The sequence below is a fragment of the Curtobacterium sp. MCBD17_021 genome (genome assembly GCF_003234525.1).
GTDB lineage: Bacteria > Actinomycetota > Actinomycetes > Actinomycetales > Microbacteriaceae > Curtobacterium.
The window spans coordinates 229,818-283,962 of the sequence record NZ_QKTS01000003.1; the positions used below are offsets into that span (position 1 = coordinate 229,818).

62 protein-coding genes, 1 tRNA gene, 1 pseudogene and 1 riboswitch (1 of these 65 running past the window's edge) are annotated in these 54,145 nt (G+C 71.7%); of the genes and pseudogenes, 23 read left to right on the forward strand and 41 right to left on the reverse strand.

What is annotated here, in order from left to right:
- Positions 1-118 precede the first annotated feature (118 nt).
- Positions 119-201 (reverse strand) — tRNA-Tyr (locus DEI83_RS04680).
- 159 nt (positions 202-360) lie between these two features.
- Between DEI83_RS04680 and DEI83_RS04685 the strand changes: the two genes are divergently transcribed.
- Together DEI83_RS04685 and cls are read left to right on the forward strand one after the other, a co-directional pair.
- A complete protein-coding gene (locus DEI83_RS04685; RefSeq protein ID WP_111080626.1) occupies positions 361-849 on the forward strand; it encodes a YajQ family cyclic di-GMP-binding protein in 489 nt (162 codons plus the stop codon).
- Positions 850-883: 34 nt separating this feature from the next.
- A complete protein-coding gene (cls, locus tag DEI83_RS04690) occupies positions 884-2,344 on the forward strand; it encodes a cardiolipin synthase (RefSeq protein WP_111080627.1) in 1,461 nt (486 codons plus the stop codon).
- 64 nt (positions 2,345-2,408) lie between these two features.
- On the opposite strand, the gene DEI83_RS04695 is transcribed toward cls, so the two are convergent.
- From DEI83_RS04695 to DEI83_RS04710, 4 genes are read right to left on the reverse strand one after another with little or no spacing between them, the layout of a single operon-like run.
- Positions 2,409-3,542, reverse strand: a complete 1,134-nt coding sequence (locus DEI83_RS04695) for a heparan-alpha-glucosaminide N-acetyltransferase domain-containing protein (RefSeq protein WP_111080628.1) — start codon at positions 3,540-3,542, stop codon at positions 2,409-2,411.
- A 2-nt stretch (positions 3,543-3,544) separates the two neighbouring features.
- Entirely contained in the window at positions 3,545-4,921 is a 1,377-nt protein-coding gene (locus tag DEI83_RS04700) for an FAD-dependent oxidoreductase (protein ID WP_111080629.1), read from the reverse strand.
- Positions 4,922-4,945: 24 nt separating this feature from the next.
- Complete coding sequence (locus tag DEI83_RS04705; protein ID WP_111080630.1) at positions 4,946-6,022, reverse strand: polyprenyl synthetase family protein; 1,077 nt, start codon at positions 6,020-6,022, stop codon at positions 4,946-4,948.
- A gap of 48 nt (positions 6,023-6,070) precedes the next feature.
- Positions 6,071-6,865, reverse strand: coding sequence for a demethylmenaquinone methyltransferase (locus DEI83_RS04710; RefSeq protein WP_111080631.1), 795 nt, complete (start codon positions 6,863-6,865; stop codon positions 6,071-6,073).
- A 118-nt stretch (positions 6,866-6,983) separates the two neighbouring features.
- Here DEI83_RS04710 and DEI83_RS04715 point away from each other — a divergent pair, with 118 nt between their 5' ends.
- Positions 6,984-8,243, forward strand: a complete 1,260-nt coding sequence (locus tag DEI83_RS04715) for an isochorismate synthase MenF (protein WP_111080632.1) — start codon at positions 6,984-6,986, stop codon at positions 8,241-8,243.
- 21 nt (positions 8,244-8,264) lie between these two features.
- On the opposite strand, the gene menD is transcribed toward DEI83_RS04715, so the two are convergent.
- The gene (menD, locus tag DEI83_RS04720) at positions 8,265-9,998 is read right to left on the reverse strand and encodes a 2-succinyl-5-enolpyruvyl-6-hydroxy-3-cyclohexene-1-carboxylic-acid synthase (protein ID WP_111080633.1); all 1,734 of its coding nucleotides are present in this window, start codon (positions 9,996-9,998) and stop codon (positions 8,265-8,267) included.
- Between the two features lie 34 nt (positions 9,999-10,032).
- Complete coding sequence (locus DEI83_RS04725; RefSeq protein WP_111080634.1) at positions 10,033-10,404, reverse strand: PLDc N-terminal domain-containing protein; 372 nt, start codon at positions 10,402-10,404, stop codon at positions 10,033-10,035.
- 82 nt (positions 10,405-10,486) lie between these two features.
- On the opposite strand from DEI83_RS04725, the gene DEI83_RS04730 reads away from it, so the two are divergent.
- The gene (locus tag DEI83_RS04730) at positions 10,487-10,849 is read left to right on the forward strand and encodes a DUF4229 domain-containing protein (RefSeq protein WP_111080635.1); all 363 of its coding nucleotides are present in this window, start codon (positions 10,487-10,489) and stop codon (positions 10,847-10,849) included.
- 65 nt (positions 10,850-10,914) lie between these two features.
- Here DEI83_RS04730 and DEI83_RS04735 read toward each other — a convergent pair whose 3' ends face one another.
- The 4 genes from DEI83_RS04735 to DEI83_RS04750 form a co-directional block, all read right to left on the reverse strand.
- Positions 10,915-11,910 (reverse strand): 1,4-dihydroxy-2-naphthoate polyprenyltransferase, encoded by a 996-nt coding sequence (locus DEI83_RS04735; protein ID WP_258371061.1) that lies wholly within the window; start codon positions 11,908-11,910, stop codon positions 10,915-10,917.
- 135 nt (positions 11,911-12,045) lie between these two features.
- Positions 12,046-13,194, reverse strand: a complete 1,149-nt coding sequence (locus DEI83_RS04740; RefSeq protein ID WP_181431070.1) for an AMP-binding protein — start codon at positions 13,192-13,194, stop codon at positions 12,046-12,048.
- Positions 13,194-14,123, reverse strand: a complete 930-nt coding sequence (locus DEI83_RS04745; protein WP_111080637.1) for a 1,4-dihydroxy-2-naphthoyl-CoA synthase — start codon at positions 14,121-14,123, stop codon at positions 13,194-13,196. Before DEI83_RS04745 ends, DEI83_RS04740 begins: the two co-directional genes overlap by 1 nt.
- Positions 14,124-14,160: 37 nt before the next feature.
- The gene (locus DEI83_RS04750; RefSeq protein WP_111080638.1) at positions 14,161-14,535 is read right to left on the reverse strand and encodes a hypothetical protein; all 375 of its coding nucleotides are present in this window, start codon (positions 14,533-14,535) and stop codon (positions 14,161-14,163) included.
- Between the two features lie 333 nt (positions 14,536-14,868).
- On the opposite strand from DEI83_RS04750, the gene DEI83_RS04755 reads away from it, so the two are divergent.
- Positions 14,869-15,837: an o-succinylbenzoate synthase gene (locus DEI83_RS04755; RefSeq protein ID WP_111080702.1), complete on the forward strand. Its 969-nt coding sequence runs from the start codon at positions 14,869-14,871 to the stop codon at positions 15,835-15,837.
- A gap of 81 nt (positions 15,838-15,918) precedes the next feature.
- Here the strand turns inward: DEI83_RS04755 and ccsB are convergent, their stop codons facing one another.
- The 6 genes from ccsB to DEI83_RS04785 form a co-directional block, all read right to left on the reverse strand.
- Complete coding sequence (gene ccsB, locus DEI83_RS04760) at positions 15,919-16,920, reverse strand: c-type cytochrome biogenesis protein CcsB (RefSeq protein ID WP_375334646.1); 1,002 nt, start codon at positions 16,918-16,920, stop codon at positions 15,919-15,921.
- Entirely contained in the window at positions 16,917-18,680 is a 1,764-nt protein-coding gene (locus DEI83_RS04765) for a cytochrome c biogenesis protein ResB (protein WP_111080639.1), read from the reverse strand. The genes ccsB and DEI83_RS04765 overlap by 4 nt, the downstream gene beginning before the upstream one ends.
- On the reverse strand, positions 18,664-19,410 hold the full coding sequence (locus DEI83_RS04770) for a cytochrome c biogenesis CcdA family protein (protein WP_111080640.1): 747 nt from the start codon (positions 19,408-19,410) through the stop codon (positions 18,664-18,666). Before DEI83_RS04770 ends, DEI83_RS04765 begins: the two co-directional genes overlap by 17 nt.
- A gap of 3 nt (positions 19,411-19,413) precedes the next feature.
- Positions 19,414-20,040, reverse strand: a complete 627-nt coding sequence (locus DEI83_RS04775; RefSeq protein WP_111080641.1) for a TlpA disulfide reductase family protein — start codon at positions 20,038-20,040, stop codon at positions 19,414-19,416.
- The gene (locus tag DEI83_RS04780) at positions 20,037-20,693 is read right to left on the reverse strand and encodes a histidine phosphatase family protein (protein ID WP_111080642.1); all 657 of its coding nucleotides are present in this window, start codon (positions 20,691-20,693) and stop codon (positions 20,037-20,039) included. The genes DEI83_RS04775 and DEI83_RS04780 overlap by 4 nt, the downstream gene beginning before the upstream one ends.
- Before the next feature lie 68 nt (positions 20,694-20,761).
- On the reverse strand, positions 20,762-22,252 hold the full coding sequence (locus tag DEI83_RS04785) for a SulP family inorganic anion transporter (RefSeq protein WP_111080643.1): 1,491 nt from the start codon (positions 22,250-22,252) through the stop codon (positions 20,762-20,764).
- Positions 22,253-22,327: 75 nt separating this feature from the next.
- On the opposite strand from DEI83_RS04785, the gene DEI83_RS04790 reads away from it, so the two are divergent.
- Positions 22,328-22,729, forward strand: coding sequence for a MerR family transcriptional regulator (locus DEI83_RS04790; protein WP_111080644.1), 402 nt, complete (start codon positions 22,328-22,330; stop codon positions 22,727-22,729).
- A 261-nt stretch (positions 22,730-22,990) separates the two neighbouring features.
- A complete protein-coding gene (gene aspS / locus DEI83_RS04795; RefSeq protein ID WP_111080645.1) occupies positions 22,991-24,331 on the forward strand; it encodes an aspartate--tRNA(Asn) ligase in 1,341 nt (446 codons plus the stop codon).
- Positions 24,332-24,421: 90 nt separating this feature from the next.
- On the opposite strand, the gene DEI83_RS04800 is transcribed toward aspS, so the two are convergent.
- The 5 genes from DEI83_RS04800 to DEI83_RS04820 all read right to left on the reverse strand — a co-directional run bounded on the left by DEI83_RS04800 (position 24,422) and on the right by DEI83_RS04820 (position 26,111).
- Positions 24,422-24,715 carry a Dabb family protein gene (locus DEI83_RS04800; protein ID WP_111080646.1) on the reverse strand — a complete coding sequence of 98 codons (294 nt, stop codon included), beginning with the start codon at positions 24,713-24,715 and terminating at the stop codon, positions 24,422-24,424.
- On the reverse strand, positions 24,712-24,966 hold the full coding sequence (locus DEI83_RS04805) for a glutaredoxin family protein (protein WP_111080647.1): 255 nt from the start codon (positions 24,964-24,966) through the stop codon (positions 24,712-24,714). Before DEI83_RS04805 ends, DEI83_RS04800 begins: the two co-directional genes overlap by 4 nt.
- 91 nt (positions 24,967-25,057) lie before the next feature.
- Positions 25,058-25,156 carry a 30S ribosomal protein bS22 gene (locus tag DEI83_RS04810; protein WP_003792170.1) on the reverse strand — a complete coding sequence of 33 codons (99 nt, stop codon included), beginning with the start codon at positions 25,154-25,156 and terminating at the stop codon, positions 25,058-25,060.
- Positions 25,157-25,313: 157 nt separating this feature from the next.
- On the reverse strand, positions 25,314-25,508 hold the full coding sequence (locus DEI83_RS04815; RefSeq protein ID WP_111080648.1) for a helix-turn-helix domain-containing protein: 195 nt from the start codon (positions 25,506-25,508) through the stop codon (positions 25,314-25,316).
- An 87-nt stretch (positions 25,509-25,595) separates the two neighbouring features.
- Positions 25,596-26,111 (reverse strand): helix-turn-helix transcriptional regulator, encoded by a 516-nt coding sequence (locus tag DEI83_RS04820; RefSeq protein WP_111080649.1) that lies wholly within the window; start codon positions 26,109-26,111, stop codon positions 25,596-25,598.
- Between the two features lie 72 nt (positions 26,112-26,183).
- Between DEI83_RS04820 and DEI83_RS04825 the strand changes: the two genes are divergently transcribed.
- Together DEI83_RS04825 and DEI83_RS04830 are read left to right on the forward strand one after the other, a co-directional pair.
- Positions 26,184-27,620, forward strand: coding sequence for a TrkH family potassium uptake protein (locus tag DEI83_RS04825; RefSeq protein ID WP_111080650.1), 1,437 nt, complete (start codon positions 26,184-26,186; stop codon positions 27,618-27,620).
- Positions 27,613-28,308, forward strand: coding sequence for a TrkA family potassium uptake protein (locus DEI83_RS04830; protein WP_111080651.1), 696 nt, complete (start codon positions 27,613-27,615; stop codon positions 28,306-28,308). Before DEI83_RS04825 ends, DEI83_RS04830 begins: the two co-directional genes overlap by 8 nt.
- A 42-nt stretch (positions 28,309-28,350) precedes the next feature.
- Here the strand turns inward: DEI83_RS04830 and proC are convergent, their stop codons facing one another.
- Positions 28,351-29,181: a pyrroline-5-carboxylate reductase gene (gene proC, locus DEI83_RS04835; protein ID WP_111080652.1), complete on the reverse strand. Its 831-nt coding sequence runs from the start codon at positions 29,179-29,181 to the stop codon at positions 28,351-28,353.
- A gap of 74 nt (positions 29,182-29,255) precedes the next feature.
- Here proC and DEI83_RS04840 point away from each other — a divergent pair, with 74 nt between their 5' ends.
- A complete protein-coding gene (locus DEI83_RS04840; protein WP_111080653.1) occupies positions 29,256-30,212 on the forward strand; it encodes a cation diffusion facilitator family transporter in 957 nt (318 codons plus the stop codon).
- 16 nt (positions 30,213-30,228) lie between these two features.
- Here the strand turns inward: DEI83_RS04840 and DEI83_RS04845 are convergent, their stop codons facing one another.
- Positions 30,229-30,660: a nucleoside deaminase gene (locus DEI83_RS04845; RefSeq protein WP_111080704.1), complete on the reverse strand. Its 432-nt coding sequence runs from the start codon at positions 30,658-30,660 to the stop codon at positions 30,229-30,231.
- Between the two features lie 106 nt (positions 30,661-30,766).
- On the opposite strand from DEI83_RS04845, the gene upp reads away from it, so the two are divergent.
- The 6 genes from upp to DEI83_RS04880 all read left to right on the forward strand — a co-directional run bounded on the left by upp (position 30,767) and on the right by DEI83_RS04880 (position 37,172).
- Positions 30,767-31,402 (forward strand): uracil phosphoribosyltransferase, encoded by a 636-nt coding sequence (gene upp, locus DEI83_RS04850; protein WP_111080654.1) that lies wholly within the window; start codon positions 30,767-30,769, stop codon positions 31,400-31,402.
- Positions 31,403-31,887: 485 nt separating this feature from the next.
- Complete coding sequence (locus DEI83_RS04860) at positions 31,888-32,676, forward strand: winged helix-turn-helix domain-containing protein (RefSeq protein ID WP_111080656.1); 789 nt, start codon at positions 31,888-31,890, stop codon at positions 32,674-32,676.
- A 247-nt stretch (positions 32,677-32,923) separates the two neighbouring features.
- On the forward strand, positions 32,924-33,427 hold the full coding sequence (locus DEI83_RS04865; RefSeq protein WP_258371062.1) for a MarR family winged helix-turn-helix transcriptional regulator: 504 nt from the start codon (positions 32,924-32,926) through the stop codon (positions 33,425-33,427).
- Positions 33,424-34,773 carry a deoxyribodipyrimidine photo-lyase gene (locus DEI83_RS04870; RefSeq protein ID WP_111080657.1) on the forward strand — a complete coding sequence of 450 codons (1,350 nt, stop codon included), beginning with the start codon at positions 33,424-33,426 and terminating at the stop codon, positions 34,771-34,773. Before DEI83_RS04865 ends, DEI83_RS04870 begins: the two co-directional genes overlap by 4 nt.
- Complete coding sequence (locus tag DEI83_RS04875) at positions 34,770-36,278, forward strand: serine hydrolase (RefSeq protein ID WP_111080658.1); 1,509 nt, start codon at positions 34,770-34,772, stop codon at positions 36,276-36,278. The genes DEI83_RS04870 and DEI83_RS04875 overlap by 4 nt, the downstream gene beginning before the upstream one ends.
- Before the next feature lie 198 nt (positions 36,279-36,476).
- Entirely contained in the window at positions 36,477-37,172 is a 696-nt protein-coding gene (locus DEI83_RS04880; RefSeq protein ID WP_146243240.1) for a TetR/AcrR family transcriptional regulator, read from the forward strand.
- Between the two features lie 136 nt (positions 37,173-37,308).
- Here DEI83_RS04880 and DEI83_RS04885 read toward each other — a convergent pair whose 3' ends face one another.
- From DEI83_RS04885 to DEI83_RS04900, 4 genes are all read right to left on the reverse strand, one after another.
- Positions 37,309-37,923, reverse strand: a complete 615-nt coding sequence (locus DEI83_RS04885) for a superoxide dismutase (protein WP_111080660.1) — start codon at positions 37,921-37,923, stop codon at positions 37,309-37,311.
- A 45-nt stretch (positions 37,924-37,968) separates the two neighbouring features.
- Positions 37,969-38,508 carry a flavin reductase family protein gene (locus DEI83_RS04890; protein ID WP_258371063.1) on the reverse strand — a complete coding sequence of 180 codons (540 nt, stop codon included), beginning with the start codon at positions 38,506-38,508 and terminating at the stop codon, positions 37,969-37,971.
- A gap of 135 nt (positions 38,509-38,643) precedes the next feature.
- A complete protein-coding gene (locus DEI83_RS04895; protein ID WP_111080661.1) occupies positions 38,644-40,167 on the reverse strand; it encodes an MFS transporter in 1,524 nt (507 codons plus the stop codon).
- A 222-nt stretch (positions 40,168-40,389) separates the two neighbouring features.
- Positions 40,390-41,481: a Gfo/Idh/MocA family protein gene (locus DEI83_RS04900; RefSeq protein ID WP_111080662.1), complete on the reverse strand. Its 1,092-nt coding sequence runs from the start codon at positions 41,479-41,481 to the stop codon at positions 40,390-40,392.
- Positions 41,482-41,603: 122 nt separating this feature from the next.
- Between DEI83_RS04900 and DEI83_RS04905 the strand changes: the two genes are divergently transcribed.
- Positions 41,604-42,152 (forward strand): TetR/AcrR family transcriptional regulator, encoded by a 549-nt coding sequence (locus tag DEI83_RS04905; RefSeq protein WP_111080663.1) that lies wholly within the window; start codon positions 41,604-41,606, stop codon positions 42,150-42,152.
- A 66-nt stretch (positions 42,153-42,218) separates the two neighbouring features.
- Complete coding sequence (locus DEI83_RS15820) at positions 42,219-42,389, forward strand: hypothetical protein (protein WP_181431071.1); 171 nt, start codon at positions 42,219-42,221, stop codon at positions 42,387-42,389.
- Positions 42,390-42,463: 74 nt separating this feature from the next.
- Here DEI83_RS15820 and ribH read toward each other — a convergent pair whose 3' ends face one another.
- The 3 genes and pseudogenes from ribH to DEI83_RS04920 form a co-directional block, all read right to left on the reverse strand.
- Positions 42,464-42,943: a 6,7-dimethyl-8-ribityllumazine synthase gene (gene ribH, locus DEI83_RS04910; RefSeq protein WP_111080664.1), complete on the reverse strand. Its 480-nt coding sequence runs from the start codon at positions 42,941-42,943 to the stop codon at positions 42,464-42,466.
- 35 nt (positions 42,944-42,978) lie between these two features.
- Positions 42,979-43,638, reverse strand: a pseudogene (ribB, locus tag DEI83_RS04915) (3,4-dihydroxy-2-butanone-4-phosphate synthase); the annotation flags it as partial.
- Positions 43,638-44,294 carry a riboflavin synthase gene (locus DEI83_RS04920; RefSeq protein ID WP_111080666.1) on the reverse strand — a complete coding sequence of 219 codons (657 nt, stop codon included), beginning with the start codon at positions 44,292-44,294 and terminating at the stop codon, positions 43,638-43,640. The pseudogene ribB and the gene DEI83_RS04920, both read right to left, overlap by 1 nt.
- Positions 44,295-44,381: 87 nt before the next feature.
- A riboswitch (FMN riboswitch) is annotated at positions 44,382-44,515 on the reverse strand.
- Between the two features lie 179 nt (positions 44,516-44,694).
- On the opposite strand from DEI83_RS04920, the gene DEI83_RS04925 reads away from it, so the two are divergent.
- On the forward strand, positions 44,695-45,126 hold the full coding sequence (locus tag DEI83_RS04925) for a GNAT family N-acetyltransferase (RefSeq protein ID WP_111080667.1): 432 nt from the start codon (positions 44,695-44,697) through the stop codon (positions 45,124-45,126).
- A gap of 43 nt (positions 45,127-45,169) precedes the next feature.
- Here the strand turns inward: DEI83_RS04925 and DEI83_RS04930 are convergent, their stop codons facing one another.
- From DEI83_RS04930 to DEI83_RS04940, 3 genes are read right to left on the reverse strand one after another with little or no spacing between them, the layout of a single operon-like run.
- Positions 45,170-45,700, reverse strand: a complete 531-nt coding sequence (locus tag DEI83_RS04930) for an Lrp/AsnC family transcriptional regulator (protein WP_111080668.1) — start codon at positions 45,698-45,700, stop codon at positions 45,170-45,172.
- A gap of 55 nt (positions 45,701-45,755) precedes the next feature.
- Positions 45,756-46,268: a hypothetical protein gene (locus DEI83_RS04935; protein WP_111080669.1), complete on the reverse strand. Its 513-nt coding sequence runs from the start codon at positions 46,266-46,268 to the stop codon at positions 45,756-45,758.
- An 8-nt stretch (positions 46,269-46,276) separates the two neighbouring features.
- On the reverse strand, positions 46,277-46,654 hold the full coding sequence (locus tag DEI83_RS04940) for a DUF5997 family protein (protein WP_111080670.1): 378 nt from the start codon (positions 46,652-46,654) through the stop codon (positions 46,277-46,279).
- 33 nt (positions 46,655-46,687) lie between these two features.
- On the opposite strand from DEI83_RS04940, the gene DEI83_RS04945 reads away from it, so the two are divergent.
- Complete coding sequence (locus DEI83_RS04945) at positions 46,688-47,464, forward strand: LysR family transcriptional regulator substrate-binding protein (protein WP_220036751.1); 777 nt, start codon at positions 46,688-46,690, stop codon at positions 47,462-47,464.
- Positions 47,461-47,967 carry a GNAT family N-acetyltransferase gene (locus DEI83_RS04950; RefSeq protein WP_111080672.1) on the forward strand — a complete coding sequence of 169 codons (507 nt, stop codon included), beginning with the start codon at positions 47,461-47,463 and terminating at the stop codon, positions 47,965-47,967. The genes DEI83_RS04945 and DEI83_RS04950 overlap by 4 nt, the downstream gene beginning before the upstream one ends.
- Positions 47,968-48,004: 37 nt before the next feature.
- On the opposite strand, the gene DEI83_RS04955 is transcribed toward DEI83_RS04950, so the two are convergent.
- The 4 genes from DEI83_RS04955 to DEI83_RS04970 all read right to left on the reverse strand — a co-directional run bounded on the left by DEI83_RS04955 (position 48,005) and on the right by DEI83_RS04970 (position 51,292).
- Entirely contained in the window at positions 48,005-48,601 is a 597-nt protein-coding gene (locus DEI83_RS04955) for a DNA-3-methyladenine glycosylase I (protein ID WP_111080673.1), read from the reverse strand.
- A 102-nt stretch (positions 48,602-48,703) separates the two neighbouring features.
- Positions 48,704-49,108, reverse strand: a complete 405-nt coding sequence (locus DEI83_RS04960; RefSeq protein ID WP_111080674.1) for a VOC family protein — start codon at positions 49,106-49,108, stop codon at positions 48,704-48,706.
- A 163-nt stretch (positions 49,109-49,271) separates the two neighbouring features.
- Positions 49,272-49,595 carry a hypothetical protein gene (locus DEI83_RS04965; RefSeq protein ID WP_181431072.1) on the reverse strand — a complete coding sequence of 108 codons (324 nt, stop codon included), beginning with the start codon at positions 49,593-49,595 and terminating at the stop codon, positions 49,272-49,274.
- A 26-nt stretch (positions 49,596-49,621) separates the two neighbouring features.
- Positions 49,622-51,292, reverse strand: a complete 1,671-nt coding sequence (locus tag DEI83_RS04970; RefSeq protein WP_111080675.1) for a sodium:solute symporter family protein — start codon at positions 51,290-51,292, stop codon at positions 49,622-49,624.
- Between the two features lie 138 nt (positions 51,293-51,430).
- On the opposite strand from DEI83_RS04970, the gene aroQ reads away from it, so the two are divergent.
- The gene (gene aroQ / locus DEI83_RS04975; RefSeq protein ID WP_111080676.1) at positions 51,431-51,865 is read left to right on the forward strand and encodes a type II 3-dehydroquinate dehydratase; all 435 of its coding nucleotides are present in this window, start codon (positions 51,431-51,433) and stop codon (positions 51,863-51,865) included.
- Positions 51,866-51,899: 34 nt separating this feature from the next.
- Here aroQ and DEI83_RS04980 read toward each other — a convergent pair whose 3' ends face one another.
- A complete protein-coding gene (locus tag DEI83_RS04980; protein WP_111080707.1) occupies positions 51,900-52,496 on the reverse strand; it encodes an NAD(P)H-dependent oxidoreductase in 597 nt (198 codons plus the stop codon).
- 87 nt (positions 52,497-52,583) lie between these two features.
- Between DEI83_RS04980 and DEI83_RS04985 the strand changes: the two genes are divergently transcribed.
- Positions 52,584-53,048 carry an MSMEG_6728 family protein gene (locus DEI83_RS04985; RefSeq protein WP_111080677.1) on the forward strand — a complete coding sequence of 155 codons (465 nt, stop codon included), beginning with the start codon at positions 52,584-52,586 and terminating at the stop codon, positions 53,046-53,048.
- Between the two features lie 188 nt (positions 53,049-53,236).
- Here DEI83_RS04985 and DEI83_RS04990 read toward each other — a convergent pair whose 3' ends face one another.
- Together DEI83_RS04990 and DEI83_RS04995 are read right to left on the reverse strand one after the other, a co-directional pair.
- Positions 53,237-53,500, reverse strand: a complete 264-nt coding sequence (locus DEI83_RS04990) for a hypothetical protein (protein ID WP_111080678.1) — start codon at positions 53,498-53,500, stop codon at positions 53,237-53,239.
- Positions 53,501-53,582: 82 nt separating this feature from the next.
- Positions 53,583-54,145, reverse strand: partial view of a cysteine desulfurase family protein gene (locus DEI83_RS04995; RefSeq protein WP_111080679.1) — the 3' portion only. Its footprint extends 577 nt past the window's final position; 563 of the gene's 1,140 nt are visible here — the last part of the coding sequence; its start codon lies beyond the right edge, outside the window — the gene reads right to left on this strand; it ends in the stop codon at positions 53,583-53,585.

Below are 54,145 nucleotides of genomic sequence, written 5' to 3' on the forward strand. Positions count from 1 at the left end.
ACACACCGCCCCACGGCTGCGCTGCCACTGGCCGAGCGCGGCTCCGGCAGGAACACAGAACGGCCCCGTCCGGAGACGGGGCCGTCCTGTCGGGTCGCGCGGTTGCGGACTCCTGCGGTGGCGAGTGAGGGATTCGAACCCCCGGAGGCATACGCCGGCTGATTTACAGTCAGATCCCTTTGGCCGCTTGGGTAACTCGCCGTGTGCGCACCCGGCCCGTGTCGTCACCGACCGAAGGCGCGGTGAAGAGCATAGCCGATGTCCGGGGGTGCTCGTGACCACGTCGGCTCCGAGCCGACCTGTCGGCGGGGCCACGGGCCTCCAGGACGAGGCCTCGCCACGGCGGATAGGCTGTCCCCCATGGCAGACAGCTCCTTCGACGTGGTCAGCAAGGTCGACAAGATGGAGGCGGAGAACGCCCTCAACCAGGCGGCGAAGGAGATCGAGCAACGCTACGACTTCAAGGGCGTCGGTGCCTCGGTCGCGTTCAGCGGCGAGGACGTCCTCATCAAGGCCTCGACCGAGGAGCGCGCGCTCGCCGTCCTCGACGTGCTCCAGACGAAGGCGATCAAGCGCGGCATCAGCCTGAAGAGTCTGGACGCGGGCGAGCCGTACCCCTCGGGCAAGGAGTTCCGCATCGAGGTGAAGTTCAAGAACGGCATCGAGCAGGACATCGCGAAGAAGATCGGCGCGTTCATCCGCGCCGAGGCGCCGAAGAGCGTGAAGAGCCAGGTGCAGGGCGACGAGCTGCGGGTCTCCTCGAAGAGCCGGGACGACCTGCAACAGACCATCCAGCTGCTCAAGGGCCAGGAGTTCGACGTCCCCTTGCAGTTCATCAACTTCCGCTGACCGCGCTCCCCCGCGCAGAGACAGGCCCGACACTGTGGAGCACTGGCTCGTCGTTGCGCTGATCATCGTCCTGGTCCTGTTGGACCTGGCGATCCGCGCCTTCTCACTCGTCTTCGTGCCGATCAACCGGAAGCCGCAGACGGCGACGGGCTGGTTGCTGGCGATCTTCCTCATCCCCTACATCGGGTTCGTCGTGTTCCTCCTGCTCGGGTCCACGAAGCTCCCCCGGTCCCGCCGCGAGAAGCAGACCGAGATCAACCGCTACATCCTCGAGCAGACCGAAGGCATCGAGCGGGTGCGCCGCGACCACCCGTGGCCGACGTGGCTCGAGAGCATCACGAAGTTGAACCGGCAGCTCGGGTCCATGCCGCTGGTCGGCGGCAACCAGGCGGAGTTGTACCCGCACTACGACGACGCGTTCGCGGAGATGACGCGCGCCGTCGACGCCGCGCGCCGGTTCGTGCACGTCGAGTTCTACATCGCGTCGCTCGACGACACCACGCGGCCGTTCTTCGAGTCGCTGGCGCGTGCGCAGGCGCGCGGGGTCACGGTCCGGTTCCTCATGGACCACTGGGCGAGCAAGAGCTACCCGTACTACAAGGACACCCTCGCCTTCCTCGACGCTGCCGGCGTCGAGTGGCACCTCATGCTGCCGCTGCAGCCGCTGCAGGGGAAGTTCCAGCGTCCCGACCTCCGCAACCACCGCAAGATCCTGGTGGTCGACGGGTCGGTGGCGTTCACGGGGTCGCAGAACCTCATCGACCGCTCGTACGACACGAAGGTCAACATCGAGCGCGGCCTGAGGTGGCGTGACCTCTTCGCGCGCTTCGAGGGGCCGGTCGTCGCGGGCATCAACGCCCTGTTCGTCACGGACTGGTACAGCGAGACCGACGAACTCCTGCTGCGCGAGAGCGACCCCGTGCACCGGGCCGACCGCCAGGACGCCCTGGACTGCCAGGTGGTGCCGTCCGGTCCGGGCTTCGACGGCGAGAACAACCTGCGTCTGTTCAACGCACTGCTGTACTCGGCGCAGGACCGGGTGTCGATCACGTCGCCGTACTTCGTCCCCGACGACTCGATGCTCTACGCGATCACGACGACGGCGCAGCGCGGGGTCCACGTCGAGCTGTTCGTCGGCGAGATCGGCGACCACGCGATGACGTGGCACGCGCAGCGCTCCTACTACGAGGGGCTGCTCCGGGCCGGCGTGAAGATCTGGCTGTACCGGGCGCCCACGGTGCTGCACGCGAAGCACTTCACGATCGACGACGACGTGGCCGTCATCGGCTCGAGCAACATGGACATGCGCTCGTTCACGCTGAACCTCGAGATCTCGGTGATGGTGCGCGGCCGGACGTTCGTCGACGCGCTCCGCGAGGTGCAGGACGACTACCGCGCCGCCAGCCGCGAGCTGACACTCGACGAGTGGCTGGCGCGCCCGCGCAGGTCGCGGGTCTTCGACAACATCGCCCGTCTGACGGCAGCGCTGCAGTAGCCGCACGGGAGGCCCGTCCCCCGCTCGCCGCGCCGGCTCGCCACGTCGCACGGCACAGGCGGGGTCAGGCGCGGCCCGGCTCCCGCTGCGACTGGAGGGGCACCGCCGACGCGACCGCGCCGGTCACCCGCTCGAGCGGTCCGCGGCCGAGGAACCGTCGCCACGCCATCGCGAACAGCACGGCGCCGACGGTGAACGCCCACCACGTCGACGCACCGTGCGGTACCTCCGGCCACGCCGCGATGACGACGAGGTGCAGCGCGTAGACGGTGAGCGGCATCGAGCCGACGGCCGCGAGCGGGAACGCGACCCGCGCGAGCGCCGGACCGCGACCGTCGAACACGAGGCTGCAGAGCGCGATGACGGCGACGGCGACCGCGGCCGTACCGACCACGTCGACGATCGACGACGAGTGGTCGCGCGGCGAGAGGAGGACCTGCGCGAGTGCCGGTGCCACGCCAGCACCGGCGGGGACGAAGGGGACGCCGGGGAAGGCACCCGTCGTGTCCGCGGGCACCGGTGCCACCGTGTTGCCGACCACGTAGGCCACGACGGCGACCACGGCGGCCGATGCGAGGAGCCTGACCTGCCGCCGCGTGCCGGACCACGACCGTGCCACGGCGAGCCCCACCAGGACGTACGTGGCGAAGGTGACCACCGGGTAGACGAGTCCCAGCTGCACCCCGACCATGCCGGCACCGGCGTAGGCGGGCAGGAGCGCGATCACGACGGGGGCCGACGCGACCGCACAGACGGCAGCGAGCACGAGCAGCGCCCACGGTCGCCAGCGGAGGACGGGCAGCGCCAGGAGGAAGAGCGCTCCGTACGTCGGCAGGACCACGTAGACCGGCGTGCCGAGCGTCATGAGCAGGAGACCGACGACGACCACGACGACCGCCCGGAGCGCCAGGCGCGCGCGGAGCCGACCGATCGTCGGTGGGCCGGGAGGCGCCTCCCGGCCCGTGACGAGACCGATCGAGACCCCGGCCAGGACGGCGAAGAGCGCTGCCGAACGGCCGTGCACCACGGCACCCCAGCTGGTCGGGTCGGACCAGTCGACGGTGTCGGGCACGTCGCCGATGTGGGCCGCCATCATCCCGAGCAGCGCGAGCGCTCGGGCGACGTCCACGCCGACGAGCCGGCCGGACGACGGCGCGCTCGGCACCCCGGTACGGGGTGCCGGGCGCGTTCCGGTCATGATCAGCCCTGCGAGCCGGCGCGGCTGCGACGGAGCGAGACGTCGATCATCTCGTCGCGCGGCACGACTTTGACACGAGCGCGGCCCTCGGCCTCGCCGAGCGCGATCTCGTGCTCGTCGAGCGCGTGCCAGCCGTCGAGGTCGGTGAAGTCGACGCCGCGTTCGCGGAGGAGCGCCGGGACGGCCGCCTCCGACGGGTCCTCCGGCGTCCACCAGCTGCCCTGGTCGGTCACGATGTGCTGCACGGTCTCCATCGCGTCGGACTTGGTGTGACCGATGAGGCCGACCGGCCCGCGCTTGATCCAGCCGGTGGCGTACACGCCCGGGATCGGGGTGGCGTCGGCGTCGAGCACCTGGCCCTCGTGGTTCGGGATGACGCCGTAGCGCTCGTCGAACGGGACGCCCGGCAGCGGTGAGCCGACGTACCCGACGGCACGGTACAGCGCCTGGATCGGCAGCTCGCGGACCTCCCCCGTGCCCTCGACACCGCCTTGGCCGTCCGGACGCGTGCGCTCGTAGCGGATGGCGCGGACCCGGCCGCCCTCGTCACCGAGGAGTTCGAGGGGCTTGGCGTAGAAGTGCAGGTGCAGGCGGCGGCTGGCCGTGCCCACCTCGCGCTTCCGCCACTGCTGCAGGACGCGGTCGATGACCGTGACCTGCTTGTTCGTCTGGATGGCGAGCTTCGAGGCCTCGTCGTGGTCGAAGTCCTCGTCGTACACGACCATGTCGACGTCGCGCAGTTCGCCGAGTTCGCGCAGTTCCAACGGCGTGAACTTCACCTGCGCCGGACCACGGCGGCCGAACACGTGCACGTCCGTGACGGGCGAGGACCGCAGGCCCTCGTACACGTTCGCCGGGATCTCGGTGGGCAGCAGGTCCTCGGCGTGCTTGGCGAGGATGCGCGAGACGTCGAGCGCCACGTTCCCGTTGCCGATCACCGCGACGCTCTCGGCCGTGAGCGGCCAGGTGCGCGGGACGTCGGGGTGACCGTCGAACCAGCTGACGAAGTCGGCGGCACCGTACGAGCCGTCGAGGTCGATGCCGGGGATGTCGAGGTCGGCGTCCTTGATCGCGCCCGTCGAGAAGACCACCGCGTTGTAGTGCCGCTTCAGGTCGTCGAGGGTGATGTCCTGCCCGAACCGGACGTTGCCGAAGATCCGGATGTCACCTCGGTCGAGGACGTCCCGGAGCGCGTTGACGATGCCCTTGATGCGCGGGTGGTCGGGCGCGACGCCGTACCGGACCAGGCCGTACGGGGCCGGGAGCTGCTCGAAGAGGTCGATCGAGACGTCGAAGCCGCGCGCCTCGCGCAGGAGGATGTCCGCGGCGTAGATGCCGGCCGGACCGGCGCCGACGATGGCGAGTCGGAGGGTGGGCACTGATCGGTCTCCAGTTCGTTCAGGTCAGCGGCTGCGGTCGACGACCGTCTCCGCGAACCGGGTGAGGGCTCGTTTCACGGTGCCGTCCGGCAGGGGCGCCAGCGCGGCCACGGCTTCGTCGGCCCAGCTCGCGGCGAGGGCCCTGGTGGCGAGGGTGGCGTCATGGTCGTGGAGCTCGGCGACGGCGCTCTGGTAGGCGTCCGAGTGCACGGCGTCGTCCGGGGCGTCGCGCACGTCCCGCTCGATGCGGGCGAGCAGCGCCGCGGCACCCTCGTCCGTCGTGGCGCGTCGGCGGAGCTGCAACAGCGGCAGCGTGTCGACGCCGGCGCGGAGGTCGTTGCCGGCGATCTTGCCGGTCTTGTCCTTCGCCGGGGCGAGGTCGATGACGTCGTCGACGAGCTGGAACGCCACGCCGACCTTCTCGCCGAACGTCCCGACGGCGTCGAGCAGCGCCCGGTCCGCTCCCGAGAACATCACGCCGGCGCGGGCGGCGGTGGCGATGAGGGAACCGGTCTTGTCGCTGAGGACCTGGATGTAGTGCTGGACGGGGTCGTCGTCGGGCTGCGGACCCGTCGTCTCGTGGAGCTGCCCCATGCACAGGCGTTGGAAGGTCTCGGCCTGCATCCGGATGCCCTCGGGTCCGAGGTCCGCCGTGATGAGCGAGGCGCGGGCGAACAGCAGGTCGCCGGTGAGGATGGCGATGTTGTTGCCGTAGGTGACGTGGGCCGCCGGGACGCCTCGGCGGACCGGGGCCTCGTCCATGACGTCGTCGTGGTACAGCGACGCCAGGTGGGTCATCTCCACGCTGACGGCGGCCTTCACCACGTGGTCGGTGACGCCGTCGCCGAGCTGCGCGATGAGGAGCGTCAGCGTCGGGCGGATCCGCTTGCCGCCGGCCGAGAGCAGGTAGCGACTCGTCGTGTCCGCCAGGGTGTCGGCGGAGCGCATGGCGTCCTCGAGCCCCTGTTCGACGTGCTCCAGGCCGTCGTCGACCGCGGCGATGAACCGGCGGTCGGCGGGCGTGGCGAACAACCGCTCGCCGATGCCCAGGGAGGCTCGGAGACTCGGCGCGCGTCGTGCGACCGGGACACTCGGGTTCAACTGCTGCTCCGTACTCGCAGGTGGCGGTGGGGACCTGGGCCCGGGGGCCTAGGCCTGGCCCTCGGGCTCGACGCGGGGCTGCTCACCCGTCGGCTGGTGGTCGCGGCGGGCCTTGGCACGGCGGGCGGCGGACTCGCGGACGCTGCCCGCGACCGGCTTGCGTCCACGGTGCAGCGCGACGATGCCGGCGGTCAGGTTGCGGTGGGCGACCATCGTGAAGCCGACCCCGCGGAGCCACTGGCTGAGGACCTGCTGGTCGGGCCACGCCTCGATCGACTCGGCCAGGTAGCGGTACGCGGCCGGGTTGCTGCTCGAGAGCTTCGCGATGCCCGGCAGGACGCGCCTGAGGTAGGTGTTGTAGCCGAAGCGGAGTGCGGCGAACGGCGGCGTCGAGAACTCGCAGATGACGAGTCGCCCGCCGGGCTTGAGGACCCGGAGCATCTCGGTGAGTGCCTGCATCGGGTCGTTGACGTTGCGCAGGCCGAACGAGATGGTCACCGCGTCGAAGGACTCGTCCTCGAACGGCAGGTGCTCTGCATCGCCCTCGACGAAGGTGATCTCGGGGTGGCGCTCACGACCGACCGCGATCATGCCCGACGACAGGTCGAGGGCGGTGACCTCGGCACCCTTCTTGGCGAGGGCCGCCGAGCTCGTGCCCGTCCCGGCGGCGAGGTCGAGCACGCGCTCACCCGGCTGCGGGTCGACGGCCTTGACCGTCGCGACGCGCCACAGCGGAGCGTTGCCGGCCGACAGGATGTCGTTGGTCAGGTCGTACTTCGCCGCGACGTCGTCGAACATGGCCGCCACTTCGTCCGGCCGCTTCTGCATGTCCGCTCTGCTCACCTGGTCATCCTAGAGCCCGCGACCCGGCGCTTCCCGGCAGCCGTGCAGGAGCGTGACAGCCCGGGCGCGTCCCGCTCGCGGCGGACACCCGGTACGCCGCGACGCGTACCATCGGTCCGTGACCCGACCCGCCACAGCGGTGCGACCGCTCACGGTCTCGACCCGGATCCTCGACGACCCGGGCGCCGTGCTCCGCCACACGCTCGCCGAACACCCGCTGGCCTTCGTCCGGGGCGGCGACGGCATCGTCGGCATCGGCGAAGCACTGCGGTTCGAGTTCTCCGGGCCCGGACGGATGCGCGACGCCTCCGCCGTCTGGCGCGAGGTCGTCGCCGCCGCGGTCGTCGACGACCCGGTCCGGCTGCGGGGCAGCGGACTGGTGGCGTTCGGGTCCTTCGCGTTCGCGGACGACTCCGCCGCGACGAGCGTGCTCATCGTGCCGCGGGTCGTCGTCGGACGTCGTCGTGGCCGCGCATGGATCACCGCGATCGACACGACCTCGTCTCCGGCGCTCCTGCCGTTCTCGAGCACGTCGGTGCCGGTCCCCCGCGTCGGGCCGCACGTCTCCGTGGCTCTCCGCCCGGGCGCGGTGGACGAGGACGCCTACGCCGTCTCGGTCGCCGCCGCCGTGACCGCCATCAGCGCCGGTCGGGCGCAGAAGGTGGTCCTGGCACGCGACCTGGTCGGCACCCTCCCGACCGGCGCCGACCGACGGGCGGTGCTGCTCGACCTCGCCGCCGCCTACCCGTCCTGCGTCACCTTCGCGGTCGACGGTCTCGTCGGTGCCACCCCGGAGACGCTCGCCCGCACCGAGGGCAGGACACTGACCGCCCGGGTGCTCGCCGGCAGCGCTGCCCGCGGTGCCGACGCCGAGAGCGACCGGGTCGCCGCGGAGACGCTCGCCGCCAGCACGAAGGACCTGCAGGAGCACGCCTTCGCGATCTCGAGCCTCGTCGCCTCGCTCCGGCCGATCGCCGCCGACCTCCGCGTCGACCCGGAACCGTTCCGCCTGCAGCTGCCGAACCTGTGGCACCTCGCCAGCGACGTCGAGGCCGTCCTGCCCGCGGGCGTGACCGCGCTCGACGTCGCCGACGCGCTCCACCCGACCGCCGCCGTCGCCGGCACACCGACCGAGGTCGCCGTCCGCCTGGTCGCGGAGCTCGAGGGCGTGGACCGCGGTCGGTACGCCGGTCCGGTCGGCTGGCTCGGCGCCTCCGGGGACGGCGAGTGGATGCTCGCGCTCCGGAGCGCGCAGATCGAGGACGACGGGACCGTCCGCGCGTGGGCGGGAGCGGGGATCGTCGCCGGGTCCGACCCCGAGCGCGAGGTCGCGGAGACGCGGCTGAAGTTCCGACCGATGACGGACGCGCTGGCCTGACCGGTCGGCGGGGCCGCGCGGTCAGTCGGCCAGCGGGACCTCGATGACCACCCGCTCGGCAGGGTCGGTGAGCACGCGCTCGAGGTCGCCCCACGTCTCGGCGCGCCGGTACTCCCACCCGAGCCCGGTCACCACGCGCTCGACGTCGACGTGCTGCGGCGTCGTCATCATGCGCCGCATGTCCTCGGGCGCGGTGGTCGCCGCGACCTCGAGCCCGCGGAAGATCGCACCCCCGCGGTCGTTCCCGACGACGACCTGCAGCCGCGGGCGGTGCTCTTCCGTGCCGGTCACCAGGCCGCCGAGGTCGTGCAGGAAGGTGAGGTCCCCCACGACGACCCGGGTCGTGCCCGCCGTGCCGGACTCGGCCTCGAGCGCGGTGGCGATGCCGAGGGCCGTCGAGACCGTGCCGTCGATGCCCGCCAGCCCACGGTTCGCGTGCACCCGGATCTTCTTGCCGGGCACGGTCATGTCCGCTTCGCGGATGATCTGCGAGGCGCCGAAGACCAGCCGGTCGTGTGGCCACGTCACGCCCCACACCGCCTCGGCGAGCATCGCCCGGTCCACCGGACGACGACGCAGCGCGACCTCGTCCCGGAGGAACCGGTTCCGTTCGGCGCGGTCCGCCGAGCGTTTGGCGTCGAGGTCGGGTCCGGCGTCGCCGCCACCCAGGAGTGCGCGGCTCGCCGCCACCCAGCGGCCCACCCAGGCGCGGTGCCCCGGGCCGGTCCGTCCCGTGACCCGGACGCCCGACACGACGCGCGTGGCCGCCGACGGCCGGGAGGCCCGTGCCGGGTCGTACGCGTCGGCTCCGGCTCCGCGGACCACGACGGTCTCGACGTCGGCACGTTGCAGGAGCGCCGGGACCTCGCGGCTGAGTGTCGGGTGCCCGAGGACGACGGCGCGCCGCACCCGGCCGCCGAACGACTCGTCGCGCAGGAGGTCGCGGTAGGCGGCCACGAGGTTGCGGCCGAAGCGTGCGCCGCTGGACACCTCGGCGAGCAGCGGCGCTCCGAGCTCCCAGGCGATCCGCTCGGCGTCCTCGCCGGCGTCGTGCCCCGCGATCACGACGGTGGCGGGTTCGTCGTCGGGGGCGAGGTCGGCCTCGGGCAGCGACGCCGTCGTCCGGCGCCGCGCGTACCCGTGGTCGACCTGGTCGTCGGGGACACCGTCGGCCCGCTCGAGCCCGGCGGAGAGCGGCTCGCGGAAGGCGAGGTCGAGCTGGACCGGACCGGGCTGCCCGGCGTGCCCGGCGGCCGCGGCCACGGCCTCGCGGACGAGCCCGCGGACGGTGGCACGCACCTCGTCGTCGACGCCGTGCGTGCTCGGCGCCTGCACGTCGCGGACGAAGCCGACCGCCGACCCGAACATGCCCGGTTGCACGGTGGTCTGGTTGCTGCCGATGCCGCGGAGTTCTGCAGGACGATCGGCGGAGACGACGATCATCGGCACGCCGGAGTGGTGCGCTTCGAGCACGGCGGGGTGCAGGTTCGCGACCGCGGTGCCCGACGTGGTCACGACCGCGGCCGGACGACCGGTCTCGACGGCCAGACCGAGGGCGAAGAACCCGGCGGTGCGTTCGTCGAGTCGCACGTGCACGCTGATGCCGCCGGCACGTTCGAGGGCCACCGCCGCGAGGGCCAGTGCCTGCGAGCGGGAACCGGGGCTGACGACGACGTCGGTCACGCCGGCGCGGGCGAGCTCCTGCAGGAACGCGAGTGCGAAGTCCGTCGCCGGGCTGCCGGACGCCTGCGCCACGCCGTTTGCGGACGGAGCGTCGGCCGACGCGCCGTCAGCGATCGGGGCGGCCGTCGTCGTCGCCGTCGTGGAACTGTTCTTCGAGGGATCGGAGGGTCGCGTCGTCCTGGTCCTTGTCGTCGCTCTGCAGCCCGGGCGGCGTCGTGCCCCCGAGGAAGTCCGGGTCGTCTTCAGGACCACGGTACCCGGCGCCTCCGCCACCGTTGCCGCGCTGTCCGCTCGCCGGCGTCCGGCCGAGCAGGAACCACAGCACGCCGCCGACGACCGGGAGCACGATGACGAGCAGCACCCAGATGCCCTTCCGCAGCGAACGCACGCGGGACCGGGGCATCGTCGCGCAGTCGATGAGCGCGTACACCGTGAACGCCACGGCGGCGACGACGATGACGAGCCACAGTCTGACCATCACCGGAGTCTAGGTCGGCAGCCTGGGACCGCCCTGGCGTCTCGCCGGGATGCGCCGAGCGGCGCGTCCGTAGACTTGCGGGGTGAAAGCGTGGCTCGTCTACACCCTCGCCCGGCTCGGCATCTTCGCGGCGGCACTCGTCCTGCTGCTCCTGGTCGGGCTGCCCTGGTACTGGGCGGCGATCGGCGCGGCCCTCATCGGCCTGCTCGTGTCCTACATCGCGCTGCCCGGACTGCGGAGCGCGGTGACGTCGTCGATCGCCGACCGACGTGCCCGGCCGGAGCGCGATGCGGACAGCGACTTCGAGGACGACTTCGTCGACGCGGCCGACTCGGACCCGGACCACGCGGGCCCGCACCGCACCGACCGTCCCCACGTCGCTCCGACCGTCGCCGAGCAGGACGACACGGACGCTCCGGTACAGAAGCGGCCGGACGCCGTCTGACGGTCCCGGCCCCGAACGCACGGGGCCGAGCACCCGGCCGAGCGGCCCTCCGGAGCGCTCCGGTGCTACGGCTGGACGGCGAGCGTGATCGCGAGGACCACGCCGAACGCCAGCGCCGAGAACGACGACAGCTGCAGCGCCGTGATGAGTTCGCGGGGCTTGCGCGACGAGACGCCGATGGCGAGTGCCGGCAGCGCGAGGAGCAGCGAGAAGTACGTGAACCCCGTGCGGAAGTACAGCAGCACGAACCAGACGAGCACCACGTAGGGCAGCATCAGGAAGAGCCCGAACAGCACCCGTGCCACCGGCCGGCCGACCACGACGGCCAGGGTGCGCTTGCCCGCAGCGGTGTCCTCGTCGATGTCGCGGATGTTGTTCACCATGAGGACCGCGCAGGCGAACAGACCCGCGGCGACCGCTGCAGCCCAGCCGCTCACGGTGACCTGACGGATGAGCACGAACTGTGTGCCGAGCACCGCGACGAGACCGAAGAAGACGAAGACGAAGACCTCGCCGAGCGCGTTGTACCCGTAGGGCTTCTTGCCACCGGTGTAGAACCACGCGGCGACGATGGCCGCCGCCCCCACGGCGAGCAACCACCAGAGCTGGGTGAGCACCACGATGACGAGGCCGGCGACGGCGGCGAGCCCGAAGAACGTCAGGGCGACCGTGAGGACCGTCCGTGGCCTCGCGAGCCCTGCGCCGGTGAGTCGAGCCGGACCGACGCGGAACTCGTCGGTGCCCCGGACGCCGTCGGAGTAGTCGTTGCTGTAGTTGACCCCGATCTGCAGGAACAGCGCGACGGCCAGGGCGAGCAACGCGATGGCGAGGTGCCCGTCGGCGGTCAGGAACGACCAGGAGTCCCCCGCTGCCCGGCTGTCGACGTACGCCACGCCGGTGCCGAGCACCACGGGGACGACGCCGAGCGTCAGGGTCCTCAGGCGCGCGCCGCCGATCCAGTCACGCGCGGTCGCGCGTCGAGCGCTGCGTTGCGGGGCGGCCGCCTTCGCCGGGTTGCCGGACCTGCCCTTGGGACGTGTCGTGTTCTTCGCTCCTGCCACGACCGCCCATCGTATCCGCGCGCGGTGCGCCCGACGGACCGACCGGCGGTCGCTGACCGTGCCCGGGTGGCGTGGTCGGCCGGGCCTCGGTCAGGCGCCGGTCCGGTCCGGGGTCGGCTCCGGTCGTCGACTCCGTCAGGTGCCGGAGTCGGTGTCGGCTCCGGCGAGCGTCCGGACCGCCCGCCGGTCGGGTTTGCCGGAGGGCAGCATCGGCATCCGGTCCACGACGAGCACCGCCGCCGGACGGGCCGCACGGCCGAGGGCGTCACCGACGCGGGCCCGGACGACCTCGAGCGGCACGGACCGCTCGGTCACCACGACCGGCACCTCGCCCCACTCCCCCGACGCCCGCCGCGTCACCACCGCCCCGTCCTGCCCCGGGAGTTCGCGGACCACCCGCTCCACGGCGCCGAGCGGGACCTTCTCGCCGCCGGAGATCACCACGTCGTCCAGGCGCCCGGACACCCGGACACGACCATCCACGACCGTCGCTGCGTCACCGGTCCGGTACCACCGGTGACCGGCACGTTCGGTGAAGACCGTGGCCGTGCGTTCGTCGTCCCCGAGGTACCCTTCGGCGAGCATCGGCCCGGTCAGCTGCAACTCGCCGTCGACGACGTCGGCGCGGACGGTGCCGAACGGGACGCCGTCGTAGACGCAGCCCCCGCTCGTCTCGCTCGCGCCGTACGTGGTGACGACGCGGACGCCGGCGGCGCGTGCGCGTTCCGTCAACGCCACCGGGGTCGCCTGCCCGCCGACGAGCACCGCGTCGAAGCGTGCGAGCGCGGCGGCGGCCCGGGGGTCGTCCAGGACACGGGCGAGCTGCACCGGGACGAGCGAGGTGTACCGTCGCGGGGCTGCCGGTCCGACGACCAGCCGGTCGACCGCGTCCGCGAACGCCGCCGCGTCGAAGTGTCCGGGCGGGACGACGACGGGCGTGGTGCCCGCGGTGATCGACCGGGTCAGCACGTTGAGTCCGGCGATGTAGTGCGTCGGCAGCGCGAGGACCCACGCTCCCGGGCCGCCGAGGGCGGTGTCGGCTGCGGCGGCGCCGGCGAGCAACGCGTCGGACGACAGCGCCACGCGTTTGCCCGTGCCGGTGGACCCGCTCGTCTCGACGACCAGCGCCACCCGCTGCGGCACGTCGGCCGGGGCCGGTGTCGGCAGCGTCGGACCCGCCACCGCGACGGGGAGCAGTGCGGGGCCGCCGGCGAGGGCAGTCTCCAGGCCGCGGAGCACGACCAGCGGGTCGGCGGCGCTCGTCGCGACCAGCGGGCGGGGCATCAGTAGTGCCAGGGGAAGGCGGTCCAGTCGGGCGAGCGCTTCTCGAGGAAGGAGTCGCGGCCCTCCACGGCCTCGTCGGTGCCGTAGGCGAGGCGGGTGGCCTCGCCGGCGAAGACCTGCTGGCCGACCATGCCGTCGTCGACCGCGTTGAAGGCGTACTTGAGCATCCGGATCGCCGTCGGGGACTTCCCCAGGATCGTCTCGCCCCACCGGATCGCCTCGCGCTCCAGGTCCTCGTGCGGCACGACCCTGTTGACCGCGCCCATCTCGTACGCGCGCTGGGCGGAGTACTCCTCGGCGAGGAAGAAGACCTCACGCGCCAGCTTCTGACCGATCTGCTTGGCGTAGTAGGCGCTGCCGTAGCCGCCGTCGAACGAGCCGACGTCGGCGTCGGTCTGCTTGAACCTGCCGTGCTCCGCGCTCGCGATGGTGAGGTCGCAGATCGCGTGCAGCGAGTGTCCGCCACCGGCCGCCCAGCCCGGCACGACGGCGATGACGACCTTCGGCATCATGCGGATGAGGCGCTGGACCTCGAGGATGTGCAGCCGACCCATCGAGGCCTGCGCGGCCGCGGGATCGACGCCCTCGGGCGGTGCGCCCTCGTCGCCGACGTACTGGTAGCCGCTGCGCCCGCGGATGCGCTGGTCACCGCCGGAGCAGAACGCCCACCCGCCGTCCTTCGGGCTCGGGCCGTTGCCGGTGAGCAGGACGACGCCGACCCGAGGGTCCTGACGGGCGTCGTCGAGGGCCCGGTACAGCTCGTCGACCGTCCGCGGGCGGAAGGCGTTGCGGACCTCGGGACGGTCGAAGGCGACCCGCACGATGCCTCCGGAGACGTGCTTGTGGTACGTGATGTCGGTGAACCGCTCGGCGATGGGAGCGGCGGTCCAGACGTCGGGGTCGAAGAGGTCGGAGACGGCAGAGGGCATGCCCCGAACCTACCGCGGGCCCCGGTGACCGGGTCCGCTACTGCTCCATGCCGGCGAGCATCTCCGGCGCCACGATGACGACGAGCACGATGAGGATCACCGGGTTCGCGAAGAAGGCCATCACGACGCCGACGACCCCGTACCAGCGGCCGAACGACCCCACGGCCGAGATGAACCCGAGCACCGCGGCGACCAGGGTGAGGAACACGACGACGAAGCAGATGCCGAACGCGAAGGTCGTGTCGCCGCCCATGAAGACCGCGAACGCGCTCGCGTCGACCGCCGCCGCGACGACGGCGAGGCCGAGCGCGATCTTCCCGATGACCGGGTTCCTGCGGCGCTGCGTGGCGGTCGGACGACGGACGTCGACGGTGCCCTGGCGCATGAGCCGCGCGAACTCGTCGGTCGCCACCGAGCCTCCTCGTCGATCCACGTCGGCGTCCGTGCACGGAGCCGACCCGTCGACCGGTGGTCGACCGCAGCGATGCTAGTGCGCTGCCCTGGCGGTCCCCTCGGAACAGCCGAGAGCAGCCCGGGACCCTCCTGCGAGGATGGCCGGGTGCCCGATGTGACCCCGTCGCCCCGCCCGCGAACACCACGAGACCGTGCTGACCGTCCGGCAGGTCGTGCCGACGGGACGACGGGCCCTGCCGACGGGCGGGCGGATCGTGTCGGCTCGCTCGCGGGGGGTGCCGACCGGTCGCCCGGCAGTGACCGGTCGTCCGCCGCGGCGACCGTCCCCGACCTGCGCGACCTGCTCGCCACTGCCCGGGTCGTGGCGCTGCCGATGCGGGTCCGGTTCCGCGGCATCACCGTGCGTGAGGCGCTCCTGCTCCGTGGTCCCGAGGGTTGGACCGAGTTCTCCCCCTTCGTCGAGTACGACGACGCCGAAGCCGCCGCGTGGCTCCGCGCCGCCGTCGACTTCGGGTGGACACGGCAGGCACCCGCCGCGGACGCCGTCCCCGTGAACGCCACCGTCCCCGCGGTCCCCGCAGCGGACGTCCCCGACCTGCTCCGGCGCTACCCGGGCTGCACCACGGCGAAGGTCAAGGTCGCCGAACCCGGCACGAGCATCGAGGACGACGTCGCCCGGGTCGCCGCCGTCCGTCGGGCGATGGGCGAGGACGCCGCCGTTCGCGTCGACGCGAACGGTCTGTGGTCGCTCGACCAGGCGACCGAGGCCCTGGGACGCCTCGCCCGGTACCGGTTGCAGTACGCGGAGCAACCGGTGGCCTCCGTGCCGGACCTCGCCACCCTGCGGAGCCGCGTGGCCGGCCTCGGGATCCCCATCGCGGCCGACGAGAGCGTCCGGAAGGCCTCGGACCCCCTCGCCGTCGCCCGTGCCGGAGCGGCCGACGTGCTCGTCGTCAAGGCGCAGCCGCTCGGCGGCGTCACCGCGGCACGAGCCGTCATCGCGGAGGCCGGGTTGCCCTGCGTCGTCTCGAGTGCGCTCGACACCTCGGTCGGGCTCGGCATGGGCGCGTTCCTCGCCGCGGCAGCGATGGCACCGGGCTACGCGGCCGGGTTGGGCACCGGTGCGATGTTCACGGGCGACGTCACCGCCGAGCCGCTCCTGCCCGTGGCCGGACGGATCGCGGTCCGGCGGGTCGAGCCGGACCCGGCGCTGCTCGAGCGCTGGGCGGCGTCCCCGGAACGCACGGCGTGGTGGCGAGCGCGGTTGGCGCGGGTGCACGCGCTGCTCGCGGCGGGGTAGGCCCACCACGCGACGGACGGGAGGCCCGACACCGGCTGGTGTCGGGCCTCCCGTCCGTCAGGCGGTCGCGTCAGCAACTGCTCACAGCCCGGAGTAGCTGTGCAGTCCCTTGAAGAAGACGTTGACCACCGAGAAGTTGAACATGACGGCCGCGAAGCCGATGAGCGCGAGCCACGACGACCGCGCACCGCGCCACCCGCGAGTGGCACGAGCGTGGATGTACCCGGCGTAGAGGACCCAGATGATGAAGGTCCAGACCTCCTTCGTGTCCCACCCCCAGTACCGACCCCACGCACGCTCGGCCCAGATCGCACCGGCGATGAGCGTGAAGGTCCAGAGGACGAAACCGACCAGGATGACCCGGTAGCTGAGGACCTCGAGCCGGTCGGCGTCCGGCAGGGTCGCCATGAACCGCAGCCTGCGCGACGCCGGTCGGCCGAGGCGGTATGTCTGGACGAGCTGCGTGACCGCGAGCCCGGCGCCGAGCGCGAAGAAGCCGGTGCCGGCGATCGCGACGAAGACGTGGATGACCAGCCAGTACGACTGCAGCGCCGGCTGCAACGGGACGACGGGGACGTAGTAGTTCACCGTCGCGATGCCGAGCAGGATGATCGTCAGCCCGGTGATGAAGACCCCGAGGAACTTGAGGTCCTGCCAGAACTGCACGAGCAGGAACACCAGGATGATGAGCCCCGTGCCCGTCAGGGAGAACTCGAACATGTTGCCCCACGGCACGCGGTCGGCCGCGATCCCACGGAGCACGATCGCGCCGACGTGGACGACGAGCGCGAGCACGGTCATCGCCATGCCGACCCGTTCGAACCGGGATCCGCGCTGGCCGCCGCCGCCGGAGCGCTTCTGCTCGACACGCTCGAGGACCACGGTGCCGCCCTGGACGGTCGCGACGGTGGCCGCCGTGCCGTGGTCCGGCGAGGCCGCGGAGCCCGCCGTCGAGCCGGCGGCGCCGACGTCGCCGGCACGCTTGGCCATGTCGAGCGCGAACGAGATGAACGCGATGACGTAGACCGCCATCGCGGAGTACGTCAGGACCACCGAGTAGGTGGCGAGGGTGGTCGTGTTCACTGGGAGATCCTAACTCCGAGGTCCGACATGTGCCGCTGGGCGATGTCCGCGACCGCCCGCTCCAGGTTCGGGTCCTCGCCGCGGGCCAGACCCGCGTACTCGAGGTCGAACTCGCCGTGCTCGGAACCGGTCCGGCGCACCGCCTTGACCCACACGCGACGGCGCGGGACGAACAGCGAGGTGAGCAGCCCGAGCACCGACAGGATGGCGAACGCGGCGACCCAGAGCTGCGACGGGTCGCGGTGCACGTCGAGGGAGACGTACCGCTTCACGCCGTCGAAGGTGATCGACCCGGCACCGTCCGGCAGCTGTTTGGTCTCCCCCGGCTTCATCGAGATGCTCGGGGTGTCGGACTGGCGTCCGGCGATCTGCGTCAGGCCCTTCGTGGAGAGCTGGTACACGCTCTGCGGCACCCCGTCGTCGAGACCGAGGTCGCCCGTGTAGACCTGCAGCGACAGCATCGGGTTCTCGGTGTCCGGGTACGCCGACGCGAAGGCCCCGCTGCTCTGCTTCACCGCAGTCGGGTAGAAGAACCCGATCATGCCGAGCTGCTCGGGCGAGGCGTCCGGGACCTTGACGACGCCGGTGGAGGTGTAGTTCGCGTCCTCCGGCAGGAACGGCACGACGTCCTGGAACGCCACGTTCCCCTCGCCGTCGCGCACGGTCACCTGCATGGCGTAGCCGTTGCCGAGCAGGTACACGTTCGTCCCACCGATCGCGAGCGGCTCGTTGACACCGAGACGGCTCGTCGTCGTCCCGCCGTCCTTGGTCCGCGCCGTCACGGTCGCCGAGTAGTCAGTCGCCTGCCCGAGCGCGTCGAGGTTCGTCTCCTCGTACTCCGTCTCGAAGTCGTCGAGCGTCAGGTTGTAGCCCTGCAGGTCCGACTGCGAGAACCACCGGCCGGGGTTGAACGAGTCGTAGGACCCGAGGACGTTCGTGAAGGTCTGCCCCTCGACGAGCAGCCGCTGCCCGGTGTAGCTGAACCCGCCGCCCAGGCCGACGGCCAGGAGCACGCCGACGAGCGCCGCGTGGAACACCAGGTTGCCGGTCTCGCGCAGGTACCCGCGCTCCGCGCTCACGGAGTCGCCGAACCGCTCGACGCGGTAGCCGGACTTCCTGAGCTGCGCCATGGCGCTCGTGACCGCTCGGTCGACGGACGGGAGGCCCGTCGTGGCGTCCGCCCCACCGTTCGCGGTCGCGGTCGGGGTCGGGGTCGGGGTCGGGGTGACCGTCTCCGTCGTCACGGCGACCGTCCGGAACCCGGCCAGTCGCCCGAGCCGTGCCGGGGTCTTCGGGGGCCGGGTCCGGAGGGCCTGCCAGTGGTGACGGGTCCGCGGGACGATGCAGCCGATCAACGACACGAAGAGCAGCAGGTAGATGGCCGAGAACCACACCGAGGTGTAGGTGTCGAACACCTGCAGCTTGTCGAGCACCGGGAAGAGCGTCGGGTGGTCGTTCTCGTACTGCACGACGCCGTTCGGGTCCGCCTGCCGCTGCGGCACGAGGGAACCCGGGATCGCCGCGAGGGCGAGCAGCATGAGCAGGAAGAGCGCCGTCCGCATGCTCGTCAGCTGGCGCCAGGCGAAGCGGAGGTACCCGACGACGCCGAGCTTCGGCTGCGCGATGCCCTCGTCCCGCGGGCTCGGCGTGACGGGGGTCCCGTCGACGTGGTCGGACGGTCGCTGCGGGTCCGACGACCGATCGGCCCCGGTGGCGGCGTCGTCCGTCAGGTCGTCCTGGTTGTCAGACCGCGGGGACAAAGCTCTGGATCACCGCCCCGACGTTCGACATGACGGCCGACCAGATGCCGGTGACCATGAGCAGACCGATGACGATCAGGATCGCTCCTCCGATGATGTTGACGGTGCGCATGTGCCGCTTGACGATGCCGATCGCACCCGAGGCCCACCCGGCGCCCAGCGCGACGAGCAGGAACGGGACGCCGAGGCCGATGCAGTACGCGATGCCGAGCACGACGCCCTGCCAGGCGCTGCCCGACTGGAAGCTGATGAGGTTGATGGCCGCGAGGGTCGGCCCGATGCAGGGCGTCCACCCGAGGGCGAACACGATGCCGAGCAGCGGGGCGCCGAGCAGACCGGTGCGCGGCGTGAAGTCGGCCTTGACGGTCCGCTGCAGGAACGTGAACCGACCGATGAAGACGAGCCCCATCGCGATGACGACGATCCCCATGAGCTGCACGATGAGGTCACGCCAGCGCACGAGCCAGAACCCGACGGCCCCCGCTGCGGCCGACCCGAGGACGAAGACGACCGTGAAGCCGAGCACGAACAGGAGCACGCCGAGGAGCACACGTCCGCGGGAGCGTCGCGAGCCGTCGGCGATGCCGCCCACGTACCCGAGGTAGCCCGGCACGAGGGGCAGCACGCACGGCGACAGGAACGAGACGAGTCCGGCGAGCGCCGCCACCGGCAGCCCGACGAGGAGCTGTCCGCTGAAGATCGCGTCGGCGAAGGGGTTGCCGCTGGTCACCGCTCAGGACGCCTTGCCGGTCAGTTCGTCGCCGACGAGTGTGTCCAGGATGCCCGGCCCGTCGACCGCGCCGAGCACCCGCGCTGCGACCCGGCCCTGCTTGTCGAGGACGATCGTCGTCGGCACGGCGTTCGGCGCGATCTCACCCGAGAGCGCGAGCTGCATCGTGCCGGTGTTCGCGTCGAGGACGGTCGGGTAGTCGACGCCGAACTTCCGCTCGAAGGCCTTCGCGGTGCCGGCCTCGTCACGGACGTTGACCCCGATGAACTGCACGTCGTCGTCGGCGAAGCGATCGTGGACGGTGTTGAGGTGTTCGGCCTCGGCGCGGCACGGCGGGCACCCCGCGTACCAGAAGTTGATCACGACGACGTCGCCGCGCAGGGCCTCGGCGGAGAGCTCGTCGCCCTCCGTCGACTCAGCGGTGAAGTCGATGGGGTCGGTCCGCTCGTCGACGGCGACCTCGGTCACCGCCCCGGTGCCGGAGATGTAGTTCTGCGTGCTGCCGTTGCCGTACTGCCGCGACAGGGAGTCGTTGCTCGAGGAGCACCCGACGAGCACGAGCGCCGTCACGATCGCGATCGCTGCGGCGCCCGTGGTCCGGGCCCGGGTCGTGCGGGTGGTGCGCGTCACACTGCTCCTTCGTCGATGGCGGACGCACGGAGCTCGGCCGCCGGGTCCGCGTACCCGACCTCGGTGAACCGCCCGGCCGAGCGGTCGGGCGTCCGCACGAGGGTGGTGATGCTCGAGAGGTCGCACCGGCGTTTCCGGGGGTCGTGCCAGAGCGGCTTCCCCGCGAGCCGGCGGTGCACCATCCAGATCGGCAGCTGGTGACTGACGAGGACGACGTCGCCCTCGTCGACGCTCTCCCACGCCGTGGTGACGGCGGCGAGCATGCGGTTGGCGATCGACTCGTACGCCTCGCCCCAGCTCGGACGCCACGGGTTCGCGATCCACGGCCACTCGCTCGGACGCCGGACCGAGCGCTTGGTGAAGCCGGGCGGTTGCCCCTCGTAGCGGTTCGTGGGTTCGATGAGGCGCTCGTCGATCCGGACGTCGAGTCCGTAGGCCGCGGCCCAGGGCGCGGCCGACTCCTGCGTGCGCTGCAACGGGGACGCCACGATCGCCCGGACGTCGATGCCGGCGTCCTTCCAGGCGGTCGCGGAGGCCTGTGCCATCCGGGCGCCGAGCTCGCTCAGACCGAAGCCCGGGAGCCGCCCGTAGAGGACACGGTCGGGGTTGTGGACCTCGCCGTGCCGCACGAGGTGGATCTTGGTCGCGGGCATGGGTTCCAGTGTAGGTCGGTCCCGCTCGCCCACCCGCCCCACAGCGGATCCACGGACTTCGGGAGCGCTCAGCCGAGGTGGCCGGACAGCCGACCGTGCAGGGCGGTCGAACCGGTGTTCAGGTTCACGACCTCGACCGTGGAGCCGTGCTTCGCGAAGCGCTGCTCGACCCCGTCGAGTGCCGCGACCGTGCTCGCGTCGAACACGTGCGCCTCGGACATGTCGACGACGACGTGCTCGGGGTCCTCGGCGTAGGAGAACCGGTTGACGAGGTCGTTCGAGGACGCGAAGAACAGCGCCCCGCGCACCCGGTAGCGGACGGTCCGCTCGTCGACGGGTTCCCGCACGACCTCGACGACGTGGGCGACCCGGCGGGCGAAGACCAGCGCGGCGACGACGACCCCGACGAGCACCCCGGTGGCCAGGTTGTCCGTCGCGACGACGACCAGCACGGTGATGACCATGACGGCCGTCTCCCCGAGGGGCATCCGGCGGAGGGCGCGCGGCCGGACACTGTGCCAGTCGAAGGTCGCCACACAGACCATGAGCATCACCGCGGTGAGGGCCGCCATCGGGATCTGGGCCACCACGTCGTGCAGGACGATCGTCAGGACGAGGACCGCCGCGCCGGCCACGAAGGTCGACACCCGGGTGCGGGCACCGGCCGTCTTCACGTTGATGACCGTCTGTCCGATCATCGCGCACCCGCCGGTGCCGCCGAAGAAGCCCGAGGCGATGTTCGCCACGCCCTGACCCCACGACTCGCGCCAGGCGCTGGACCGGGTCTCGGTGACGGTGTCGACGAGCTGTGCGGTCAGCAGCGTCTCGATGAGCCCGACGATCGCGACGCCGAACGCGTACGGCGCGATGAGCTGGAGGGTGTCGAGGGTCAGGGGGACGGTGATCCCGTTGAAGCCCGGCAACGCGGTGGGGAGGGACCCCTCGTCACCGACCGTGGGGACGGCGACCCCGAACACCATGGTGATCGCCGTCACCACGACCACGGCGATGAGCGGCGCGGGGACGGCCTTCGTGAGGAAGGGGACCCCGACGATGAGCGCGACGCCGAGTGCGGTGAGGGGCCAGACGACGAGCGGCACGTCGTTCCCGAGCAGGTTCGGGAGCTGCGCGGTGAAGATGAGGATCGCCAGGGCGTTGACGAACGCCACGTTGACGCTGCGTGGGATGAAGCGCATCAGGCGTGCGACGCCGAGGAACCCGAGCACGAGCTGGAACAGGCCGCCGAGCACGATCGCGGGGACGAGGTAGGCGACTCCGTGGTCCCGCACGAGCGGTGCGATCACGAGCGCCACCGATCCGGCAGCGGCGGAGATCATCGCCGGTCGGCCGCCGACCACCGAGATGACCATCGCGAAGACGACGCTCGAGAAGAGCCCGACCGCGGGGTCCACCCCGGCGACCACCGAGAACGAGATCGCTTCGGGGATGAGGGCGAGCGCCGTGACGACGCCGGCCAGGAGCTCCCTCGTGAGGAGGCGCGGGGACCGCAGTGCGGCGAGGACGCTCGGTGTGACGGGAGCGGTGGTGGCGGTCGACATCGCGGCAACCCTACCGTCACGTGAGGGTGTCGACCGTCCAGTCGCTGTCCCTCGCGCTCTGCCACGATGTCGGACATGACCGGTCCCGACGTCCCCGCCACCATGCACATCGGGGAGCTCGCCGAACGGACCGGGATGTCGCTGCGGTCGATCCGGCACTACGACGAGGTCGGGCTGCTCGTGCCGAGCGGCCGCACCGCCGGCGGGTTCCGGGTCTACACGGCCGGCGACCTCGAGCGCCTGCTCGTCATCCGCCGGATGAAACCACTCGGGTTCACACTCGACGAGATGGCGGGGCTCCTCCGCGTCGTCGACGGTCTGACGGCCGGGGACCCGGACGAGGCCGCCGACCTGGCGGCCCGCCTCGACGCGTTCCTCGAGGACGCCAGGGCGCGCCACGCGAAGCTGCTGGAGCGCGCGGCGATGGCCGAGGAGTTCATCGGCACGCTGGGGACCCTCCGCGCCTCGTTGCCGTGACCGGGCCGGCGTTCGCCGCCTGATCGGGTGACCAGGCCGCAGTCCCATCCCGGACCCTCCGTCACGGGTACCGCCGCGTTCGTCCTGCGACCTGGCCACGACGTCGACGCTACGGCGGCCCCGAGCCCGGGCACGGGCCTCCCGGCAGAGCTGTGGAGAACCGGATGACCGCGCATCGTTGTGGAGGGGAAGTGGCCTCCCCGGGGCCCGGTCCGCCTCGGGCGCCTCCGATGGCACGCCCGGCCGGTAGACTCGACGACCGTGATCGAACGCACCCGCATCGCCGACCTCGCAAGCCTCCCCGACGGCCCCGTCTCCGTGGCCGGATGGGTCGAGACCGTCCGTGATCAGAAGAAGGTGCAGTTCGTCGTCCTCCGCGACGAGAGCGGCTCCGTCCAGCTCGTCAACCCGGCCACGCGCGAAGCGGTCGAGGGTGACGACGCCTCTGCCACGGCACTCGCCACCACGGAGTCGATCTCCGGCCTCGCGCACGGCACCTTCGTCCACGTGCAGGGCACGCTGAAGCACGACGAGCGCGTCAAGCTCGGCGGGCTCGAGGTCAAGGTCGGCACGCTGACCGTGGTCAGTGCCGCCATCCCGGAGACGCCCATCGCCGACGACTCCTCGCTCGACAAGCGTCTGGACTGGCGCTTCCTCGACCTGCGCAACCGCAAGCAGAACCTGATCTTCCGCATCCAGACCACGCTCGAGCACGCGTTCCGCACCTACTGGGTCGAGCGTGACTACATCGAGATCCACACCCCGAAGCTGATGGCGTCGGCGTCCGAGTCGCGCGCCGAGCTCTTCCAGCTCGAGTACTTCGAGACGACCGCCTACCTGGCGCAGTCACCGCAGAACTTCAAGCAGATGGCGCAGCCCGCGGGCTTCGGTGCCGTGTTCGAGATCGCCGACGCCTTCCGCGCCGACCCGTCGTTCACCTCCCGCCACGCGACCGAGTTCACGAGCGTCGACGCCGAGTTCTCGTGGATCGAGTCCCACGAGGACGTCATGGCGATGCACGAAGAGGTCCTCGTCGCCGGCATCACCGCCGTCAAGGAGAAGTACGGCAAGGACATCGAGGAGGTCTTCGGCTTCGAGCTGCAGATCCCGACGACGCCGTTCCCCCGCGTCACGCTGGCCGACGCCCGGAAGATCGTCGCCGACAGCGGCTACGAGGTCGTCCGCGCCGACGGCGACCTCGACCCCGAGGGCGAGCGCCGGGTCTCCGCCTGGGCCAAGGAGCACCACGGGTCCGAGTTCGTCTTCGTCACCGACTACGACGCCTCGATCCGGCCGTACTACCACATGCGTCACGCCGACGACCCGACCCTCACGAACAGCTACGACCTGCTGTTCAACGGCGCGGAGATCTCGACCGGTGCCCAGCGTGAGCACCGGGTCGACGTCCTCACCGCCCAGGCGGAGGAGAAGGGCCTCGACGCCGCCGAGCTCGGCTGGTACCTCGACTTCTTCCGCTACGGGGTCCCGCCGCACGGTGGGTTCGGGATGGGCCTGGCGCGCGTGCTGATGCTCATGCTCGGCGAGCCGTCGATCCGCGAGGTCACGTACCTCTTCCGCGGGCCGACGCGCCTCACCCCGTAGTCGCCGGGCGGCAGCGCGAACACGAGGACCGGCTCCACCACGGACACCCGTGGTGGAGCCGGTCCTCGTCGTATCGGGCTCTCGCCGCGGTCAGTCCTGCCAGTCGATGGCCGCGCGGGCGGTGACGAGCCCACGGATCTCGGCCGCGGCCGCCTGGTGCTCCGGGTGCACCTGGTACTCGTCGAGCCCGGCGAGGTCGTCGAAGTCGGCCACGACCGCGACGTCCTGGTTCTTCCCCGGGTAGGCGACGTTCTCGACGACCCGCAGGGAGCGGATCGACGGGACCACCCCGACCAGTCCGGTCAGCAGCTCGCGGATCCGGACGACCGCGGCGTCGTGGTCGAGGTCCTCGCGGAGCGTCCACGAGACGACGTGGCGGATCACGCTCGGGCCTCGGCCTGCTCGAGCGCCCGGGCGAGTCGTTCGGCATCGACGTGCCAGTTGCTGTGCACACGACCGTCGACGAGCACGACGGGGATGTCCTCCGCGTACTCCAGGCGCAGGTCGTCGTCGTCGAGGATGGACCGCTCCTCGAGGGTGACTCCCGGTCGTGCGGCGACGACACGTTCGACGACGGGACGAGCGTCGTCGCAGAGGTGGCATCCGGGCTTGGTGAGGAGCGTCACGGCTGTCATGACCTCAGGCTACCCGCGCCACTCCGGGGGTCCGTGGGCCGGAAACGCAGAAGCCCCGGCGAACCGGGGCTTCTGCTGCGGGTCTCTCGACCTACTTCTTGTTGCGACGCTGGTGGCGCGTCTTGCGAAGGAGCTTGCGGTGCTTCTTCTTCGCCATGCGCTTGCGACGCTTCTTGATGACAGAACCCATGTGGACCTCGCTCGGACTGATGCTGATGTACGGACACCGGGCCGATGAAGCCGCGGAAAATCAACCTGCCCGAGTCTACCGGCTGGCTGCTGCGATGTCGAACGGCGCCGGGACGGACGATGGACGCCCGGGACGGGAACGGCTGAGCCGGGTCGGTTCAGCCGACGTCGGCGATGCCACCGCGGAGGACCTCCGCGACCGCCGACTCCGGCACGCGGAAGGACCGGCCGAATCGGATGGCGGGGAGTTCCCCGGCGTGGACCATGCGGTAGACCGTCATCTTGGAGACGCGCATCATCTCGGCGACCTCCGCGACGGTGAGGAAGCGCACGTCGTCGAAACTGCCGGTCATGGTCCGCCTTCGGGTGGCTTGCTTGTTGTGACCTGTGTGGTCACTGGACACTGTAGAGGCGCGTGAGGCCCGGTGTCCAGCAGCTGCTCAGTCGTCCTCGGGGCGCTTCGTGAAGCGGCGCCGACTGCGGTCGACGACCCGCTCCCAGCCCTGCTGCGCCCCGGTGATCGCGACGGTGGCGCGGTGCGACGCCTCGGCCATGACGCGACCGAGTTCGGTGCCGACCTCGACCGTCGCCTTGCCCGCCGTGCCGCTCCTCCGCACGGACACCGGCTGACCGTCCGGCGTCCACGACGTGGTGGCCGGGGTGCCGTCGGCGTCCACGGCGTTCGTGAACGGGACCACCCACTCCTCGATGCCGAGCAGCGGCTCGGGGTCGAGCCGGTAGTAGCGGTGCTGGCCTTCTTCGCGACTGGTGACGAGGCCGATGTCGCGGAGCACGCGGAGGTGCTTCGACACGGTCGGCTGACTCACGCCGAGCCGCAGCACGAGCTGCCCGACGCTCAGTTCCCCGCCGGTGGCGTCGGCCCCGTACGCGGTGAGGAGCTCGCCCAGCAGTGCACGCCGCGTCGGGTCCGCGACGACGCTGAAGATGTCGGCCATCCAGCAAGGCTATCCGCCGCCGTGCGGATGTACCATGACGAACCGTCCCGCCCATGTCCCCGGAGGCATACGATGCTCGACCGCACCGAGCCGATCCCCACCGTGGGGACCGTGGCGGGTCAGCGACGGCCGAGCAAGCTCGTGACGGCCCTGCGGTCGTCACCCTCGCGGCTGGCGATCCTGGTCTTCATCGTGCTCATCTTCCTCTTCACGGTGCTCTTCATGACGCCGATGGCGACGGCCGACGGGTCGGTGACCCACTTCTCCGACGCGCTGTTCACCGCGGCGAGCGTGGTCTGCGTCACCGGGCTCGCGACCGTCGACATGGCGACGCACTGGTCGGTGTTCGGCAAGGTCCTCGTGGTCATCGGCACGCAGATCGGCGCGCTCGGCGTGCTCACCTTCGCCTCGATCCTCGGGCTCGTGGTCACCCGTCGGCTCGGCCTCCGCGCCAAGCTCATCGCCGCCGGGGACTCGAACCCGCTGCGTACACACCACGGGGCCGTGCCGGAGGGCCAGGCGGTCCGCCTGGGCGACGTCGGCACACTGCTCCTCACGGTCGCAGTCAGCACCCTGACGATCGAGGTCGTCATCGGTCTGCTGCTCCTGCCGAGTGTGCTCCTCACCGGGGTGCCGTTCTGGACGGCGGTCGGCGACTCCTTCTACTACTCGGCGATGGCCTTCACGAACACCGGGTTCGCGCCGAACGCCGACGGCCTCGATCCGTTCGCGCACGACTACTGGTTCCTCAGCCTCCTCATGGTGGGCGTCATCGCCGGGTCGATCGGGTTCCCGGTCATCCGGACGCTGACGAAGCAGCTCCGCTCCCCGCGCCGCTGGCCCATCCACGTGAAGCTCACGCTCGCGACGAGTGCGGTGCTGCTCCTCGGCGGCACCGTCGCCTACATCGCCCTCGAGGCCTCGAACCCCGAGACATTCGGCCGCGAGGGCGCCGGCCGCACGGCCTTCCAGGCGCTCTTCCTGTCGACGATGACCCGGTCCGGCGGCTTCTCGCTCGTCGACTTCGACGAGCTGTACGGGTCGAGCCTGCTCGTCACGGACATGCTCATGTTCATCGGCGGCGGCTCCGCCTCCACCGCGGGCGGCATCAAGGTCACGACGCTCGCCGTGCTCTTCCTGGCGGCCGTCGCGGAGGCCCGTGGCCGGCAGAGCATGGAGGCGTTCGGCCGTCGCATCCCGAGTGACGTCCTGCGCGTGGCGGTCGCGATCGTCCTGTGGGGCGCCACCATCGTCGCCGTCGCCACCGTCGTGCTGCTGCAGATCACGCGGGAACCCCTCGACCGCGTCCTGTTCGAGGTGATCTCGGCGTTCGCGACCTGCGGGCTGTCGTCCGGTGTGTCCGCCGACCTGCCCGAGTCCGGCAAGTACGTGCTCGCCGCCACGATGTTCCTCGGCCGGGTCGGTACAGTGACCATCGCCGCCGCGCTCGCCGCCAGTCAGAGCCGGCAGCTGTTCCGCCGTCCCGAGGAGAGGCCGATCGTTGGCTGACCGACACCGTCCGCACGCCCAGCAGGGTCCCGTCAGCCACGATGCCCCGGTCCTCGTGATCGGCCTCGGGCGGTTCGGTGCCGCGACCGCCGGCCAGCTCGAACGGCAGGGGCGCGACGTCCTGGTCGTGGACACCGACGCCGCGCTCGTGCAGAAGTGGTCGGACCGGGTGACGCACGCGGTCCAGGCCGACGCGACCGACATGGACGCGCTCCGGCAGATCGGGGCGCAGGACTTCGCGATCGCCGTGGTCGGCACCGGCTCGGACCTGGAGTCGAGCGTGCTCATCACGGCCAACCTGGTCGACCTCGGCGTCCCGCAGATCTGGGCGAAGGCGATCAGTCGGTCGCACGGCACCATCCTCAGCCGGATCGGCGCGAACCACGTGGTCTACCCGGAGCGCGAGGCCGGCGAGCGGACGGCGCACCTGGTGTCCGGGCGCATGCTCGACTTCATCGAGTTCGACGACGACTTCGCCGTGGTGAAGATGTTCCCGCCGCGGGCCGTGCGGGGACGGGACCTCGCGACGACGGTGATCCGGACGCGCCACGGCCTCACGGTGCTCGGGATCAAGCCGCCGGGACAGGCCTTCGTCCCGGCGACCCCGGACAGCGTCATCGGCGAGGACGACCTCATCATCGTCTCGGGCACCGAGACCGACCTCGAGCGGTTCGCCGCGCTCGAGTAGTGCGCCCGGAGCGGGGTCGGTGGCCTGGCCCGACGACCGGCGTCAGAGCCGGGACAGCTCCTCGGCGCGGCTGATGGCGGCACGTGCGGCCCGTCCGAGCGTGTCGGCGAGGTCAGCCTCCTGCAGCACCGCCACCGCACGCTCGGTCGTGCCCTTCGGGCTGGTCACCGCACGGCGGAGGTCGGCGGGCTCACGGCCCGAGCGCGCGAGGAGCTCGACCGCACCGCGGACCGTGCCCTGCACCATGGTGCGGGCGTGCTCGGCGGTGAACCCGAGCTGCTCGGCGGCCCGCTGCCACTCCTCGACCAGCAGGAACACGTAGGCAGGGCCGGAGCCGGACACGGCGGACAGGGCGTCGAGCTGGGACTCGGGGACGTCGAGGACGTCGCCGGACACGGCGAAGACGGAGCTGGCGAGCGCGACGGCCTCGGCGTCCGCCGACTCCCCCGCACTGACACCCGTGACCCCGAGGCCGACGCCGACGGGCGTGTTGGGCAGCGCCCGGACGACGCGGACGCCGGACGGGACGTGCGCCTCCATCGTGGCGGTGGTCACCCCGACCGCGACGCTGACGACGACCGCGCCCGGCTCGAGGTCGCTCGCGACCTCGTCGAGCAGGTCGACGATGCCGAAGGGCTTCACCCCGAGCACGACGACACCGGCACCGCGGACGGCTGCCCGGTTGGCGTCGGGGTCGGTCTCGGACGCGGCGGCGCGGAGCCCGGAGGCGCGGTGCGACGCCGCCGAGGACTCGGACCGGGTGGTGACGGCGACGGTCTCGGGTGCCACCCCTGCGGCGAGGAGCCCCTGCAGGACCGCGCCGGACATGGAACCGACGCCGAGCATGGCGACGCGGGGCAGGTCGATGGTCATGGCCTCCAACCTACCGACCAGCGGGAGCCTAGGATCGTGGTCCAGGTCGGTACGAGAAGGGGTCGGACAGCCACATGAGCGCTTCCGGAGGGACGAAGGCGATCTTCGCCGCACTCGGTGCGAACGTCGGGATCGCGATCGTGAAGTTCATCGCCGCGGCGATCAGCGGATCTGCGTCGATGCTCGCCGAAGGGGTGCACTCCCTCGCGGACTCCGCGAACCAGCTGCTCCTGCTGCTCGGTGGCCGGAAGGCGAAGAAGGCCGCAGACGAGGAGCACCCGTTCGGCCACGGCCGGGAGCGCTACGTGTACGCGTTCGTCGTGTCGATCGTGCTGTTCTCGGTGGGTGGCGTGTTCTCGCTCTACGAGGGCATCGAGAAGTTCGCGCACCCGCACCCGCTCGAGAACTGGTGGCTGCCGATGGCGGTGCTCGTCATCGCGATCGGTCTCGAGGGCTTCTCCCTGCGCACGGCACTGAAGGAGGCACGGCCGCACAAGGGCGGGCAGTCCTGGGTGCAGTTCGTCCGCCGGGCCAAGGCACCGGAGCTCCCCGTCGTCATGCTCGAGGACACGGCTGCCCTGATCGGCCTGGTCTTCGCGTTCTTCGGTGTCGGCCTCACGGCGCTCACCGGCAACGGCGTGTTCGACGCGATCGGCACGGTGCTCATCGCCGTGCTCCTCATCGCCGTCGCGCTCGTGCTGGGGGTCGAGACGAAGAGCCTCCTCGTCGGCGAGGGTGCGAGCTCCGGTGACGTCGCCCGGATCAAGCAGGCGGTGCTCGACGGACCCGAGGTCGACTCGGTCATCCACCTCAAGACCCTCTACCTCGGGCCGGACGAGCTCATGGTCGGCGTCAAGGTCGCCGTCGACGGCGACCGCCGCCTCGGCGACGTCGCCGCCGGCATCGACACCGTGGAACAGCGGGTGCGCGCCGCGGTGCCCATCGCGCGCGTCATCTACATCGAGCCCGACGTGCGGCACGACGGCCCGCACCCGTCGACCGAGGCGATCGTCCTGCGCGCTGCCGACTGACGGTCGGTCGGTCGGTTCAGCGGCGCTCGGCGAAGAACGCATCGAGCAGCGCCGCACAGTCCTGTTCCAGGACCCCGGCGACGACTTCCGCACGGTGCGGCAGCCGGCGGTCGCGGGCGATGTCGTAGACGCTGCCGCTCGCGCCGGCCTTGGGGTCCCAGGCGCCGAACACGATCCGGGGGACGCGCGCGGCGAGCAACGCTCCGGCACACATCGGGCACGGCTCGAGCGTGACGACGAGGGTGTGCTCGGCCAGGTGCCAGTCCCCGGTGACCGCCGCCGCGGCCCGCAGCGCGAGGACCTCGGCATGTGCGGTCGGGTCCTGCCGGGCCTCGCGTTCGTTGCGTCCCACGGCGACGACCTCCCCGGCGGCGTCGAGCACGACGGCGCCCACCGGGACGTCGCCGGTGGCCAGGCACGCCCGGGCCTCGGACAGCGCCTGCTCCATGGCGGGGACGAACGGCCGTCCGGCTGGGTGCTCCACGCGTCCTCCGCCCCGACGCCCACGATGGCCGCGACCGCCGGTCGGGGTGCGGCACGGTACGCTCGACCCTATGCGAGTCCACGTCGCCGACCACCCGCTCATCACCCACAAGCTCTCGGTGCTCCGCGACCGGACCACTCCCTCCCCCACTTTCCGTGCCCTGACCGAGGAGCTCGTCACGCTCCTCGCGTACGAGGCCACGCGCAACGTCCGGGTGACGGCGACGCCGATCAGCACGCCCGTCGCGCAGACGATGGGCGTCGCGATCGCGAAGCCCCGTCCGCTCGTCGTGCCGATCCTCCGCGCCGGGCTCGGCATGCTCGAGGGCATGGTCAAGCTCGTCCCCACGGCCGAGGTCGGGTTCCTCGGCATGGCCCGCGACGAGGAGACCTTCGAACCGCAGACGTACGCCGAGCGCCTGCCCGACGACCTGTCGAACCGGCAGTGCTTCGTGCTCGACCCGATGCTGGCGACGGGTGGCACGCTCGCCGCGGCGATCGAGTTCCTGTTCGACCGCGGCGCCGTGGACGTCACGTGCGTGTGCATCCTCGGCGCTCCTGAGGGCCTCGCCGCGCTCGAGGCGGCGGTCGGCGACCGTGACGTGACGATCGTCCTCGGCGCGCTCGACGAGCGCCTGGACGAGAACGGGTACATCGTCCCCGGTCTCGGCGACGCCGGCGACCGTCTCTACGGCCTGGCCGACTAGCGACCGCACCGCCTTCCGGACGGGAGGCCCACCACCGGCCCGGTGGTGGGCCTCCCGTCCGTCGTCCTGCCGGACTGTCCGCATCCGTCACCGTCCGCGCGGACGGTTGACACCACGTTGGTATACCGCCGATACTCGTGCCATGACTGCAACCGTGTCCACCCGAGCCCTCCACGAGGCCAAGGGGACTGCCGGCATCATGATGCCGACCACGGCGGTCATGCGTTGTCGAATGTGTGCCTGATCGGTACCCGTTCCAGCCGGATCCCCCGCGACACCACCCCCGTCGCCCGCGCGTGATCCCCGGTGACGACCCCGTCGACGACGCGCACCACCGTCTCGAGGTCTGATCCCGCTCCCCCGGACGAGCCCCGGTCCCGCACGGACCGCAGGGCCACTCGGCGTACCGCCGATCCGGGCCGACGCATTCGACACCGGCCGACGTCCCACCACTCCGATCGGCCGCACCACCCGGAGACCGCACCATGTCGCTCACCATCGCCCAGCCCCGCACCACCCCCGCCCGTCTGGCGGCCGCCGCTCCGACCGACCTCGGCAGCGTCACGCCGATCCGCAGCCGTCGCGCACCGGCGGCACAGCCGGTCCGTCCGGTCGCCGACCGTTCCGCCGTCCCCACCAGCCCGGTCGTCGCGCCGCAGCGGAACCGGGCACTGCCCGAGGGGACCGAGGCGCGTGGCTTCGCGCTCTACGTCGGGCTCGACGAGGCCGCCGCGGCTGCGGCCGGCACCACCCTGGCCGCCGTCGTCGAGCAGCTGAAGGCGCTCACGGCACAGCTCGTGCCGTCGGCGGAGACCTACGCGGCCGTCGCCGTCGCGGCCGAGGGGTCCGGCGGGCGGGACGTCGACGTGGTCCGCCTCGCGCTGCAGGACCGGTCGGCGGTGGCCGCGCGCAAGCAGACGGAGAAGCCCGAGCCGGAGGAGACCGGCGTCGTCATCGACATCTCCCGCAAGCGTGTCGTCCTCGACGGCGAGACCGCGCCCCTGACGTTCAAGGAGTTCGAGCTCCTGCAGTTCCTCGTCCTCCGCGAGGGTCGCACGGTCGACCGCTCGGCCATCATCGAGGGACTGTGGTCCGACGGTGAGGACGAGACCCCGAACGAGCGCACCATCGACGTGCACGTCCGTCGCCTCCGGGCGAAGCTCGGCGCCTTCGAGGAGATCGTCCGGACGGTGCGGGGTGTCGGGTACCGGTTCGACCGGCACGCCGACGTGTCGGTGCGTTACGCCTCCACGCCGTCGCCCGACCTCTTCTGAACCAGCTCTCGTCCGGCGATCGGACAACTCGCAGGAACCGACGGCGTGGCCGCCTTCCCTGGCGTTACCGCTTCGTTATACAGTCGGTCGTGCAGTCGGTGTTTGCTGTGGCACCGGCTGTGGAATGTGATTGCAGGAATCTCCCGGTGCAAGGGAGCGGGCCGGTCGTCCACTCGGGCGGCCGGCCCGCGTTCTGCGTCGGTACCCCTCGGTAGGGTGGGGGTCCACCAGACGGAGGGACGTACCCGTGAGCGATCACCGCAGCGAGAAGGCGACAGCGGTCGCGGCGTGGGAGTCGTTGTTCCGCGCGCAGGTCACCGTGATGCGGAACCTCAACACCGAGTTCCCCTCGGCCGAGATCTCCTTCAACGAGTACGACGTCTGCTTCAACCTCTCGACACAGCCGGGGCGCCGCTGCCGGATGCGTGACCTGACGGGTCACCTCCTCCTGACCCAGCCGAGCGTCAGTCGACTGGTCGACCGTCTCGCGACCAAGGGCATCGTGGAGAAGCAGCCCGACCCGACCGACGCCCGCGGGGTGATCGTCGCCCTGACCGCCCACGGGTACGACGTCTACCGCGCCGTCGCCGTGCAGCACGCGTCGACGATCGCCGCGCAGGTCGGCGCCGGGCTCGACGACGCCGAGCTGCGCACCCTCACCGAGCTCTGCACGAAACTCCGGGTCGCGGCTGCCGGCACGTCCCCGACGCGTCGGGCGGTCGCCGTGGCACCGGATCGGGCCTCGGCGTGAGCGGCTCGATCGTCTGGTTGCGTGACGACCTCCGGATCGCCGACAACCCGGCGCTCCGGTCCGCGGTCGACCGGCCCGGCCCCGTCACCGTGGTGTACGTGCTCGACGAGCAGAGCGACGGCATCCGTCCCCACGGTGCCGCAGCACGGTGGTGGCTCCACCACTCCCTCGCCGCGCTCGACGCCGACCTTCGTGCCCACGGGTCACGGCTCGTGCTGCGCCGGGGTGCCGCGGCGGACGTCGTCACGGACCTCGTCGCCGAGTCCGGTGCGGACGCCGTGTTCTGGAACCGGCGGTACGGCCGGGTGGAGCGGGAGATCGACGCCGGCATCAAGTCCGGCCTCGTCGCCAGCGGCATCGAGGCGCACAGCTCCGCGGGGACGCTGCTCTGGGAACCGTGGACCGTCCTGACCGGCAAGGGCGAGCCGTTCAAGGTCTTCACGCCGTTCTGGCGGGCCGCGCAGGCCATGCCGGAACCCCGGCACCCGTGGCCCGAGCCGGAGTCCGTCGCCGCGCCGGCCGACGTGGCCTCGGACGTGCTCGGTGACTGGGCGCTGCTGCCGACCACCCCGGACTGGGCGGGCGGCATGCGAGACGCCTGGACCCCCGGCGAACACGGGGCCTGGGACCGGCTCGAGCGGTTCATCGACGAGGCCCTGGCCGACTACGACCAGCGCGACGAACCGGCGCAGGCTGCGACGAGCAGCCTCTCCCCACACCTGCGCTGGGGTGAGATCAGCCCGTACCAGGTCTGGCACCGCCTGCACGAGACACTCGAGCCCGACCGACGGCGTGCCGCCCCGGCGTTCCTCCGGCAGCTCGCGTGGCGGGAGTTCAACTGGAACGAGTACTTCCACTGCGACGACATCGCACGGACCAACGTCCGCCGCGAGTTCGACGCCTTCCCGTGGCGGGAGCCCACCGACGACGAGCTCGACCGGTGGCGGTACGGCACGACCGGGTTCGACCTCGTCGACGCCGGCATGCGCGAGCTCTGGCACACCGGCGCGATGCACAACCGGGTGCGCCTGGCGACGGCGAGCTTCCTCGTGAAGAACATGCTCGTGGACTGGCGGGTCGGTGAGCAGTGGTTCTGGGACACCCTGGTCGACGCCGATCCGGCCAACAACGCGGCGAACTGGCAGTGGGTCGCCGGGTCCGGCTTCGACGCGGCACCGTACTTCCGGGTCTTCAACCCGGATCGCCAACTCGAGCGCTTCGATCCGCACCGCGAGTACGTGCGTCGCTGGGTCCCCGCTGACGAGGACCGCCCCGAGCCGATGCTCGACCTCAGGTCCAGTCGGCAGCGCGCACTGGACGCCTACGCCGAGATGCGGCGCGCATGATGCGCCCGGGTCCGGGCGTGCTGGACGCGGTGGACGCCCTGCACCGGCAGCGCGTGGCGGACGGCATCGCGCCGAGCAGCGTGTGGGGCGTGTTCGACCGGGACGGACTCGTCGCCTGGGGCGGGCACGGGGACCGCGGTGACGGCGCCGTGCCCGACGCGGACACCGTGTACCGCATCGCCTCGTGCACGAAGAGCGTCACCGCCGCGTCCCTGCTCGGCCTGGTGGACGACGGCCTGGTCTCGCTCGACGCACCGGTCACGGACTTCGTCCCGGCGTTCGACGCGGTCCGGCTGCCCACCGCCGACTCCCCCGTCCCGACCCTCCGGATGCTCCTGACGATGTCCGCGGGGCTCCCGACGGACGACCCGTGGGCGGACCGACAGGAGTCGATCACGGACGACGACCTCGACGACGTCCTGCGTGCCGGGTTGCTCTTCGACTCCGTTCCGGGAACGCGCTTCGCGTACTCGAACCTCGGGTACGCCCTGCTCGGACGGGTGGTGTCGGTCGTCTCCGGGGCACCGTTCACCGCGGTCGCGACCGATCGTGTGCTGCGGCCGCTCGGCCTCGACGACACCGTCTTCAGCGCCGCCGATGCCCGCGGGCACGTCGTCACCGGGCACCGCCGGGTCGAGGACGCCTGGGAGGCCCTCGACACGACCGGACCGGGGGCGTTCTCCCCGATCGGCGGCCTGTTCTCCACCGTGCGGGACCTGGCGCGGTGGGGCGGGTGGCTCGCCTCGGCCTTCACCGGCACCGCGGCACCGTTCACGGACCCGGCGACCGCCGTCGCCGGGCCCCTGGGCAGGGCGGGACGTCGCGCCATGCAGCAGGCGATGCGGGCGGTCCCGGCCGAGGCCCTGCCCGGCTCCACGCGTGCCACCGGCTACGGCTCGGGCCTGTTCGTCGAGCACGACCCCGGTGTCGGGTCGATCGTGTCGCACTCCGGCGGCTACCCCGGGTTCTCCGCCCACATGCGTTGGTCGGTGTCGACCGGTCTCGGGGTGGTGGCGTTCGAGAACGCCACGCAGGCGAAGGTCTCCGCCGCCGCCTCCCACGCCCTCGACCTCGTCCTGGCCGAGTCCGTCAGCGGCTCCTCGGCCCCGGTCGAGCCCGACACCACGGCGGACGCCCGGTCCCGTCCGCAGACGGACGTCGGGCGCGAGCCGGGGACCGAAGCGGTCCTGCCGGCCACGCGCGTCGCGCAGCACGCCGTGGCCCGGCTGCTCGCCGACTGGTCCGACGACGTCGCAACGGCGATCTGTGCCGAGAACGTGCCCATGGACGTCCCGTGGAACCGACGACGGACGGCGATCGCGGACGCGGTGGCGGAGGTCGACGCCGACCTCGCCGCACCGCCCGTCGCCGAACGGTCCGCCACACCCACGCACCTGCGTTGGTGGCTGCCGGGCGGACGGGGACGGCTCCGGGTGGAGATCCGCCTCGCTCCGATGGCGGCCGGCCTCGTGCAGACCCTCGTGGTGCACGCCGAACGGCAGTGAGGGGCCAGGAGCAGGTCGCCTGACCTCGCGGTACCGGCCGACAGGTCGGCGGGTCGACGGTCCCGACACCGACGGCGGGGCCGCGACGACCGACCGGCCCCGCGCTCCGCCGAGCGCTGCCGCCGTCCGTCCGGTAACATGCGACATGTCCGCCGTCTCGTGGCGGCCGTCAGCCCTGACCCCCGTTCGGAAGAGACCATGCCACGCAAACCGGACCCGACGTTGAAGCCCGCCATCGTCTGCAAGGTCACCGAACACCTGCGTGACACCCGTCTCGAGGACGTCTCGGTCCGGAGCCTCGGCCGCGTCCTGGGGACGAGCGCGTACCCGATCGTCTACCACTTCGGCTCCCGTGACGGCCTCGTCGACGCCGTCGTCGAGCACCTGAGCCACCCCGTGCACCGCGTCCGACTCGACCCGGACGGCGATCAGCACGCGCTGGCCGGGTACCTGAGGGCGGTGTTCGGCGGCCTCGACGACCCGGACCGGTTCCTCGCCGCCCGCCTGACCTTCGAGCTCGGCTCGGTCGAGTCCCTGACCGGGCACGACCGACACCTGCGCCTGCACCGCTCGCTGATCGAGACACTGGCCGCCTGGTGTCGCGCGCACGGGGCCGACGACTGCACAGCGGTCCGGGCGTCGCGTGCCGCGGTGCTCGCGTGCCGCGGTGCGCAGTGGGGCGCCGTCCTCGACGGTGACGTCGCCCACACCGAGGTCGTCCTCCGCGGTGTCGCCCGACGACTCGCCGCCGAGATCGCCGGCATCCGTGCCCGCACGCCGCACAGGAGCACCGCGCTCGCCGACGCCCAGGACGCCGGTACTCCGCACGGCAGGGCGTGCGACGACAGCGCTGTCCGGGTCGGTCCGGTCCCGGTCGGCAGGTCCCTCGACTGACGCTCCCCCGGGCGGAACCCACCGTGGACGGACGGGAGGCCCGGTACCAGCTGGTACCGGGCCTCCCGTCCGTCCACCGGGCGCTTCAGCGCCCGCCGTCGGTCACGCGAGCGTGACACTCACGATGCGACGGGGCTCAGAGCGTGACGAAGCGCTGCGACCGGGCGTTCGCGAGACGGGCCGCGACGTTCTCCCAGTCGACGATGTTCCAGACGGCCTTGACGTAGTCCGCCTTGACGTTGAGGTAGTCGAGGTAGAAGGCGTGCTCCCACATGTCGAGCATGAAGATCGGGACGAGACCGAACGGGATGTTGCCCTGCTGGTCGAAGAGCTGGAACGTGGTGAGCTTCTGGCCCACGGTGTCCCAGGCCAGCACGGACCAGCCGGAGCCCTGGATGCCGTTGGCGACGGCGGCGAACTGCGCCTGGAACTTCTCGAAGGAGCCGAAGAACTCGTCGATGGCGGCGGCGAGCTCGCCCTCGGGGACCTTGGTCTCCGGGCCGAGGTTGGTCCAGAAGATCGAGTGGTTCACGTGGCCGCCGAGGTGGAACGCGAGGTCCTTCTCGAGCTTGTTGACGTTCGCCAGGTTGCCCGACTCGCGCGCCTCGGCGAGCTGCTCGAGCGCGGTGTTCGCGCCGGTCACGTAGGTCTGGTGGTGCTTGTCGTGGTGCAGCTGCATGATCTTGCCGCTGATGTGCGGCTCGAGTGCGGCGTAGTCGTACGGCAGCTCGGGCAGGGTGTACTCAGCCATGTGCGGTCCTTTCGATCGGTGATGTGCGGTGCGGGGTCCCGCGGCTCACGAGAGCCGGGAACGATCGGTCAGGGAGTGGAATTCCCGGTTGTGGTAGACCAGCGGCTCCCCGCGGTCGAGGCCGACGACGATGTCGAGCACCTCGGCGACGACCACGGTGGAACTGCCGATCGGGGTCGTCGAGAGCGGACGGCAGCGCAGGGCACTGGCGGCATCGGGCAGGTACCGGTCGCCGGACGGCAGCGATCCCCAGATCGGGTCGTCGGCGGCTGGACTGCCCGTGGACGCGAAACGCTTGGCCAGGGCGACCCCACGGGCGTCCATGAGGTGGACGACGAAGACCGGAGCGCCGAGCACGACGCCGGCGGACCCGGAGTTCGTGGAGAGCGAGAAGACCAGGACGGGCGGGTCGACCGCGACCGAGGCGACGCTCGACGCGGTGAGCCCGGTGGGTCCGTCGGGGCCCTCCGCGGTGATGACGGCGACCCCGGCGGGGTGCCCGCGGAAGGCGGCCTTGTACGCGGCGGCCATGTCGGCCTGGGGGACGTCGGCCTGCGGGAGATCGGCGGAGGCGGCGTCGGGCATGTCAGTCGTGGTCGTTCCTCGTTCGTGTGACGGCCACGGTCGTCGCGGCCACCTCCCAACGTAGGACCTGCGGCATGGTGGCGGTCCATGATTCACAGGTTCGGCCCATCCCGGGCGTGCCGCGCAGTCCCGCGATCAGCGACGGCGCAGCATCACGACCGCACCCGCGGCCGCCACGAGCATCAGCGCCGCGGCGACGCCCGCCGTGGTGGTGACCCCGGAGTCGAACGCGGCACGCGCGGACTCGAGGAGCGCCTGACCCGCGGGCCCGCCGAGCTCGGCCGCCGCGGTGACCGCGCCGCCGAGGGTCTCCTCCGCCGCGGTGTGCGCCGTGGACGACAACCCCTCGGGGACCACGACGTTCGCCCGGTAGGCCGAGGCGAGGATCGTCCCGAGGACGGCGGTCCCGAGCACGGCGCCGATCTCGTACGCCGTCTCCGAGATCGCCGATGCCGCCCCGGCCTTGTCGGCCGGAGCGGTCGAGATGATGAGGTCGTTCGTGACGGTCTCCGACGCGCCGATGCCGATGCCGAGCAGCACGAAGGCGAACGCCAGCGCCGCGATGGTGGCGTGGTGCCCGAGCCCCGCGACGAGGGCGTAGGCCACGGCGGAGAACAGCAGCGACACCGACACGACCCAGCGCGGAGCGACCCGCGCGACGACCGGGACGACGACGAGCCCGGCGACGATGGTGAGCACCGCACCGGGGACCAGGACGAGCCCGCTCGCGAACGGGTCGAGGCCCGCGACGAGCTGCAGGTGCTGCGCGATGAAGAACAGGAAGCCGGTGAGCGAGAACATCGCCGCCATGTTCATGAGCACGCTGCCGGTGAAGGCGGTGCTGCAGAACAGCCGCATGTCGAGCATCGGGGTGCGGGTGCGGAGCTGACGACGGACGAACGCGATGCCGCAGAGCACCCCGACGGCGACCATGGCGATCGCGAAGCCGCGCTCCTCCGGGTGGACGAGCGACTTGATGGCCCAGACGAGCGGGCCGAGGGCGCCGAGCGAGAGCAGCATGCTCGCCACGTCGACGGGGCCGGGCTCGGGGTCGCGGGACTCCGGCACACAGAACGGCACGGCGACGAGCATCACGACGAGGATCGGCACGGCGACGAGGAACACGCTGCCCCAGTGGAAGTGTGCGAGCAGCACGCCGCCGACGAGCGGACCGAGGGCGTTCCCGGCGGCGAACATCGTCGACCACACGGCGAGGGCCAGACGTCGCTCCCCGGCGTCCGGGAACACGTTCCGGATGATGGACAGGGTCGCGGGCATGAGCATGGCGCCGAAGACGCCCATGGCGAGGCGGGCGGCGACGAGCATCCAGGCCTCGGTGGCGAACGCGGCGGCGGCGGAGAGCACGGCGAAGCCGGTCGCACCGATGACGAGGATCCGACGCCGGCCGATCCGGTCACCGATGCTGCCCATGACGACGAGCAGGCCGGCGAGGACCAGCGGGTAGGCGTCGACGATCCAGAGCTGGGTGGTCGCGTCGGGGTGCAGGGCACGAGCGATCGAGGGCAGCGCGAAGCTCAGGACGGTGTTGTCGACCGAGATGAGCAACACCGGCAGCATGAGCACCGCGAGCGCTGCGAACCGTGAGCCGCGGCTCGTGGTGATCCGGGTGGCGACGGGGCTGGTGAGCAGTGCGGACATGGCGGACTCCAGGACTTCGAGCGTGTCGCGCCTGCGGCCCTGACGGGCCGGACGCAGACGAGACGGGACGCGGAAGTCGTCACGCGTCCCGTCAGGGTCCCGTTAGTGTACCGTCCGGACGGTTACGGTCGCAAATGCACCGGAGCGCCCGGGAGGCACTACGCCGGGCGGTGCGGCGCCTCCCGTCCGGCGGGCGGTCGCACCCGCCGTGTCAGCGGACCGTCAGGCCTCCCCCACTGCGGGCACGTCGTCGGCCGCCTCCGCCTCGAACGGGTAGCGCAGCCCGATCGCCGCGCGCCAGCGGTCGAGCGTGCGCGCGGTGGCCAGGGTCTCGTCGGTGGTCATCTGCGGTGCGTCGACGCGGCCGGCATGCAGGGCGTCGATCGTGGCCGCGGCTTCGAGCCCGTAGGGTGCCACGTCCGGGAAGGGCTGCTCCGCGACGGCGTCGTCGACGGTCTGCACGACGATCACCGGCTCCCCGCCGATGGTCCACGGGTCTCGGAGCGTGATGGTGCCCCGGCTCCCGTGCACGACGACGACGTTCGCGTCCTCGACGCGGATGCCGGTGCGGAGGCTCGCGGTGATGCCCGACGCGTACGTCGCACTCGCGACGGTCCATTCGTCGACCCCGGTCGGGCCGATCGTCCCCACGGCGGAGAGCTCCACCGGCTCGGCGGCCGCCGTCCCGGTGGCGGCCTGCACGATCGCGGCCGTCATCGTCACCGGGTAGCACCCGACGTCCAGGATGGCGCCGCCGGCGGTGGCGACGTCGAACAGGCGTCCGGAGCGCTCCTCGACCCGGAACGCGAACGCTGCGTCGACGTGTGTGACCGTACCGACCACGCCGTCCCGCACGAGGTCGAGCAGCGCCGTCGTCTGCGGGTGGAAGCGGTACATGAACGCCTCGACGAGCGGCAGCCCGGCACGGCGGGCCGCGTCGACGAGCACCGTCGTCGTGCGGTGGTCGGGCGTGAGCGGCTTCTCGCACAGCACGGCCTTGCCGGCCCGCAGCGCCGCGAGGACGAGGTCGGCGTGCCCGGTGTGCACGGTCGCGATGTACACGGCGTCGACACGGGGGTCGGCGAGGACCTCGTCGTAGGTGCCGGCGGTCACGTCCGGGAAGCCGTGTGCTCCGGCCTCGGCCGCGAAGGCCCGGGCACGCTCGACCGAGGAACTCCCGGCGGCGACGAGCACCCCGCCGCTCGCGGAGAGCTGGGACAGGAGGCGTCGGGCGATGCTGCCGGGACCGAGTACGGCCCAGCGGGCGTTCACGGGCGGGGTCGTGCTCGGTTCGGTCGCGGTCTGCGCTGACATGCGGCTCCTGTTCGTCGTGGACCTCGACGGTCTCGGTGAGGCTAGTCGCCCCGGGCCCGCACGGCCACGGTCGGTGTCCGTGCCCGGGCGCGCGGACCGTCGGGTGTCCCTAGACTCAGCGCATGGCCAGTGCTCGCGACCGCGTCCTCGACAGCTTCGTCGCCATCGTGTGCGAGGAGGGCGAACGTCCCGCGACGCTCGACGCCGTCGCCGCGCGTGCCGGCGTCTCCAAGGGCGGACTGCTGTACCACTTCGGGTCGAAGGCCGCCCTGGTCGAAGGGCTGTGCGAGCGGCTCGCCGACCTCTCCGCACTCGACGTCGAGCGGATGCGCGCCGCCGAGGACGGGCCCGCTCGCTACTTCGTCGAGAACTGCCAGTTCGTCGGCAGCGAGCTCGACCTCGCGCTGCTGGCAGCCTCCCGTCTGCAGCAGGCCGGGTACGAGGAGGCCGGACGGACCCTCGACGAGACCGAGAACGCCTGGCTCGCCACCCTGGTCGACGCGCTCGGGGACGTCCCCACCGCACAGGCCGTCAAGCTCCTCGGCGACGGGCTCTACCACGCGGCCTCGCTCGGTGCCGCGAGCGACGTCCGACCCGACCGCGGCACGGTCGACATGGGTGCCCTGCTCGAGGTCGTCGACCGCCTGATCGCGACGAAACCCGCTCCGTGAACCGGAGCACCCGGTCCTGGGGATAGACTGAGGGCGATCCACCCGCTGATTCCCGGAGGTACCACCGTGGGCCGCGTCCTCGCCGCTGTTTTCTCGATCCTGCTGCTGCTGGTGTCGATGTACCTGTTCGGGTTCGCGTTCCAGGTCGATTCCGGTCAGGGCTTCGTCTTCGTCGCCGGTGTGCTCCTGATGAGCCTCTCCTTCTTCCTGCCGATCCACGTGTTCGGCAAGCGGTAGTCACACGCCGCAGCAGAACGGCCCCGCACCTTCCGGTGCGGGGCCGTTCTGCGTCACGGGCGGCGCCGGACGAGCTACGCCGACGCGCGCAAGCCGCGCAGGGTCACGGCGGTGACGATCGCGGCGTGCGCGGCCTCGGCGCCCTTGTCCTCCTTCGACCCCGGCAGCCCGGCGCGGTCGATGCCCTGCTGCTCGTCGTCGAGGGTGAGCACGCCGAAGCCGACCGGCTTGCCGGTGTCGATCGCCACTCGGGTGAGGCCACTCGTCGCCGCGTCCGAGACGTACTCGAAGTGCGGGGTGCCACCGCGGATGATGACGCCGAGGGCGACCGCAGCGTCGAAGCCGGACTCGAGGGCGGCCTTCGCGACCACCGGCAGCTCGAAGCTGCCCGGCACGGGGATGACCTGCCCGGTGGCGCCGAGCCGCTCGATCTCGCGCTGGGCGCCGTCGAGCAGCCCCGTCGCGATGACGTCGTGCCACTGACCGGCGATCACCGCGACCCGGATGCCGCTGCCGTCGACGAGCTCCCGCTCCGCCGCTCCTGCTCCGCTCATACGTGTGTCCCTTCGGTACGGGCGGCGTCGTCCGCCACCCGGTCGGCCGCGTCCAGCCAGGAGGCCAGCGCGGCGATGGTGATGACGGGCACGCCCTCGCGCGCCCCGAGTCCGACGAGCTCCGGCAGGCGCATCATGCCGCCCTGCTCGTCGACGATCTCGCAGATCGCCGCCGCGGGCCGGAGTCCGGCGGCGGTGACGAGGTCGATCGCGGCTTCGGTGTGACCGGCCCGCTCACGCACCCCGCCCGGCCGGGCCCGCAGGGGGACGACGTGACCCGGCCGGTGCAGGTCGTCGCGGGCCGACGTCGGGTCGGCGAGCACCCGGAGCGTGCGCGCCCGGTCGTGTGCGCTGATGCCGGTGGTGACGCCGACTGCGGCGTCGACGGTCACCGTGTAGGCGGTCCCGCGGACGTCCTCGTTGTGCTGCACCATCGGCGGCAGGTCCAGGGCGTCGGCGATCTCGGCGCTGACCGGCGCGCAGATGAACCCGGACGAGTGCGCGACCGTCCAGGCGATCCACTCCGGCGTCGCGAGTTCGGCCGAGAGGACGACGTCGCCCTCGTTCTCGCGGTGCTCGTCATCGGCGACGATGACCGGCCGGCCGGCGGCGATCGCGGCGATCGCCTGCTCGACCGAGGACAGGCCGGGGTCGCTCGTGACCGTACGCGTCACGGGGGCGGTGTCGGCGGCCATCACCGGGCCTCCACCCCGACGGGTGCGCCCGGGGCGCCGGCAGCAGCGTCGAGTCGCAGCATGCGGCGGACGTGGCGGGCGAGGACGTCGGTCTCGACGTTGACCCGGTCACCGGGGACACGCGCGCCGAGGGTCGTCGCGGCGAGCGTCTCCGGGATGAGGCTGACCTCGAACCAGGCGGCGTCCGGAGCGGTGGACTCCGGCGACACGGCGCTCACGGTCAGGGAGACCCCGTCGATCGCGACGGAGCCCTTGTCGACGACCAGCGGACTGAGTTCCGGTGACAGCGTGAAGCGCACCCGACGCCATCCGTCGCCGTCGTCGGTCTCGAGCACGGTCGCGGTGCCGTCGATGTGCCCCTGCACGATGTGTCCACCCAGGCGGTCCCCCACCGAGGCCGCCCGCTCCAGGTTCACCCGGTCCCCGGAACGCAGGGACCCGTGCGCGCTCATGTCGAGGGTCTGCTTCATGACGAAGGCGGTGAAGGTCTCCGGGGTCTGCTCGACGACGGTCAGGCACACGCCCGAGACCGAGATGGAGTCGCCGTGTTGCGCGTCCGAGACGACGAGCGGGCCGCGGACGGTGAGCGCGACGGAGTCGCCTCGTTCGTCGACGGCGGTGACGGTGCCGAGTTCCTCGATGATGCCGGTGAACACTGGTGTCCTCTCAACGGGACTCCGGGTGCGCGCGACGGTCGTCGGCAGACGGGAGGCGGTGGTCGGGGAACGACCGTCACCTTCCGTCAGCGCTTCCTCCCGTCCGGACTTTCACCGTCGGTCCCGGAATCCCACCGGGTCAACCCCGCACCGGGCGGACCCGGCGCGGCGCTCGTGGACTGTCACCACCGGTTCGGACTTGCACCGACCCCGGAGCGCTTGCGTACCCGAGACGATACCCCAGGCCCCCGACCGTCGCCCTCTGGCCGTCCGTCGGGCGTCACACGGCGTCGCGATCCCAGCCGAGGCTGCTGATCGCGGCACGTAGAGTGGTCGACCGGCACGGGACGCCAGGACCGCTGCCACGCTCCTCATCCACAAGGAAAAGTCAGGAAACGGCGTGACCTCGACCTTCAGTGCCCCCACTCGCAACCTCGACATCGTCACCCTGCACGAGATCCTCCGCCTGCGGCAGGACGTGTTCGTGGTCGAGCAGGAGTGCGCCTACCCGGACATCGACGGCCGCGACCTCGAGCCGGGGACGCTGCAGTTCTGGGCCGGCACGGGGTCGGTCGACGCCACGCTCCGCCTCCTCCGCGAACCCGACGGCACCGAGCGGATCGGCCGGGTCGCCACCGCGCTGCAGGCGCGCGGCAAGGGTCTCGGTGCCGCGCTCATGACGGCCGCCATCGCCGAGAGCCGGTCCGAGCGGATCGCCATCAACGCGCAGGCGCACCTCGGCCAGTGGTACGGGCAGTTCGGCTTCGAACGCTCCGGCGAGGACTTCCTCGAGGACGCGATCCCGCACACGCCGATGGTCCGCACGCGCTGACCCGAGCCTCCCGAGACCGCTGGACTCGACCGGACCGGCGGCGTCAGGCCTGCCAGCGACGGAGTTCGCCGTAGGAGCGAGCCTGGTGCTCCCGGTCGGCGACCAGACGCTCGAACACGATCGAGGTCTGCGTGGTCGCGACCGAGGGGTCCCCGCTCAGCTCGTCCGCGACGAAGTCCCGGAGCTGCTCGGTCGACGTGCAGGCGATGTGCACGAGGAAGTCCTTGTCACCCGCCAGGAACGACACGTCGAGCACGACGGGCACACGCAGCAGGCGCTTCGCGAACTCACGGAGTTCGTGCCGGGCGGCGGCGTGCACGCGCACGGACACCATCGCCTCGATCGAGAACCCGAGCCGGGCGATGTCCACCTCGGCCCGGTAGCCCGCGATGACGCCGGCGTCCTCGAGCGCGCGGACCCGGACCAGGCACGTCGACGGCGCGATGCCGACAGCCGCGGCCAGACGGTTGTTCGGGATCCGGGCGTCGGACGCCAGCACCCACAGGATCCGCTCGTCGACCTCGTCGAGACGGGGCGGTGGAGCGTCGGGTCGGCGGACGATGCGGTCGGACACGGCTCCACCGTAACGCCGAGCGTCCGGGCCGGCAGGGGCACGACCGTCCCGCCGGTCACATCGCCAGGGTCATCCCCACGACGGCGACGGTCATGGCGAAGACCTCACCGCTGCGGACGGCACGTCGGTCCTCCCGTGCCCACTCGTACCGGAGCAGCCACCCGCTGAACGCGCAGTAGCCGATCACCCCGGCGCCGAGCACCGCGGTCAGGACGAGCGCGTGCGCGTGCACGGCACCGCCGACGAGTTCGGACGCGTGTCCCATGAACAGCATGCCGGCCATCACCACTGCGGAGAGTGCTCGGTGCACGTCCATCGGTTCGGCCCGACGGCCGTCCGCGCGCCGCCGCCGCCGCGCGACGGGCAGTGGCGCGAGGAACAGCAGCAGGGCCGCGGCCAGGATCGTCCACGACGGACCGGCCTGCACGACCGGCATGAGCATCGCGACGAGCATGACCGCCGCGGGCACGATGACGCCCGGCCGCGGCCGGTACCGGTCGCCGACGATGCAGCAGACCGACGCGAACTGCGGCACGACGAGCATGGCGTCGGCGACGGTCGCGTGCACGGGAAGGGTCAGCTCTCGGTGCGGGCGGCGCGCTCCTGCTTCACGCGCACGTTCTCGGAGCGGACCGCCGCCTGGGTGGAGCGCTCGCGCACGAGCCACTCCGGCATCTCCTGCAGGAGCTGCTTGATCTGCTCGGTGGTCAGGACGTCGTCGACACCGGCACGGGCCAGACCCGAGATCGAGACGCCGAGGCGCGCGGCGACGACCGGACGCGGGTGCGGCCCGTCACGGCGGAGGTCCTGCAGCCACGTCGGGGGCTCGCTCTGCAGTTCGTCGAACGTCGTGCGAGCGATCAGGCCCGCACGGAACGACTCCGGCGTCGCCGAGAGGAGGATGCCGAGCTTCTTGGCAGCGGTCTCGGGCTTCATGGTCTGTTCCTGGGCCATGGTGACAAGGGTACGGCCCCTATGCTCGGGTGCATGACCGCGCTCTCCATCGCCTTCGTACCCGGGGTCTCCCCCGCCAAGTGGGTGCGGGTCTGGCGGGAGCGCCGACCGGACGTCGACCTGGTGCTGCTGCCCGTGGACGCCGACGGGGTCACGGCGGCGATCGAGGGCGACGCCGACATGGTCTTCGCCCGCATGCCGGTCCCGGATCGGGCCGACGGCGAGCAGTACCACGCCATCCCGCTGTGGACCGAGACGGCGGTCGTCGCGACGCCGAAGGACTCGCCGCTCGCCGACCTCGACGAGGTGACCGAGGTGGACCTCGCCGACGTCACGGTCCTCGACGCCGGCCCGGTCCCGCCCGACGTCGCCGCCGCGCTCGACCTGGTGGAGGCGAACGTCGGTGTCGTGGTCCTGCCGCAGTCCTTGTTCCGCGCCGCGAGCCGGAAGGACCTGGTGTCCCGACCGCTCGCCGGCTCCCCCGGCACCCGGGTCGCGCTGGTCTGGCGCGACGAGGACGCCTCGGAACTGACCGAGGAGTTCATCGGCGTCGTCCGCGGCCGGACCGCCAACAGCTCCCGGAACCAGACGGACGAGCCGGGAGGCGCCGATCCCGCCGGTGCCGACCGCTCGCGTCCGTCGAAGAGCGGCGGCAAGGCCACGGCGGCGAACGCGAAGACCGTCGCCAAGCGGAGCGCGACGAAGGGCACCGGGGCGAAGAGCGGCGGTGGGAAGAACTCGACGGGACGCGGCCGGACGCAGCGCGGCATGCAGGGCAAGCCGAAGCGCGGCTCGAAGGGCAACCGTTGAGCACGGGGACGGCGCCGGACGGCGACCGCCCGACGCCCGGCGTGCGCCTCGTGCCGATGCCCGAGGACCGTCTGCCCGCATGGCTCGACCGCTCCATGGCGGAGTACGTCGGGTCCCGCATGCGATCCGGCGAGAGCCGCGAGCAGGCCGAGGCGAACAAGCAGCGCTCCCTCGACACCTGGTTCCCGGTCGGTTCGCCCGCTGCGGGTCACCACGTGTGGGAGGTGACCACTCCGGACGGCACCGTCGTCGGTCACCTCTGGATCGGCCCGTTCACGGCCGGCAGCAGCGCCTGGTGGGTCTTCGACGTCGAGATCGGCGCCGGACACCGTCGGCAGGGGTACGCCCGGCGCGCGCTCGAGCTCGCGCACGGAGTCGCCCGGGACGAGGGTGCGACGAGCATCGGTCTCAACGTCTTCGGGTACAACACCGGTGCCCGTGGTCTCTACGGGCAACTCGGGTACGAGGTCGCCTCGGTCCAGATGCGCCTGCCGCTCGACTGACCACCCTGCACCGACGACGGCGGGCGTCGCTCCCCGTTCAGTCGGGCCAGACGCCGGAGCTCGCCCGGCGGTGGCTGCCGACCAGGTGCGTGTCGACGATGCCCAGCGCCTCCATCAACGCGTGCATGGTGGTCGGCCCCACGAACGCGAACCCGCGCTTCCGCAGGGCCTTCGACAGCGCGGTCGACCCGGGGCTGGTCGTCGGGACCTCGGCGGCGGTCCGGGGCCGAGGGGTGTCGTCCGGCCGGAAGGACCACACGAAGTCCGCCAGTCCGCCGTCGGCACGGAGGGCGATCGTGGCGTTCGCGTTGGTGATCGTCGCGGCGATCTTGGCGCGGTTCCGAACGATGCCCGCGTCCCCCAGCAGCCGGGCCACGTCGCGCTCCCCGAAGCCGGCGACCACGTCGGGGTCGAAGTCGGCGAACGCCGCACGGAACGCCGGACGTTTGGCCAGGATCGTGCGCCAGGAGAGCCCGGACTGGAACGCCTCGAGCGACAGCCGTTCGAAGACGCCCCGTTCGTCGCGGACGGGCATCCCCCACTCCGTGTCGTAGTAGGCGCGGAGCATCGGGTCGGCCGATGCCCAGAGCGGACGGGCGAGGCCGTCATCGCCGGTCACGAGATCGTCGGTCATCCCCCCATCCTGCCGTCGCCCCTCCGCTGGACCCGACCCCGGCACGTGCTCGCAGCGGTACTCCGTCGCGCGACGCCGCCGGGGTCGCGTTCCGCGGGAGGGTCAGCCCTCCTCCGCGGCGGCGGGGTCCATCCACACGTACTCCCAGCGGTGGCCGTCGAGGTCGACGAAGCTCCGCTGGAACATGGTGCCGAGGTCCATCTCCGGCCGGTCCTCGGTGCCGCCGGCCCCGACCGCGGCGTCCACGATCCGGTGCACCTCGTCCTTGGTCTCGGCGCTGAGGGAGTTGATGACCTCGATCGTGTCCGGTCCGGCGATCGCCTTGTCGGTGAACTCGGAGAACTTCGCGTGCGTCAGGAGCATCACGGAGACGGTGTCGCTGATGACGATGCTCGAGGCGGTGTCGTCACTGAACACCGGGTTGAGCGGGTAGCCGAGCGCCCGGTAGAACGCGGTCGCCCGCTCCAGGTCGGACACCGGCAGGTTGATGAACACCATGGTCGACATGTGGGGTCCCTTCGTCGTGACCAACCTGGACCCCGGACCGCGCCGGCGCAACCGTTCCGTGGCGGAACCGACGTCCCCGCCCGAGGGACGACGGACGGGAGGCCCGGTACCAGCTGGTACCGGGCCTCCCGTCCGTCGTGCGTCGCCGGGGCGACCCACCTGTCTACGCCAGGTCGCGGCCTTCGCCGGCGGCGCGCTGGTGCGCCTCCGCCTCGGCCTGTCCGACGATGTCCTCGGCCGGCACCGGGGCGAGGCGGTCCCAGAGGAAGAACAGCAGGCCGCCCGCGAGCATCGCGAGTCCGACCCACAGGTTGATGTGGATGCCGCCGGTCTTCTCGGGGTCGGTGTCCCAGTGCACGATCCCGACGATCGTCGTGATGACGCCGTACAGGACGAACAGTCCGCCGAGGATGCGGCGCAGGTCGAGGCGGCGCGTGGACCGGACGAGTTCGGCCTTCTGCTCCTCGGTGAGGGTGGTGTCACTCATGAGGGTTCTCCTTCAGTGGACGTCGATCAGAGGAACGGCAGGTAGAGGGCGACACAGAGCACGAGCGCGACCGTGCCGAGCAGCGCCGGCGAGCGGTACCAGGCCGTGTCGGTGGCGACGGCCCCCGCCGTCATGTCGATCTTGCCGATGCCGTAGACCAGGCCGCCGAGCTCCGAGACGTCCTTGGGCTTGGTGAACATCGACACCGCGACGGCGACGACGATGACCGTCACGAACGAGATGATCGCGCCGTACATCGTCTCGGCCGTGGCGGTCGAGAACAGGTCCGGGTCCACCAGGTACGCGATCCAGGTGATGGTCGGCGTGATGATGCCGAGCACGTAGCCCCACAGTGCGCCCTGCGTGGTCATCCGCTTCCAGAGCAGACCGAGGATGAAGACGCCGAACAGCGGTGCGTTGAAGAACGAGAACAGCGTCTGCATGTAGGTCATGATGTTGCCGGCCTGGGCGGCGAGGAACGCCGTGCCGACGCCGACGACGACGCCCACGACGGTGACCCAGCGACCGGTCTTGAGGTAGTGCACGTCCGGCATGGCCGGCTTGATGTAGCGCTGCCAGATGTCGTAGGTGAACACCGTGTTGAAGCTCGACACGTTCGCGGCCATGCCGGCCATGAAGGACGCCAGGAGGCCCGTGACGGCGACACCGAGGACGCCGGTCGGCAGGTACATCTGGATGAGCTTCGGGATCGCGTCGTTGTAGGTCAGGGTCCCGTCGGCGAACTGGTTGCCCACGACGGCGGCGGCGATGAGGCCGGGAACGACGACGATGAACGGGATGAACAGCTTCGGGATCGCGGCGATGAGCGGGGTGCGCCGGGCAGCGGACATGTTCTTGGCCGAGAACGCACGCTGCACCTCGGTGAAGTTCGTCGTCCAGTAGCCGAACGAGAGCACGAAGCCGAGGCCGAGCACGATCGCGAGCCAGTTCGCCCCGATCGGGTTCGTCACGTCGCCGATGCCGGTGCCGGCCCAGGTCTGCAGGTGCTGCACGCCCTGGGTCTCCTTGATCGCCTCGGTGAGGCCGCTCCAGCCACCGACCCGGTGGAGACCGACGATCGTCAGCGGGATGAGCCCGGCGAGGATCACGAAGAACTGCATGACCTCGTTGTAGATCGCGCTCGAGAGCCCGCCGAGGGTGATGTAGGCGAGCACGAAGCCGGCCGACACGATGATGGCGAGCCACTCCGGCCAGCCGAGCATCGCCTCGATGACGATCGCCATCGCGTAGAGGTTGATGCCCGCGATGAGGACGTTCGACACCGCGAACGCGATCGAGTTCACCAGGTGCGGGGCCTTGCCGAAGCGGCGGAGCATGAACTCCGGCACGCTGCGGACCTTCGAGCCGTAGTAGAAGGGCATCATCACGAGGCCGAGGAAGACCATCGCGGGCACGGCACCGATGAGGTAGTAGTGCAGCGTCGCCATGCCGATCTGGGCGCCGTTCGCGGCCATGCCGAGGATCTCGGTCGCGCCGAGGTTCGCGGACACGAACGCCAGGCCCGTGATCCACGCGGGCATGGACCTGCCCGAGAGGAAGAAGTCCATGCTCGTGCGGACCTGCCGCCGAGCCGTGAACCCGATCCAGATGACCACCCCGAAGTACACGAGGATCATCAAGTAGTCGACCCAGCCCAAGTCGAGCCGGATCCCGCTGTTCGCTGCCGCGAGAACCATTCACACTCTCCGTCGATGTGTTGCAGTCGACAACCGTGCCGACCCGGACGAAGACGTTACACGCGATGTGACCGTTCACATAGCCGCGGTATGCATCGTGCTCGCGCTCGGATCCCGACCCCTCGCTAGGCTCGGACCATGCGCATCCTCGTCCTCAACGGCCCGAACCTGGACATCCTCGGCCGTCGCGACCCGGAGCAGTACGGCACGGTGACGCTCGCCGAGATCGAGGCGATCGTCCACACCGAGGCCGCGGTGCACGAGCTCGAGGCCGACTTCCGACAGAGCAACCGCGAGGGCGAGCTCGTCGAGTGGCTGCACGAGGCGCTCGACGACTTCGCGGGCGTCGTCATCAACCCCGCTGCGTACGCCCACACCTCGGTCGCGCTGCACGACGCCGTCGAGGCGCTCAGCGTCCCCGTCGTCGAGGTGCACCTGTCGAACACGTGGAAGCGCGAGCCGTTCCGGCACGTCGACCACGTCGCCACCGCCGCCACCGCGGTGATCGCCGGTGCGGGTGCGGACGGGTACCGCCTGGCCGTCGCACACGTCGCCACGCTGCTGCGCGGCTGACCCGGTCCCGCCCCGTTCCGTCCCGGGAGGCCCGTCAGAAGTCCGCGGGCCGCCGCACGTCCTCGACGCCCGCCGCCACGAACCCGCCGCGGATGATGGGCAGCGCCCGACGGACCGCCTGGTCGATCCGCAGCTCGAGGTCGACGCTGGAGATGTCGTACCCGCCGGCCCGCTTCGTGAAGTCGCGCTCGTTCCCGAACACCGCGAGCGGGAGCGTCGTCGACTGGAAGAACCCGAACAGCGGGCGCATCTGGTGCTCGACGAGGAGCGCGTGCCGGTCGCTGCCCCCGGTCGCGGTGAGCAGGACCGGGGTGTCGACGAGGTCGTACTGGCCGACCCAGTCGAAGAAGAGCTTGAACGCACCCGAGTAGGCGGCCCGGAACGCCGGACTCCCCACGACCAGGACGTCCGCCGCCTCGACCGCTGCGAGTGCGGCCTGCGTCGCCGCGGACATCTGCTCCCGCCCGGCCGCGGCGCCGAGGTCGGCCAGGAGCGGCCCGATCTCGACCGTCACGGCGTCGGCGTCCGGCAGTTCGGCCGCCAGACGCTGCACCGTCGCCCCGACCAGCGTCGAGGTCCGGGACGGGTCCGAGGGGCTGCCACTGACTCCGACGACGAGGGTTCCGCTCATGCGCTCGATGCTCACACGCGCGTCCCGAGACCGGTCGCGATGTGACGACATGTGTCGCTCCCAACCGGTCGGCGTACCGTCCGGCGCATGCAGACCTTCCTGCCGTACGCCGACTTCCGCGCCTCCGCCGAGGTGCTCGACGACAAGCGCCTCGGGAAGCAACGGGTCGAGACGCTGCAGGTCATGCGGGCCCTGACGCTGCCGGACTACGGCTGGCAGCACCACCCCGTGACGGCGATGTGGCGCGGCTTCCGGCCCGCACTGATGGCCTACCAGGACGCGACGTGCCGGGTCTGGCTCGAACGGGGCCACGCGGACACCTGCCTCGAGAAGACCCTCGCCGACCTGGCCCTCGTCCCCGAGGACCTGGTGGCGTACGAGCGCGGCGACTACGAGGTCCCGTCCTGGAACACCGACGAGCGGGTGCACCTGTCGCACCGGTCGAAGCTCGTGCAGAAGGCGCCCGAGCACTACCGTCCGCTGTTCCCCGACGTGCCGGACGACCTCGAGTACCACTGGCCCGGCACGGTGGAGCACCGAGCTTCGGCCTGACGAGCCCGAGCCCGCCGCGGATCTCAGGGGAACGGGAGCGATCGTTCAGGGGTCGATCGTCCCGGATCCGCAGCGGGCCCGGTCGTTCCGGGACGGCACGGCAGGGACCGGCGCCCCGGCCGGACGCGCATCAGGGGGTGCGTCCGGTCCGGCGCACCGCCGCGGACGGCGGTGCAGGACTCATGGCGTCAGGGGTGGAGTCGACCCTCCCGGTACCGGTCGGACTCCGTCGGTGCCGGCATCGACCGCGCGACCCGGGCGAGGTGCGCGGGCAACAGGGCGCTCGCGAGCGTGGCGAGGGCACCGACGACCGCGACGACCCCGAGGGGCACCGCGTCGAGGCCGTGCCCGGCACCGACGGCGAGCGCGAGGACGGTGGCCGGCGCGGGCAGGAGCTGCACCGCGCGGAAGCGGTCGTCCTGCGTCACCGGTCGGGTCGTCGCGTTCGCCATGTCCCCACTCTGTCCGACACCGCCTGTCCGCAGAAGGGGGGACACGGCCCCAGACCTGGAGTAGAACGTCTAGTACACCCACTCATGCGAGGGCGCGCACCGTTGCCACGGCCGTCACGACGGCGTCGACGACCTGGTCGGCGTCGTCGCCGGAGAGCGTCTCGTCGAAGGTGAGGCGGACGGCCGAGCGGGCCACGTCCTCCGGGAGGCCCAGCGCCGTGAGCACGTGCGAGGCCTCGGTGCTCCCCGCGGCACAGGCGCTCCCCGACGACGAGACGACGTCACGCCGTTCGAGCTCGAGCAGCACCGTCTCGCCGTGCACGCCGGGGAAGCAGAACGAGGCGTGGCCGGGCAGGCGACGGTCCCGCGACCCGGTGAGCACGGCTCCCGGGACCCGGGCGAGCACGCCGGCGACCACGATCTCGCGGACCGCGGTGGCCTGCGCAGCGGCGGCGTCGCGCCCCGCGAGGAGGCTCCCCCAGGCCGCAGCCAGGCCCACGGCCCCCGCGACGTCCTCGGTCCCCGAGCGCCGGCCGCGTTCCTGCCCACCACCGTGCAGCAGGGGTTCGAGCGCGACCCCGGCCCGGACCGCGAGCGCGCCGGTCCCCTTCGTCGCGCCGAGCTTGTGTCCCGAGACGGACACCG

What these genes read in the sequence shown, in the direction of transcription:
- DEI83_RS04685 (WP_111080626.1), top strand. Translation starts at nt 361, where the DNA reads ATGGCAGACAGCTCCTTCGACGTGGTCAGCAAGGTCGACAAGATGGAG.
- DEI83_RS04695 (WP_111080628.1), bottom strand. Translation starts at nt 3,542, where the DNA reads ATGACCGGAACGCGCCCGGCACCCCGTACCGGGGTGCCGAGCGCGCCG.
- DEI83_RS04725 (WP_111080634.1), bottom strand. Translation starts at nt 10,404, where the DNA reads ATGGTCAGACTGTGGCTCGTCATCGTCGTCGCCGCCGTGGCGTTCACG.
- DEI83_RS04740 (WP_181431070.1), bottom strand. Translation starts at nt 13,194, where the DNA reads ATGCCCCGCCCGCTGGTCGCGACGAGCGCCGCCGACCCGCTGGTCGTG.
- DEI83_RS04745 (WP_111080637.1), bottom strand. Translation starts at nt 14,123, where the DNA reads ATGCCCTCTGCCGTCTCCGACCTCTTCGACCCCGACGTCTGGACCGCC.
- DEI83_RS04780 (WP_111080642.1), bottom strand. Translation starts at nt 20,693, where the DNA reads ATGCCCGCGACCAAGATCCACCTCGTGCGGCACGGCGAGGTCCACAAC.
- DEI83_RS04785 (WP_111080643.1), bottom strand. Translation starts at nt 22,252, where the DNA reads ATGTCGACCGCCACCACCGCTCCCGTCACACCGAGCGTCCTCGCCGCA.
- DEI83_RS04790 (WP_111080644.1), top strand. Translation starts at nt 22,328, where the DNA reads ATGACCGGTCCCGACGTCCCCGCCACCATGCACATCGGGGAGCTCGCC.
- DEI83_RS04805 (WP_111080647.1), bottom strand. Translation starts at nt 24,966, where the DNA reads ATGACAGCCGTGACGCTCCTCACCAAGCCCGGATGCCACCTCTGCGAC.
- DEI83_RS04810 (WP_003792170.1), bottom strand. Translation starts at nt 25,156, where the DNA reads ATGGGTTCTGTCATCAAGAAGCGTCGCAAGCGCATGGCGAAGAAGAAG.
- DEI83_RS04815 (WP_111080648.1), bottom strand. Translation starts at nt 25,508, where the DNA reads ATGACCGGCAGTTTCGACGACGTGCGCTTCCTCACCGTCGCGGAGGTC.
- DEI83_RS04820 (WP_111080649.1), bottom strand. Translation starts at nt 26,111, where the DNA reads ATGGCCGACATCTTCAGCGTCGTCGCGGACCCGACGCGGCGTGCACTG.
- DEI83_RS04825 (WP_111080650.1), top strand. Translation starts at nt 26,184, where the DNA reads ATGCTCGACCGCACCGAGCCGATCCCCACCGTGGGGACCGTGGCGGGT.
- proC (WP_111080652.1), bottom strand. Translation starts at nt 29,181, where the DNA reads ATGACCATCGACCTGCCCCGCGTCGCCATGCTCGGCGTCGGTTCCATG.
- DEI83_RS04840 (WP_111080653.1), top strand. Translation starts at nt 29,256, where the DNA reads ATGAGCGCTTCCGGAGGGACGAAGGCGATCTTCGCCGCACTCGGTGCG.
- DEI83_RS04845 (WP_111080704.1), bottom strand. Translation starts at nt 30,660, where the DNA reads ATGGAGCAGGCGCTGTCCGAGGCCCGGGCGTGCCTGGCCACCGGCGAC.
- upp (WP_111080654.1), top strand. Translation starts at nt 30,767, where the DNA reads ATGCGAGTCCACGTCGCCGACCACCCGCTCATCACCCACAAGCTCTCG.
- DEI83_RS04860 (WP_111080656.1), top strand. Translation starts at nt 31,888, where the DNA reads ATGTCGCTCACCATCGCCCAGCCCCGCACCACCCCCGCCCGTCTGGCG.
- DEI83_RS04875 (WP_111080658.1), top strand. Translation starts at nt 34,770, where the DNA reads ATGATGCGCCCGGGTCCGGGCGTGCTGGACGCGGTGGACGCCCTGCAC.
- DEI83_RS04880 (WP_146243240.1), top strand. Translation starts at nt 36,477, where the DNA reads ATGCCACGCAAACCGGACCCGACGTTGAAGCCCGCCATCGTCTGCAAG.
- DEI83_RS04885 (WP_111080660.1), bottom strand. Translation starts at nt 37,923, where the DNA reads ATGGCTGAGTACACCCTGCCCGAGCTGCCGTACGACTACGCCGCACTC.
- DEI83_RS04890 (WP_258371063.1), bottom strand. Translation starts at nt 38,508, where the DNA reads ATGCCCGACGCCGCCTCCGCCGATCTCCCGCAGGCCGACGTCCCCCAG.
- DEI83_RS04895 (WP_111080661.1), bottom strand. Translation starts at nt 40,167, where the DNA reads ATGTCCGCACTGCTCACCAGCCCCGTCGCCACCCGGATCACCACGAGC.
- DEI83_RS04900 (WP_111080662.1), bottom strand. Translation starts at nt 41,481, where the DNA reads ATGTCAGCGCAGACCGCGACCGAACCGAGCACGACCCCGCCCGTGAAC.
- DEI83_RS04905 (WP_111080663.1), top strand. Translation starts at nt 41,604, where the DNA reads ATGGCCAGTGCTCGCGACCGCGTCCTCGACAGCTTCGTCGCCATCGTG.
- ribH (WP_111080664.1), bottom strand. Translation starts at nt 42,943, where the DNA reads ATGAGCGGAGCAGGAGCGGCGGAGCGGGAGCTCGTCGACGGCAGCGGC.
- DEI83_RS04940 (WP_111080670.1), bottom strand. Translation starts at nt 46,654, where the DNA reads ATGGCCCAGGAACAGACCATGAAGCCCGAGACCGCTGCCAAGAAGCTC.
- DEI83_RS04945 (WP_220036751.1), top strand. Translation starts at nt 46,688, where the DNA reads ATGACCGCGCTCTCCATCGCCTTCGTACCCGGGGTCTCCCCCGCCAAG.
- DEI83_RS04955 (WP_111080673.1), bottom strand. Translation starts at nt 48,601, where the DNA reads ATGACCGACGATCTCGTGACCGGCGATGACGGCCTCGCCCGTCCGCTC.
- DEI83_RS04960 (WP_111080674.1), bottom strand. Translation starts at nt 49,108, where the DNA reads ATGTCGACCATGGTGTTCATCAACCTGCCGGTGTCCGACCTGGAGCGG.
- DEI83_RS04965 (WP_181431072.1), bottom strand. Translation starts at nt 49,595, where the DNA reads ATGAGTGACACCACCCTCACCGAGGAGCAGAAGGCCGAACTCGTCCGG.
- DEI83_RS04970 (WP_111080675.1), bottom strand. Translation starts at nt 51,292, where the DNA reads ATGGTTCTCGCGGCAGCGAACAGCGGGATCCGGCTCGACTTGGGCTGG.
- aroQ (WP_111080676.1), top strand. Translation starts at nt 51,431, where the DNA reads ATGCGCATCCTCGTCCTCAACGGCCCGAACCTGGACATCCTCGGCCGT.
- DEI83_RS04980 (WP_111080707.1), bottom strand. Translation starts at nt 52,496, where the DNA reads ATGAGCGGAACCCTCGTCGTCGGAGTCAGTGGCAGCCCCTCGGACCCG.
- DEI83_RS04985 (WP_111080677.1), top strand. Translation starts at nt 52,584, where the DNA reads ATGCAGACCTTCCTGCCGTACGCCGACTTCCGCGCCTCCGCCGAGGTG.
- DEI83_RS04990 (WP_111080678.1), bottom strand. Translation starts at nt 53,500, where the DNA reads ATGGCGAACGCGACGACCCGACCGGTGACGCAGGACGACCGCTTCCGC.